62 protein-coding genes and 2 pseudogenes (1 of these 64 only partly in view) are annotated in these 52,968 nt (G+C 63.5%); 28 read left to right on the top strand and 36 right to left on the bottom strand.

Annotated features, from left to right (window positions below; all coding sequences use genetic code 11):
• Window positions 1–82: 82 nt before the first annotated feature.
• Window positions 83–837, top strand: a pseudogene (locus tag AC04SG_RS29845) (IS5 family transposase).
• A 166-nt stretch (window positions 838–1,003) separates the two neighbouring features.
• Window positions 1,004–2,923, top strand: coding sequence for a TPR end-of-group domain-containing protein (locus tag AC04SG_RS29850; RefSeq protein WP_488553962.1), 1,920 nt, complete (start codon window positions 1,004–1,006; stop codon window positions 2,921–2,923).
• 328 nt (window positions 2,924–3,251) lie between these two features.
• On the opposite strand, the gene AC04SG_RS29855 is transcribed toward AC04SG_RS29850, so the two are convergent.
• From AC04SG_RS29855 to AC04SG_RS29875, 5 genes are all read right to left on the bottom strand, one after another.
• Window positions 3,252–3,497, bottom strand: a complete 246-nt coding sequence (locus AC04SG_RS29855; RefSeq protein ID WP_488553963.1) for a MoaD/ThiS family protein — start codon at window positions 3,495–3,497, stop codon at window positions 3,252–3,254.
• A gap of 63 nt (window positions 3,498–3,560) precedes the next feature.
• Window positions 3,561–5,831 (bottom strand): xanthine dehydrogenase family protein molybdopterin-binding subunit, encoded by a 2,271-nt coding sequence (locus AC04SG_RS29860; RefSeq protein WP_488553964.1) that lies wholly within the window; start codon window positions 5,829–5,831, stop codon window positions 3,561–3,563.
• A gap of 3 nt (window positions 5,832–5,834) precedes the next feature.
• A complete protein-coding gene (locus AC04SG_RS29865) occupies window positions 5,835–6,311 on the bottom strand; it encodes a (2Fe-2S)-binding protein (protein WP_203279534.1) in 477 nt (158 codons plus the stop codon).
• Window positions 6,311–7,171, bottom strand: coding sequence for an FAD binding domain-containing protein (locus AC04SG_RS29870; protein ID WP_488553965.1), 861 nt, complete (start codon window positions 7,169–7,171; stop codon window positions 6,311–6,313). Before AC04SG_RS29870 ends, AC04SG_RS29865 begins: the two co-directional genes overlap by 1 nt.
• 140 nt (window positions 7,172–7,311) lie before the next feature.
• On the bottom strand, window positions 7,312–8,268 hold the full coding sequence (locus AC04SG_RS29875) for an SDR family oxidoreductase (RefSeq protein WP_488553966.1): 957 nt from the start codon (window positions 8,266–8,268) through the stop codon (window positions 7,312–7,314).
• 95 nt (window positions 8,269–8,363) lie between these two features.
• Here AC04SG_RS29875 and AC04SG_RS29880 point away from each other — a divergent pair, with 95 nt between their 5' ends.
• The gene (locus AC04SG_RS29880; protein WP_488553967.1) at window positions 8,364–9,272 is read left to right on the top strand and encodes a LysR family transcriptional regulator; all 909 of its coding nucleotides are present in this window, start codon (window positions 8,364–8,366) and stop codon (window positions 9,270–9,272) included.
• Here AC04SG_RS29880 and AC04SG_RS29885 read toward each other — a convergent pair.
• The 3 genes from AC04SG_RS29885 to AC04SG_RS29895 form a co-directional block, all read right to left on the bottom strand.
• The gene (locus tag AC04SG_RS29885) at window positions 9,236–10,411 is read right to left on the bottom strand and encodes an MFS transporter (protein ID WP_488553968.1); all 1,176 of its coding nucleotides are present in this window, start codon (window positions 10,409–10,411) and stop codon (window positions 9,236–9,238) included. The two genes, AC04SG_RS29880 and AC04SG_RS29885, sit on opposite strands and share 37 nt — an antisense overlap.
• 178 nt (window positions 10,412–10,589) lie before the next feature.
• Window positions 10,590–10,898, bottom strand: coding sequence for a DUF1244 domain-containing protein (locus AC04SG_RS29890; protein ID WP_488553969.1), 309 nt, complete (start codon window positions 10,896–10,898; stop codon window positions 10,590–10,592).
• A 10-nt stretch (window positions 10,899–10,908) separates the two neighbouring features.
• Window positions 10,909–11,706, bottom strand: a complete 798-nt coding sequence (locus tag AC04SG_RS29895; protein WP_488553970.1) for an N-formylglutamate amidohydrolase — start codon at window positions 11,704–11,706, stop codon at window positions 10,909–10,911.
• Between the two features lie 245 nt (window positions 11,707–11,951).
• Between AC04SG_RS29895 and AC04SG_RS29900 the strand changes: the two genes are divergently transcribed.
• Complete coding sequence (locus AC04SG_RS29900) at window positions 11,952–12,440, top strand: DUF1036 domain-containing protein (RefSeq protein ID WP_488554015.1); 489 nt, start codon at window positions 11,952–11,954, stop codon at window positions 12,438–12,440.
• Window positions 12,437–13,882 carry a pyruvate kinase gene (gene pyk / locus AC04SG_RS29905; RefSeq protein ID WP_192259263.1) on the top strand — a complete coding sequence of 482 codons (1,446 nt, stop codon included), beginning with the start codon at window positions 12,437–12,439 and terminating at the stop codon, window positions 13,880–13,882. The genes AC04SG_RS29900 and pyk overlap by 4 nt, the downstream gene beginning before the upstream one ends.
• An 8-nt stretch (window positions 13,883–13,890) precedes the next feature.
• Here pyk and AC04SG_RS29910 read toward each other — a convergent pair whose 3' ends face one another.
• From AC04SG_RS29910 to ykgO, 4 genes are all read right to left on the bottom strand, one after another.
• Window positions 13,891–14,355, bottom strand: a complete 465-nt coding sequence (locus tag AC04SG_RS29910) for a hypothetical protein (RefSeq protein WP_488553971.1) — start codon at window positions 14,353–14,355, stop codon at window positions 13,891–13,893.
• A 7-nt stretch (window positions 14,356–14,362) separates the two neighbouring features.
• Complete coding sequence (locus AC04SG_RS29915; protein ID WP_488553972.1) at window positions 14,363–15,430, bottom strand: alpha/beta fold hydrolase; 1,068 nt, start codon at window positions 15,428–15,430, stop codon at window positions 14,363–14,365.
• A 123-nt stretch (window positions 15,431–15,553) separates the two neighbouring features.
• Window positions 15,554–16,141: a tetratricopeptide repeat protein gene (locus AC04SG_RS29920; protein WP_477346181.1), complete on the bottom strand. Its 588-nt coding sequence runs from the start codon at window positions 16,139–16,141 to the stop codon at window positions 15,554–15,556.
• Between the two features lie 112 nt (window positions 16,142–16,253).
• Entirely contained in the window at window positions 16,254–16,379 is a 126-nt protein-coding gene (ykgO, locus tag AC04SG_RS29925; protein ID WP_006203764.1) for a type B 50S ribosomal protein L36, read from the bottom strand.
• Between the two features lie 239 nt (window positions 16,380–16,618).
• Here ykgO and AC04SG_RS29930 point away from each other — a divergent pair, with 239 nt between their 5' ends.
• Window positions 16,619–17,047 carry a lysozyme inhibitor LprI family protein gene (locus AC04SG_RS29930; protein ID WP_488553973.1) on the top strand — a complete coding sequence of 143 codons (429 nt, stop codon included), beginning with the start codon at window positions 16,619–16,621 and terminating at the stop codon, window positions 17,045–17,047.
• Window positions 17,048–17,090: 43 nt separating this feature from the next.
• Here AC04SG_RS29930 and AC04SG_RS29935 read toward each other — a convergent pair whose 3' ends face one another.
• The 11 genes from AC04SG_RS29935 to AC04SG_RS29985 all read right to left on the bottom strand — a co-directional run bounded on the left by AC04SG_RS29935 (window position 17,091) and on the right by AC04SG_RS29985 (window position 25,324).
• Window positions 17,091–18,167 carry a 5-(carboxyamino)imidazole ribonucleotide synthase gene (locus AC04SG_RS29935; protein WP_488553974.1) on the bottom strand — a complete coding sequence of 359 codons (1,077 nt, stop codon included), beginning with the start codon at window positions 18,165–18,167 and terminating at the stop codon, window positions 17,091–17,093.
• Window positions 18,164–18,661, bottom strand: coding sequence for a 5-(carboxyamino)imidazole ribonucleotide mutase (purE, locus tag AC04SG_RS29940; protein ID WP_112559807.1), 498 nt, complete (start codon window positions 18,659–18,661; stop codon window positions 18,164–18,166). Before purE ends, AC04SG_RS29935 begins: the two co-directional genes overlap by 4 nt.
• 96 nt (window positions 18,662–18,757) lie before the next feature.
• Window positions 18,758–19,642 (bottom strand): anti-sigma factor family protein, encoded by an 885-nt coding sequence (locus AC04SG_RS29945; protein WP_488553975.1) that lies wholly within the window; start codon window positions 19,640–19,642, stop codon window positions 18,758–18,760.
• Window positions 19,639–20,178, bottom strand: a complete 540-nt coding sequence (locus AC04SG_RS29950; protein ID WP_488553976.1) for a sigma-70 family RNA polymerase sigma factor — start codon at window positions 20,176–20,178, stop codon at window positions 19,639–19,641. The genes AC04SG_RS29945 and AC04SG_RS29950 overlap by 4 nt, the downstream gene beginning before the upstream one ends.
• A 46-nt stretch (window positions 20,179–20,224) precedes the next feature.
• A complete protein-coding gene (locus tag AC04SG_RS29955) occupies window positions 20,225–20,425 on the bottom strand; it encodes a hypothetical protein (protein ID WP_192259272.1) in 201 nt (66 codons plus the stop codon).
• 141 nt (window positions 20,426–20,566) lie between these two features.
• Window positions 20,567–21,772, bottom strand: a complete 1,206-nt coding sequence (locus tag AC04SG_RS29960) for an aminotransferase class V-fold PLP-dependent enzyme (protein WP_488553977.1) — start codon at window positions 21,770–21,772, stop codon at window positions 20,567–20,569.
• Between the two features lie 21 nt (window positions 21,773–21,793).
• A complete protein-coding gene (locus AC04SG_RS29965; protein WP_488553978.1) occupies window positions 21,794–22,255 on the bottom strand; it encodes a RidA family protein in 462 nt (153 codons plus the stop codon).
• 37 nt (window positions 22,256–22,292) lie between these two features.
• A complete protein-coding gene (locus AC04SG_RS29970; protein WP_488553979.1) occupies window positions 22,293–23,087 on the bottom strand; it encodes an amino acid ABC transporter ATP-binding protein in 795 nt (264 codons plus the stop codon).
• Window positions 23,088–23,091: 4 nt separating this feature from the next.
• Window positions 23,092–23,742: an amino acid ABC transporter permease gene (locus tag AC04SG_RS29975; protein WP_477340850.1), complete on the bottom strand. Its 651-nt coding sequence runs from the start codon at window positions 23,740–23,742 to the stop codon at window positions 23,092–23,094.
• Between the two features lies 1 nt (window position 23,743).
• A complete protein-coding gene (locus tag AC04SG_RS29980) occupies window positions 23,744–24,409 on the bottom strand; it encodes an amino acid ABC transporter permease (protein WP_192259277.1) in 666 nt (221 codons plus the stop codon).
• Window positions 24,410–24,493: 84 nt separating this feature from the next.
• Window positions 24,494–25,324 (bottom strand): transporter substrate-binding protein, encoded by an 831-nt coding sequence (locus AC04SG_RS29985; protein WP_488554016.1) that lies wholly within the window; start codon window positions 25,322–25,324, stop codon window positions 24,494–24,496.
• Between the two features lie 155 nt (window positions 25,325–25,479).
• On the opposite strand from AC04SG_RS29985, the gene AC04SG_RS29990 reads away from it, so the two are divergent.
• Window positions 25,480–26,283: an IclR family transcriptional regulator gene (locus AC04SG_RS29990; protein ID WP_488553980.1), complete on the top strand. Its 804-nt coding sequence runs from the start codon at window positions 25,480–25,482 to the stop codon at window positions 26,281–26,283.
• Between the two features lie 24 nt (window positions 26,284–26,307).
• Here the strand turns inward: AC04SG_RS29990 and AC04SG_RS29995 are convergent, their stop codons facing one another.
• Entirely contained in the window at window positions 26,308–26,511 is a 204-nt protein-coding gene (locus tag AC04SG_RS29995) for a YdcH family protein (RefSeq protein WP_112559568.1), read from the bottom strand.
• Between the two features lie 239 nt (window positions 26,512–26,750).
• On the opposite strand from AC04SG_RS29995, the gene AC04SG_RS30000 reads away from it, so the two are divergent.
• The 6 genes from AC04SG_RS30000 (at window position 26,751) to AC04SG_RS30025 (ending at window position 31,528) form a co-directional block, all read left to right on the top strand.
• A complete protein-coding gene (locus AC04SG_RS30000) occupies window positions 26,751–26,930 on the top strand; it encodes a YdcH family protein (RefSeq protein ID WP_095487303.1) in 180 nt (59 codons plus the stop codon).
• 297 nt (window positions 26,931–27,227) lie between these two features.
• The gene (gene ispG / locus AC04SG_RS30005) at window positions 27,228–28,481 is read left to right on the top strand and encodes a flavodoxin-dependent (E)-4-hydroxy-3-methylbut-2-enyl-diphosphate synthase (RefSeq protein ID WP_488553981.1); all 1,254 of its coding nucleotides are present in this window, start codon (window positions 27,228–27,230) and stop codon (window positions 28,479–28,481) included.
• Window positions 28,482–28,484: 3 nt separating this feature from the next.
• Window positions 28,485–29,345 carry a transglycosylase SLT domain-containing protein gene (locus tag AC04SG_RS30010; protein ID WP_488553982.1) on the top strand — a complete coding sequence of 287 codons (861 nt, stop codon included), beginning with the start codon at window positions 28,485–28,487 and terminating at the stop codon, window positions 29,343–29,345.
• Window positions 29,346–29,361: 16 nt separating this feature from the next.
• On the top strand, window positions 29,362–29,913 hold the full coding sequence (locus AC04SG_RS30015) for a chloramphenicol phosphotransferase CPT family protein (RefSeq protein WP_488553983.1): 552 nt from the start codon (window positions 29,362–29,364) through the stop codon (window positions 29,911–29,913).
• Between the two features lie 52 nt (window positions 29,914–29,965).
• Window positions 29,966–30,718 (top strand): Stf0 family sulfotransferase, encoded by a 753-nt coding sequence (locus AC04SG_RS30020; protein ID WP_488553984.1) that lies wholly within the window; start codon window positions 29,966–29,968, stop codon window positions 30,716–30,718.
• Between the two features lie 69 nt (window positions 30,719–30,787).
• Complete coding sequence (locus AC04SG_RS30025) at window positions 30,788–31,528, top strand: class I SAM-dependent methyltransferase (RefSeq protein ID WP_488553985.1); 741 nt, start codon at window positions 30,788–30,790, stop codon at window positions 31,526–31,528.
• Window positions 31,529–31,532: 4 nt separating this feature from the next.
• Here AC04SG_RS30025 and AC04SG_RS30030 read toward each other — a convergent pair whose 3' ends face one another.
• Both AC04SG_RS30030 and AC04SG_RS30035 read right to left on the bottom strand, forming a co-directional pair.
• The gene (locus tag AC04SG_RS30030) at window positions 31,533–33,875 is read right to left on the bottom strand and encodes a response regulator (RefSeq protein ID WP_488553986.1); all 2,343 of its coding nucleotides are present in this window, start codon (window positions 33,873–33,875) and stop codon (window positions 31,533–31,535) included.
• 128 nt (window positions 33,876–34,003) lie between these two features.
• Window positions 34,004–34,219, bottom strand: a complete 216-nt coding sequence (locus AC04SG_RS30035) for a tautomerase family protein (RefSeq protein ID WP_112559562.1) — start codon at window positions 34,217–34,219, stop codon at window positions 34,004–34,006.
• Between the two features lie 110 nt (window positions 34,220–34,329).
• Between AC04SG_RS30035 and AC04SG_RS30040 the strand changes: the two genes are divergently transcribed.
• The 4 genes from AC04SG_RS30040 (at window position 34,330) to AC04SG_RS30055 (ending at window position 37,712) form a co-directional block, all read left to right on the top strand.
• Window positions 34,330–35,223, top strand: a complete 894-nt coding sequence (locus AC04SG_RS30040) for a LysR family transcriptional regulator (RefSeq protein WP_488553987.1) — start codon at window positions 34,330–34,332, stop codon at window positions 35,221–35,223.
• Between the two features lie 122 nt (window positions 35,224–35,345).
• Window positions 35,346–35,825 carry a carboxymuconolactone decarboxylase family protein gene (locus AC04SG_RS30045; protein ID WP_488553988.1) on the top strand — a complete coding sequence of 160 codons (480 nt, stop codon included), beginning with the start codon at window positions 35,346–35,348 and terminating at the stop codon, window positions 35,823–35,825.
• The gene (locus tag AC04SG_RS30050; protein WP_488553989.1) at window positions 35,825–36,682 is read left to right on the top strand and encodes a sigma-70 family RNA polymerase sigma factor; all 858 of its coding nucleotides are present in this window, start codon (window positions 35,825–35,827) and stop codon (window positions 36,680–36,682) included. Before AC04SG_RS30045 ends, AC04SG_RS30050 begins: the two co-directional genes overlap by 1 nt.
• A 136-nt stretch (window positions 36,683–36,818) precedes the next feature.
• On the top strand, window positions 36,819–37,712 hold the full coding sequence (locus AC04SG_RS30055) for an aminoglycoside phosphotransferase family protein (protein ID WP_488553990.1): 894 nt from the start codon (window positions 36,819–36,821) through the stop codon (window positions 37,710–37,712).
• A gap of 108 nt (window positions 37,713–37,820) precedes the next feature.
• Here AC04SG_RS30055 and AC04SG_RS30060 read toward each other — a convergent pair whose 3' ends face one another.
• Window positions 37,821–38,405 carry a TetR/AcrR family transcriptional regulator gene (locus tag AC04SG_RS30060; RefSeq protein WP_488553991.1) on the bottom strand — a complete coding sequence of 195 codons (585 nt, stop codon included), beginning with the start codon at window positions 38,403–38,405 and terminating at the stop codon, window positions 37,821–37,823.
• Window positions 38,406–38,508: 103 nt separating this feature from the next.
• Here AC04SG_RS30060 and AC04SG_RS30065 point away from each other — a divergent pair, with 103 nt between their 5' ends.
• On the top strand, window positions 38,509–39,324 hold the full coding sequence (locus AC04SG_RS30065; RefSeq protein ID WP_488553992.1) for an oxidoreductase: 816 nt from the start codon (window positions 38,509–38,511) through the stop codon (window positions 39,322–39,324).
• A gap of 67 nt (window positions 39,325–39,391) precedes the next feature.
• The gene (locus AC04SG_RS30070; protein WP_488553993.1) at window positions 39,392–40,393 is read left to right on the top strand and encodes an NADP-dependent oxidoreductase; all 1,002 of its coding nucleotides are present in this window, start codon (window positions 39,392–39,394) and stop codon (window positions 40,391–40,393) included.
• Between the two features lie 39 nt (window positions 40,394–40,432).
• On the opposite strand, the pseudogene AC04SG_RS30075 reads toward AC04SG_RS30070, so the two are convergent.
• Window positions 40,433–41,250: pseudogene (locus tag AC04SG_RS30075) on the bottom strand (polyprenyl synthetase family protein).
• A gap of 131 nt (window positions 41,251–41,381) precedes the next feature.
• Here AC04SG_RS30075 and AC04SG_RS30080 point away from each other — a divergent pair.
• The 4 genes from AC04SG_RS30080 (at window position 41,382) to AC04SG_RS30095 (ending at window position 44,154) form a co-directional block, all read left to right on the top strand.
• Window positions 41,382–42,089 (top strand): biosynthetic peptidoglycan transglycosylase, encoded by a 708-nt coding sequence (locus AC04SG_RS30080; protein ID WP_488554017.1) that lies wholly within the window; start codon window positions 41,382–41,384, stop codon window positions 42,087–42,089.
• Between the two features lie 153 nt (window positions 42,090–42,242).
• Window positions 42,243–42,425, top strand: coding sequence for a 50S ribosomal protein L32 (gene rpmF / locus AC04SG_RS30085; protein ID WP_008834724.1), 183 nt, complete (start codon window positions 42,243–42,245; stop codon window positions 42,423–42,425).
• Between the two features lie 217 nt (window positions 42,426–42,642).
• Window positions 42,643–43,590, top strand: coding sequence for an agmatinase (locus AC04SG_RS30090; protein ID WP_488553994.1), 948 nt, complete (start codon window positions 42,643–42,645; stop codon window positions 43,588–43,590).
• Between the two features lie 162 nt (window positions 43,591–43,752).
• A complete protein-coding gene (locus AC04SG_RS30095; protein WP_488553995.1) occupies window positions 43,753–44,154 on the top strand; it encodes a hypothetical protein in 402 nt (133 codons plus the stop codon).
• A gap of 8 nt (window positions 44,155–44,162) precedes the next feature.
• On the opposite strand, the gene AC04SG_RS30100 is transcribed toward AC04SG_RS30095, so the two are convergent.
• The 3 genes from AC04SG_RS30100 to AC04SG_RS30110 all read right to left on the bottom strand — a co-directional run bounded on the left by AC04SG_RS30100 (window position 44,163) and on the right by AC04SG_RS30110 (window position 45,607).
• Window positions 44,163–44,594, bottom strand: coding sequence for a GlcG/HbpS family heme-binding protein (locus AC04SG_RS30100; protein ID WP_192259297.1), 432 nt, complete (start codon window positions 44,592–44,594; stop codon window positions 44,163–44,165).
• A gap of 166 nt (window positions 44,595–44,760) precedes the next feature.
• On the bottom strand, window positions 44,761–45,000 hold the full coding sequence (locus AC04SG_RS30105; RefSeq protein WP_352556605.1) for a hypothetical protein: 240 nt from the start codon (window positions 44,998–45,000) through the stop codon (window positions 44,761–44,763).
• Window positions 45,001–45,079: 79 nt separating this feature from the next.
• Window positions 45,080–45,607, bottom strand: a complete 528-nt coding sequence (locus AC04SG_RS30110; RefSeq protein ID WP_488553996.1) for a winged helix-turn-helix transcriptional regulator — start codon at window positions 45,605–45,607, stop codon at window positions 45,080–45,082.
• Between the two features lie 101 nt (window positions 45,608–45,708).
• Here AC04SG_RS30110 and AC04SG_RS30115 point away from each other — a divergent pair, with 101 nt between their 5' ends.
• Both AC04SG_RS30115 and AC04SG_RS30120 read left to right on the top strand, forming a co-directional pair.
• Entirely contained in the window at window positions 45,709–46,542 is an 834-nt protein-coding gene (locus AC04SG_RS30115; RefSeq protein WP_488553997.1) for an alpha/beta fold hydrolase, read from the top strand.
• 91 nt (window positions 46,543–46,633) lie between these two features.
• Window positions 46,634–47,290: a glutathione S-transferase family protein gene (locus AC04SG_RS30120; protein ID WP_488553998.1), complete on the top strand. Its 657-nt coding sequence runs from the start codon at window positions 46,634–46,636 to the stop codon at window positions 47,288–47,290.
• A gap of 15 nt (window positions 47,291–47,305) precedes the next feature.
• Here AC04SG_RS30120 and AC04SG_RS30125 read toward each other — a convergent pair whose 3' ends face one another.
• The 4 genes from AC04SG_RS30125 to AC04SG_RS30140 form a co-directional block, all read right to left on the bottom strand.
• Window positions 47,306–47,695: a hypothetical protein gene (locus AC04SG_RS30125; protein WP_488553999.1), complete on the bottom strand. Its 390-nt coding sequence runs from the start codon at window positions 47,693–47,695 to the stop codon at window positions 47,306–47,308.
• 64 nt (window positions 47,696–47,759) lie between these two features.
• Window positions 47,760–48,023, bottom strand: coding sequence for an ArsR/SmtB family transcription factor (locus AC04SG_RS30130; protein WP_023706277.1), 264 nt, complete (start codon window positions 48,021–48,023; stop codon window positions 47,760–47,762).
• Window positions 48,024–48,055: 32 nt separating this feature from the next.
• Complete coding sequence (locus AC04SG_RS30135) at window positions 48,056–49,399, bottom strand: MFS transporter (protein ID WP_488554000.1); 1,344 nt, start codon at window positions 49,397–49,399, stop codon at window positions 48,056–48,058.
• Between the two features lie 8 nt (window positions 49,400–49,407).
• Complete coding sequence (locus AC04SG_RS30140; RefSeq protein ID WP_112559543.1) at window positions 49,408–49,602, bottom strand: DUF1192 domain-containing protein; 195 nt, start codon at window positions 49,600–49,602, stop codon at window positions 49,408–49,410.
• Window positions 49,603–49,734: 132 nt separating this feature from the next.
• Here AC04SG_RS30140 and AC04SG_RS30145 point away from each other — a divergent pair, with 132 nt between their 5' ends.
• From AC04SG_RS30145 to AC04SG_RS30155, 3 genes are all read left to right on the top strand, one after another.
• Window positions 49,735–50,745, top strand: coding sequence for an NAD(P)H-quinone oxidoreductase (locus tag AC04SG_RS30145; protein ID WP_488554001.1), 1,011 nt, complete (start codon window positions 49,735–49,737; stop codon window positions 50,743–50,745).
• Between the two features lie 294 nt (window positions 50,746–51,039).
• Window positions 51,040–51,180: a DUF1127 domain-containing protein gene (locus tag AC04SG_RS30150; RefSeq protein ID WP_023670143.1), complete on the top strand. Its 141-nt coding sequence runs from the start codon at window positions 51,040–51,042 to the stop codon at window positions 51,178–51,180.
• A 324-nt stretch (window positions 51,181–51,504) separates the two neighbouring features.
• Window positions 51,505–52,191 (top strand): DUF1013 domain-containing protein, encoded by a 687-nt coding sequence (locus AC04SG_RS30155; protein ID WP_488554002.1) that lies wholly within the window; start codon window positions 51,505–51,507, stop codon window positions 52,189–52,191.
• Window positions 52,192–52,253: 62 nt separating this feature from the next.
• On the opposite strand, the gene AC04SG_RS30160 is transcribed toward AC04SG_RS30155, so the two are convergent.
• Window positions 52,254–52,968, bottom strand: partial view of a helix-turn-helix transcriptional regulator gene (locus AC04SG_RS30160; protein WP_192259305.1) — the 3' portion only. The gene runs 5 nt beyond the window's last position; 715 of the gene's 720 nt are visible here — the last part of the coding sequence; its start codon lies off the right edge, out of view; the stop codon is at window positions 52,254–52,256.

Raw genomic sequence — 52,968 nt, forward strand, 5'->3', positions numbered from 1 at the left:
CTAGGACCAATCGACATTCAGGATTCAAAATCGCGTTGATGCATGATTCATAGGCTTCCAGATTCGATCTGGAGAGCGATGGATGGCACGGCGATATGAACTGAGCAGCGCGCAGTGGCAGCGTATCGAAGGGCTGTTGCCAGGAAAGGCGGGCGATCCTGGCCGCAGCGGGTTAGACAATCGCCTGTTCGTAAACGGCGTGCTGTGGGTTTTGCGCTCCGGAGCGCATTGGCACGACATGCCTGAGCGCTATGGCAAGTGGAAGACGCTGCACCAGCGGTTCCGGCGCTGGTCGAAGGCTGGTGTTTGGGAGCGTGTCTTTGCCGATCTGATCGTTGATCCCGACAACGATTATGTGATGCTCGACAGCACGTTGGTTCGCGCCCACCAGCAGGCAGCGACCGGAAAAGGGGGGACCAAAACCAGGCTTTGGGGCGTTCCCGAGGTGGATTGACTACCAAGATCCACATGGCTGTCGACGGTCGCGGCCGCCCGCTGCGCCTGATCCTGACGCCCGGTCAGCGTGGCGATGTCACCCAAGCGCCTGCTTTGCTTGAAGGGCTCAAGGCCAAACGCGTTCTTGCCGATAAGGCCTATGACAGTAATGCCCTGCGCGCGATCGTCATCGAAATGGGCGCGCAGGCCGTCATCCCCTGCAATCCGACCCGCAAGACCCTGATCCCTTACGACTTCGAGGCCTATAAGGCGCGCAACATGATCGAGCGCTGCTTCAACAAGCTCAAGCACTTCAGACGCATAGCCACCCGATACGATCGGCGCGCCCTATACTTCCTCAGCTTCGTCCAGATCGCTTGCGCAATGCTATGGATGCGGTGAATGTCGATTCAGCCTAGAGCCGGACATCAGTTTTGGACGCAGGCGCGGTCGGCCTGCCAAAAGAGCCAAGCGGTTCCGGCGGAGGCGCAGCTTCGCTTAATCGAACCGTTTCCGAACCACAAATCCCTCCTGGTGATACCCAGGGCGGCGCCAGCGGGATTTACATATGGCACGTACCGCTGAACCTGATACTCTAGGCTTCTCTGAAAATCCGGATTTCCTCATGGAGCGCCGGCTGACTGCGATCCTCGCCGCCGATGTGGTTGGCTACAGCCGCCTCATGGGGCTGGATGAGGCTGGTACACTGTCGGCTCTGAAGGCGCATCGGCGCGAGATGACCGACGCCAAGATCGCCGAGCACCAGGGCCGCATCGTCAAGCTCACCGGCGACGGCATGCTTGTCGAGTTTCCGAGCGTGGTGAACGCCGTTGCCTGTGCCACGGAGATCCAGCGCAAGATGCGCGAGCGCAACGTCGAAGTGGCGGAGGACCGTCGCATCGAGTTCCGCATCGGCATCCATCTCGGCGACATCATCTTCGAGGACAACGACATCTATGGCGACGGCGTCAACATCGCGGCGCGCATCGAAAGCATCGCCAAGCCGGGCGGCGTCGCAGTGTCCGGGTCGGTCCGCGACAATGTCGGCAACCGGCTCGATCTGACGTTCGAGGATACCGGCGAGCAGGCGCTCAAGAACATCGACCGGCCGGTCAGGGTCTACAACGTCAACCTCTTCCAGGCCGCTCCGCCGCCACGCGTGACGAGCGGCGCTGCGCAACCCAAGTCGGGGCCGGCGAAGGAAAAGCCGTCGATCGCCGTCCTTCCCTTCAACAACATGAGCGGCGACCCCGAGCAGGAATACTTTTCCGACGGCATCACCGAGGACATCATCACCGACCTGTCGAAGATCTCGGGGCTGCACGTCATCGCCCGCAACACGGTGTTCACGTACAAGGGCAAGCCTATCAGGGTACAGCAGGCAGCACAGGAACTCGGCGTCAGATTTGTTCTGGAGGGTAGCGTGCGCAAGGTTGGGTCGCGCGTGCGCGTCACCGGACAGCTCATCGACGGTGCGGATGGCGGGCACGTCTGGGCCGACCGCTACGATCGCGATCTGACCGATATTTTCGCGATCCAGGACGAGATCACTCACACCATCGTCGACCAGCTGAAGGTCAAGCTGCTGCCGGAAGAAAAAGAGGCGATCGAGCTGGCGCCGACTGAGAATGTCGAGGCCTATACTTACTATCTCAGGGGGCGGGAGTTTTTCCACCGCGGTTCGAAATCATATTACAGGCTGGGCAGGCGAATGTTCGCCATGGCGATCGAACTCGACCCGCTCTATGCGCGGGCCTATGCCGGTACCGCCGATTGCGACTCGTTCCTCTTTCTCGACTATAGCGAGGAGGTTTCGCTCGAGGGCATCCTCGCCAACGCTGCGAGGGCGCTCGAGATCGACAGCGGTCTGGCCGAAGCGCACGCCTCCCGCGGACTCGCCTTGGCGGTCGGCCAACGCTACAAGGAGGCCGAAACGGCGTTTGAACGGGCGATCGCAGGCAATCCCAATCTGTTCGAAGCGCATTACTTCTACGCCCGCTGCTGCTTCGCACAGGGTAAGCTGGAGACGGCCGCCACTCACTGGGAGCGCGCGGCCGAGATCGACCCCAATGACTATCAGTCATCGATGTTGCTCGTGCAGATCTATCGCTCGCTCGGGCGAAATGTCGACAGATTGGAGACGGCTCGCAGAGGCCTCGAGCGCGCGGAGCGGCAACTGGCGAGGAACCCTGAAAATGCCCGGCCCGCCTATCTCGGCGCCAACGCACTCTTAGAATTGGGAGAGTTCGATCGGGCAAAGGAGTGGGCGGCGCGCGCGCAGGCCATCGATCCCGACGACGTCCTGACCCAATACAACCTTGCTTGCTTTCATAGCATGCTTGGCGATCGCGATCGGGCGTTCGACTTGCTCGAAAGGGTGATGCCACGGGCCCACCATGAAATGAAGGCTTGGGTTCTGCACGACTCCGATTTCGACCTGCTTCACAACGATCCACGCTGGCAGAAGGTGCTCGATCTCACCACCTAATACGGTTGATCGGCGATGATCGAGCGCACCGAAGCGGCAAGCTTTCCAAGTGTTGCCAGACTAACAGGTCAAAAACGTGTGAGGGTACCGACCGTGACGGCCCCTTCGTCAGCGGCCGAAGCCGGGGCGCCGCCGCGGTGGTTGCCGACCTAGGGTTATCTTTGGGTCCCGACGCAGACCATCGCCTCAGTGCGCTTGAGGTCAGATCAAGCCACCAGTCGAACAGGAGGCGTCCGCACTAGCTTTGTGGCCCTAAAGCTGCCCGTCTGCTGACGGCCCAACCACGACGTTCGAGGCCTTGATGCTAGCCGATGGCGGGGCGGTCCCGTCACCCCCCAGCCAGCCGCGGCAGCAGAAAAATCTCCGCCCCCGCCGGCAGTTCCTTCGACCAGGTATCGCGATAGATCGTCCCGTCGATGGCCACCGCGATGCCCTTCTCGATCCAGGGCTCGATGCCGGGATACTGTTCAGCCAGTTTCCTGAACAGCTCCCTTATGTCCTTGGCCTCGACCTCGACCTTGCTCTTGCCTCCGGCGAGCTGGCCGAGGGCGCCCCAGAGGGTGACTTCGACCATTGCCGGACCCCTATTCTTGCTGGAGCATGATGTTATCCGAAAACCGCTTCACACTTTTCGGCATCATGCCCTGCCTTCGCGTTCCGCCTCGATCGCGGCGAGAACGCGGGGGGGCGACATCGGGATGTGGGTCATGCGCACGCCGGCGGCGTTCGACATCGCATTGGCGATCGCCGCCAGCGGCGGCACGATCGAGGTCTCGCCGACGCCGCGCACGCCATAGGGGTGGTTGGGGTTGGGGATCTCGAGGATCTGCGTGTCGATCATCGGCAGGTCCGAGCACACCGGGATGCGATAGTCGAGGAAGCCGGCGTTCTGGAGACGGCCGTCCTTGCCGTAAATATACTCCTCGTTGAGCGCCCAGCCGATGCCTTGTGCGGCGCCGCCCTGGTACTGGCCCTCGACATAGGTCGGGTGCACCGCCTTGCCGGCATCCTGGATCACCGTGTAGCGGATCACGCGCGCGGCGCCCGTCTCGGGGTCGACCTCGATATCGCATATATGGGTGGCGAAGGAGACGCCGGCGCCGTCGGCGACGAGCTCGCTGTGACCGGCGATCGGCCCGCCCGTCTTGCCGGACGCGGCGGCGATCTCCTTCAGCGACAATGCCGCGAGGTTGCCGTATTTCTCGCCCTTGGCGATGGCGTGGCCGTTTTCCCAGACCACGTCGTCGACCGGGATGTCCCACATCTGCGCGGCGCGGTCGCGCAGGATTTTTATCGCATTGCGGGCGGCCGAGATCGTCGCCATCGACGACGAGAAGGTGCCGCGGCTGCCGTCCGTCATGTCGTTGTAGCCGAGGGAAGACGTGTCGGCGACGACCGCCTTGACCTGTTCATAGGCAATGCCGAGCTCTTCCGCCGCCACCAGCGACAGCGACGCGCGCGAGCCGCCGACGTCGACGGTGCCGACGGCCAGCGAGACCGAGCCATCCATGCCGATGTTGAGGTCGGTGCAGGTCTGGCCGCCGAAGTTGAACCAGAAGCCGCAGGCCATGCCGCGGCCCTGGTTTTTGCCCAGCGGCGCCTTCATGTGCGGATGGGTCTTCGCCGCCTCCAGCGTCGGGCCGATGCCGATCGGGCCGTAGACCGGGCCGTAGGAGGATCTCGTGCCTTCCTGCGCGGCGTTCTTGATGCGGAACTCGACCGGATCCATGCCGAGCTCCTTGGCCAGCTCGTCGACGGCACTTTCCACGGCGAACGCCGCCATGGGTGCGGAGGGCGCGCGATAGGCCGCCGTCTTCGGCCGGTTGACCAGCACTTCGAAGCCCACGGTCTTGACGTTATCGAGCTTGTAGCAGGCGAACGCCGTCATGGCGCCGATCTCGGCCCAGGTGCCGGCATAGGGGCCGCTGGAATAGCGCAGCGTCGCCTCGGCCGCGGTGATGGTGCCGTCCTTGCGGGCGCCGATCTTCACGTCGATCGAGGTGGCGCTGGTCGGGCCAGAGGCGCGGAACACTTCGTCGCGTGTCATGACGAGCTTGACCGGCCGGCCGGCCTTGCGCGAAAGCGCGAGCGCCACCGGTTCTGCCCAGACATGGGTCTTGCCACCAAAGCCGCCGCCGATCTCCGACGAGGTGACGCGCAGCTTCGAGGCTTCCAGCCCGAGCAGTTGGGCGCAGTGCTGGCGGTAGACGAAATGTCCTTGCGTGCAGACCCAGAGGTCCGCGGTGCCGTCGGACGAGACGTTGGCCACGCAGGCATGCGGCTCGATATAGCCTTGATGTGTCTGCTCGGTCTTGAACGAGCGCTCAACGATGAAATCGGCATGTCCGAAACCCTGATGGACATCGCCATGGCCGAACTGGCTGCGCTTGGTGACGTTGGACGGTTTTTTCGGCTTTTCCTCGAGGCCCTCGGTGAAGATCGTGTCGTTGATCAAGGGGGCTGTGTGCTTCATCGCCTCGTCGACATCGGTGACATGCGGCAAAAGCTCGTAGTCGACCTCGATGAGCTTCAGCGCCTGCCGCGCCGTGCGGGCATCGACAGCCGCGACCGCGGCCACGGCATGGCCGTCATAGAGCGCCTTCGTGCGCGCCATGCAATTGTCGAGGACGTCATACATGGCGGCGTCGCCATCGGTGAGATCCGGCAGGTCGGCGGCGGTGATCACCGCTTTCACGCCGGCCAGCTTTTCCGCCTTCGAGGTGTCGATCTTCAGGATCTTTGCGTGGGCATGCGGGCTTCTGAGAACACGCCCGACCAGCTGCCCCGCCATGTTGAAGTCGGCGCCGTAGCGCGCACGTCCCGTCACCTTGTCGATGCCGTCAGGGCGGATGGGGCGGGTGCCGACGGATGCAAATTTGCGGCCCGAAAAGCGCGGATCGAAATTCATGGCTTACGCTCCCTTCATCACATTGGCCGCGTCCTGGACGGCGCGCACGATCTTGTCGTAGCCGGTGCAGCGGCAGAGATTGCCGGCGAGGCCGAAGCGGATTTCTTCCTCGGACGGATCGGGGTTTTTCGCCAGCAGGTCCTTCGCCGCGATCAGGAAGCCGGGCGTGCAGATGCCGCATTGCAGGGCCGCATGTTCGAGGAATTTCTGCTGCAATGTGTGCAGCTTCTCGCCATGCGCCATGCCCTCGACGGTCTCGACAATTCGGCCCTCGGCCTCGGCGCCGAGCACCAGACACGAGCAGACCAGCCGGTTGTCGAGGATGATCGAGCAGGCGCCGCAGTCGCCGGTGCCGCAGCCTTCCTTGGCGCCGGTCAGCCCGAGCCGGTCGCGCAGGACGTCGAGCAACGTCTCGTCGGGTTGGCAAAGGTACTCGACGTGATCGCCGTTGATTGTCGTTGAAACTGCTACACCGGCCATCATTTGCCTCCTGCACGTGCATAGGCGGTCGTCGCGGCACGTCTGGCCAGCACGCCCGCAACTTTTCGTCTGAACTCGATGGTGCCGCGCTTGTCGTCGATGGGCCGGCAGGCCCCCGCGCAGATCTTGGCGAGCCGCTCAAGCGCTGCTTCGTCGAGCTTCCGGCCGATGAGAGCCTCGGCTGCCTCTTCGACCAGAAGCACCGTCGGGGCCGCGGCGCCCAGCGCCACGCGGGCGGCTGTTATGACGCCATGCTCGTCGAGCGTCAGGTTCACGCCGGCGCTGACCACCGCAATGTCCATCTCGGTGCGCGGAATGAACCGGAGGTAGGCGTCGCCGGAACGCCGCGCTTGGCTGTCGAGCAGGATCGCCTCGATGATCTCGCCCTTGGCGAGCGACGTCTTGCCGGGCCCGATCGGCACGGCCTCCACGGCAATGGTGCGCTTGCCGGAAGGACCGGCAATCACTGCCTTTGCGCCGGCCGCCACCAAAGCCGGGACGCTGTCGGCGGCCGGCGAGGCGTTGCAGAGATTACCGGTTATCGTACAACGGCCCTGCACCTGCTTCGAGCCGATCAGCTTCGCCGCTTCGACGACGCCGGGCCAAGCCTTCTTCAGCGCTGCGTTCTCTCCCAGCACCGCGCAAGGAACAGCGGCGCCGATGCTAAAGCCGTTGGCCGTCTCCCTGATCTCGCTCAGGCCCTCGATTGCCTTGATGTCGACGATCAGGTCGGGCTCGACGAAGCCGCCCTTCATCCTCACCAGGAGGTCGCTGCCTCCGGCAAGAATGGCTGACGTGCCGGAAGCGCCGGCCAGCAGGCCAACGGCATCTTCGATTGAAAGCGGACGTATGTAACGCATCGTCTCCCCTTGGTGTCAGTGTCTCGCCGACCGTTATAACCAGTCTCCTCACAATGACCATCCGGTTGCTCATTTCCGCGATTGGGCCAGGTGCGAGTTGGGTTCCATGCCAAGCGTGGCTGACGCCCTACATTGTATGCCTACGCTGCATCTTTTGCACGAGGGGCGGTGATGCCGATGTCATCGAGCGCCTCTGCCACAGCCTGATCCAGCGGGGTGTGCGGGACTTCGCCGATGATGCCTTCCAGCCGGTCGGACACGAGCCGGTGCGGTTCGAAGCGCAGATAGGACATCGCGACGATCTCGCGCCACATCGCCACGAACGGGCTGCCGGCGCGCAGCACCCACCAGGGCATGAAGGTCAGTTTCAGCGGACGGCCCAGCGCCTTCTCGGCCGCCGCCTTGATGTCCATGTCGGTGACGGCATGACCGGGGAAGTTGAGCGCTTCGTAGAAACCGAGCTTGCCCTGATTGCGCGCCAGCCCGACGAAGGCCACCGCGAAGTCCGGTAGATAGGCCCATTCATGCACGAGGTTGGCCGGGCCGGGCGCGGTATAGACGCCCTTGTTCATCTTGGCGGCGACGACGAGGTCGAACCACGATCCGCTGCCGGTGCCGCCGAAGAAATCGCCGGCCCGCAAAATGATGGTGCGGACCCGGCCGGCGTCGGCCTCGCGGCCAAACAGCGCTTCCATGGCGCAGCGGATGCGGCCCTTCTCGGTGGTCGGGCGGAACGGCGTATCTTCTGTCACCACCTGAGGCATCGGTGAGCCGTAGTTGTAGACGGTGCCGGGGAAGAGATGCAGCGCGCCGTTGGCATGGCAGGCGGCCATGACGTTCTCCGCCATCGGCAGGCATTTGCCCCAGTCGGTGTAGATCGGATTGAGGCCGTTGAAGACGATGTCGACGCCCTCGGTCGCACGGATCAGCGACTGGCGGTCCATGGCGTCGCCCGCGACGGCCGTCGCGCCGTTCAGTTCGGCTGGCACCTTGCCGGCGCGGGTGACGGCGCGGACGTCGAAGCCAGCGTCGATGAAGGCCTTGCCAACCACGCGGCCGAGCCGGCCATTGGCGCCCAGAATTGCGATCTTGGTCATTTTTCGTCTCCGTGTTTGTGTTGGCGCGCCGAATATGATGCCTCCACATTCGAATGAAAATTGACTACGGATGCAGTTTTGATATTCACAAATGAATGACTGAAATCGACTGGAACCTGATCAAGAGCTTCGTCACCGTGGCGGAAACCGGCAGCCTGTCGGCCGCGGCGCGAAAGCTGTCGGCCAGCCAGCCGACGCTTGGGCGCCACATTGGCGAGCTCGAACAGGCGCTCGGCGTCACCCTGTTCCGGCGCGGGCGGCGCGGCTATGCGCTGACGGAGGCCGGCGCCACGCTGTTTGAGCGCGGCAAGGTGGTGAGCGAGCAGGCGAGCGCTTTTTCGCTATTGGCGCTGGGCTCGGTCGAGGCGATCGAAGGCACGGTGCGCATCGCCGCCAGCGAAGTGGTGGCCGCCTATGTGCTGCCGAAGATGACGGCGCGGCTTGGCATCGAGGAGCCCGGCATCGAGGTCGAGATCGTTGCCTCGAACCAGGTCGAGAACCTGCTGCGCCGGGATGCCGACATCGCCATCCGCATGGTCAAGCCGGCGCAGAACGAGCTGACGGCGCGCAAGGTCTGCGATATTGCGTTGTGCTGCTGCGCGGCCAAATCCTATCTCGACCGGCACGGCCGCCCGCTTGTGCCCGCCGCCCTTGTCGACCATCCGCTGATCGGCTTCGACCGCAGCGACGAAATGATCCGCGGCTTTACCCAGTTCGGCATCCCGGTCACCCGTGGCAATTTTCGTTTCAGGACCGACAATCAGATCGTCCTGTGGGAGGCACTGCGGGCGGGAAACGGCATTGGCCTCGGCCAGGAGCCGCTGGCCGACAGCGACCCATTGCTGGAAAAACTGCTGCCGGGCATGCCGTTGCCCAGCCTGCCGGTGTGGCTGGCCATGCATCGCGATGTGCGCACCAGCGTGCGCATCCGTCGCGTCGCCGATTTCCTCTACGAGGAGCTGAAGCGCTATTCGGCGGGAGCGGCCGCGAATTCGGCGCGGTGAGCGAGCCCGGCCATCAAGAGCACGACGATCAATAGCCCCGACATGGCGACAAAGATCGGCCCAAAGCTCAAATGCTCGGCGACGAAGCCGATCGCCGACGGCGCCACCAATATGCCGGAATAGCCCATTGTGGTGACCACGCTCATGCCGGTGCCCGACGAGATGCCTTCCTGGTTGCCGCCGGCCGAAAAGATGATCGGCACCATGTTGGCGATGCCGAAGCCGCAGAGGGCAAAGGCCGCGATGGCGACCCAGGGCGAAGGCGACAGGCCGGCGACCAGCATGCCGGCGGCGGCCACAACCGCCGAGCCGCGCAGCGTCGCCACCGCGCCGAAGCGGTTGCGCACGCCGTCGCCGAAAAAGCGCATGATCGCCATGACGCCTGAGAAGGCGGCGTAGGCAAGACCGGCAATGGCAAGGTCGGCGCCGAGTTCCTGCCGCAGATAAAGCGCCGCCCAGTCGAGCACCGCACCCTCGGAAATCATCGTCAGCAGCGCCATCAGCCCGACCAGATAGACCAGTGGATTGGACGGCAGCGCAAATTTATGATGCTCGGCGGCCTGCGGCTTGTCCTCGGCGATGAGGTAGCCGACCGCCAGGGCTATGACGGCAAAAGCGATGACCGTGACGACAGCCGCATGGGCGAGATGGCCATAGGTCTGGATGGCGTAGCCGCCCAGGCCGCCACCGGCGAAACCGCCAAGGCTCCAGAAGCCATGCGACGACGACATGATGGCGCGGGACAGCCTTCTTTCCACCACCACCCCATTGGCGTTCATGGCGACATCCATGCCGCCGATCGAGCCACCGAAGATGACCATGGCGATCGCCGCCAGCGGCACGTTGGGCGCCAGCGCCACGACCAGCAGGCCGAGGCTGCCGCACAGGCCGAACCAGCGCAGCACCGTGCGCGAGCCATGTTTCGAGATCAGATGGCCGCACCAGCTCATGGCCGCGACCGCGCCGACGCCGAACAACAGGATCAGCAGGCCGAGCGTGAATTTTGTGATGTCGAGCCGGGTCAGGAACACCGGAATCTGCGGCGCCCAACTGCCAGTCAGGAAGCCGTTGGCGAGGAAGATGCTTGCTACGGCCCATCGCCCGCGAATGGCGCCCTGCATGGTGTTTTGCGCGTCCATGGGTTCGAATCCGGTCAAAAATGGCTTTGCGCGGCAAATTAGATCGATTCAATTTGCAGTCAAGCGCCTAGCTGCGAAAGCGTGTGGGCCAAGTTGCAGGCGACGAAGCCGTCGGCAGCGTTCCTTCGCGCCCCCCTCTGTCCTGCCGACGTCGATTCCTGTAAACCGCGCCACTAGCTCAATGATCCCTCGGCCGCCTCGCCTCGAACTCGGCCTTCTTGGCGTCCGAAGCCTCGGTCTGGTTGAGCGCCTGCCAGTCGGCATAGGGCATGCCGTAGACGATTTCGCGCGACTGATCCTTGGACAATGCAAGGCCTTCAGCCTCGGCAGCTTCGCGGTACCAATTCGACAGGCAGTTGCGGCAGAAGCCGGCGAGGTTCATCAGGTCGATGTTCTGGACGTCGCTGCGCTCGCGCAGATGCTCGATCAGCCGGCGGAAGGCGGCGGCTTCGAAATCGCGTTTCTGTTCGTCGCTGAGCTCGGTCATGTCTTGATCCTCACAGCGGCCCGGTGCGCGAGCCGAACATCTTCACGTCATGTATATCGGGACGACGATCGATGGCGTCAACGATCGGCGCCAGCCGTTCAGCCCATGCGATCGCACCCTTCTGATTAGCGATCAGGTCCTGACGGATCTCGATCAGCGCATGGGGAAAGCCGTTGACGATGGCGTGCTTGAACATGGTGTCGCCGCGCAGCGCGCCATCATAGGGTTCGTTGTCGCCGACGACGAGGTTTCTGTCCTGCGCCAGCATGTCGATCAGCGGCCGCGCTACGCGGTCGTCGAGGTCCCAAAGGATGCCGACATGCCAGGGCCGCGCAATACCTTGCATGGCCGGGGTGAAGGAATGCACCGAGAAGATGAAAGGCGCTTTGCCTGAAGCCTGCGCCACCGAGGCGATCATGGCGCCGACCGCGTCGTGATAGGGCCGGTAGAAGCCGTCGAGCCGCCTTTCGCGTTCTTCCGGTGCCATCGGGTAGTTTCCCGGCACCACGGTGCCGTCATAGAGCTGACGGATCAGCGTCGGGTCGTCCTCGCCGCGATTGGGGTCGATCAGCAGGCGCGAAAAATTGGCGATCACCGCCGGCACGTCGAGTGCTGCCGCCAGTTCGCGCGTCACCGTCTCGACGCCGATGTCGTAGGCGATATGACGCTCGAGTTGTGCCGCCGGCAGGCCGAGGCTGCCATACTCCTCCGGCAGGTCGCGGCGGGCATGGTCGGCGACAAGCACCATGCCTCGCTTGCGGTCGCCTTCGACAAGATCGAAAGGCGCGAAAACTGTGGATCGGGTCATTGGCTGAAAAGGTCTGTTCGCTGGCTTCCGGGGAGGGTGGTATCGTCATTCCACGAAGAGGACGCTGGCGCAATGCCGTTGTTTGGCCACGGTTTCTGCGAAAATCCGGTCACGCGCGGCAAATTGCGTGTCGGGGGCCTTTCTAAATCGATTGGAGTTGGACAGAACGGCGCGTTGACATGCGCCCGGACTTTTCCGAAAAGGGGCGTTGAGAGATGCAGATGACGTTGTTGAGGGGTTTCGGGATGGGTTCCGCCGGCAGGCCGCGTGCGCGCAGCGCCTTTGCTGTGCCGCTCCTGGCCTTGACGGTGGGACTTGCCGCGCTGGTCGCGGCCTCGCCCGCCCGCGCCGATTTCCGCGTCTGCAACGCCACGCAGAACCTGGTCGGCGTCGGCATCGGCTACCGCGCCAAGGCCGGCTGGATCACCGAGGGCTGGTGGCACATCGAAGGATCGAGCTGCAAGACGCTGATCGAAGGGCCGCTGTCATCAAGGTTTTACTATCTTTATGCAGAAGACGCCGAGCGTGGCGGGCGTTGGGATGGCCCGATCAACATGTGCGTGGCCGAAAAAGAGTTCAAGATCGCCGGCGTTACCGATTGCGTCGCCCGGGGCTTCCAGCGCGCCGGATTCCAGGAATATGACACGGGCGAGCAGGCAAGCTGGATGGTCCAGCTGACCGATGAGTCCACAACGGGAGGCGCACCAGCCGCCCCGGGAACAAACAGTCAATGAGACGTAGCCGCAAGGTCAAGATCCTCGCCACTATCGGTCCGGCCTCCTCGTCCGAGGAGATGCTGCAGAAGCTGTTCGAAGCCGGCGCCGATGTCTTCCGCATCAATATGAGCCACACCGACCATGAGCTGATGCGCACGCTGGTCGGCCGCATACGCGCCGTCGAGGAAAAGGTCGGCCGTCCGATCGGCATCCTGGCCGATTTGCAGGGGCCGAAGCTGCGCGTCGGCAAGTTCGCCAACGGCAAGGAGGTGCTGACGGCTGGCCAGACCTTCACGCTCGACAACAATCCCGAGCCCGGCAATTCGACCAGGGTCTACCTGCCGCATCCCGAAATCCTGAGCTCGGTCGAGGCCGGCCACCGTCTGTTGATCGACGACGGCAAGCTGGAGCTGAAGGCTCTGAAGAGCGACGGCAAGTCGATCACCTGCACGGTGGTCGCCGGCACGACGATTTCCGACAAGAAGGGCGTCAGCCTGCCCGACACCGACCTGCCGGTCGGTGCGCTGACCGAGAAGGACCGCAAGGACCTCGATGCGGTGCTGGCGGCAAGCGTCGACTGGGTGGCGCTGTCCTTCGTCCAGCGGCCGGAAGATCTTGCCGAAGCCCGCAAGATCGCGCGCGGCCGGGCGCTGATCATGGCCAAGATCGAAAAGCCGCAGGCCGTCGCCCGGCTGGCCGAAATCATCGAATTGTCCGACGCGCTGATGGTCGCGCGCGGCGATCTCGGCGTGGAAATGCCGCTGGAAGCCGTGCCCGGCATCCAGAAGCAGATCACGCGCGCCGCGCGCCGCGCCGGCAAACCGGTTGTGGTCGCCACGCAGATGCTGGAATCGATGATCACCGCCCCGGTGCCGACCCGTGCCGAAGTATCCGACGTATCGATTGCCGTGTTCGAGGGCGCCGACGCCATCATGCTTTCGGCCGAGTCGGCGGCCGGCGCCTATCCGGTCGAGGCGGTGGCGATGATGAACCGCATCGCCACCAAGGTCGAAACCGACCCGACCTATGCCGGCATCATCAACGCGCAGCGCTCGGAGCCGGAAGCGACCGGCGCCGACGCCATTTCGCTCGCCGCGCGCGAGATCGCCGAGACGCTGAAACTGTCGGCGATCATCACCTATACGGCGTCGGGCACCACCGGCCTTCGCGCCGCACGCGAGCGGCCGCAAGTGCCGATCATCGCGCTGTCGCCGATCCTCAACACGGCGCGGCGGCTGTCGCTGCTGTGGGGCACGCATTGCGTCGTCTCGCCCGATGCCATTGATCTCGACGACATGGTCGACCGCGCCTGCCGCATCGCTTTCGAAGAGGGGTTCGGCCAGCCGGGCGACCGCGTCATCATCACGGCCGGCGTGCCGCTGAGGACGCCGGGCTCGACCAACATGTTGCGCATCGCCTATGTCGGATCGGACGCGCAAGTCAGCCGCAACATAGGCTGAGAGAGGCTTCAACGCGTCACAGTTCGCAGCGCTCTTGCCGCGGCTTCGGCGTGATCGATGCGCCGAAGGAAGCGGCGAGCCCGGGGGACGGGGTCGTGCAGGTACTGGTCCGGACCCAGTATCTTTCGCCGGTTGAGTTCGACCGTGTCGAGCAGATCGAAATCGACCCTGGTAACTGCGCAGTGCCATCCGGGGCTGTGCGATGCCCAGCCTCTTCTGTGGTGTTCCAGCAGCCGCTCACGGGCTGAATAGCCATGGTAGTCGAACGCGATCACGCCGTTGGTCACGTAGATGTGGTTTCCGGAAAAGCCCTCGCCTGGAAGGATACGTTCGCCGTAAAATCCTTCCAGAGGAGGATGCTCGAGAAAGGCGCCTGCGAGAATGGCGCAGCCGCCATGGCCGAAGAAGATGCGGTCCGGCAATGCCCATCGCTTCTCCGGGTTTTTCTTGATGCCGTGCTTCAGGACATACATGAGGCGATCAGGTCGGGGCGAGTTCTGCGTCGGGCACCGTGATATCGGGGCATTGCCCCTCATTGTAGGCATCGCCGGCGATCCGCGCCTCCACGGTTTTCGCCAGCGCCTGCAGGTCGACGTCCTTGCCGGCGACCTTTTCGACGGCGCCGACGACGAGGTCTGGCGCGATCCAGTCCGGCTTGTGGCCGAGATTGTGGACCCAGATCAGCTCGGCGCCGGGGATGTCCCTGACCAGGCCGACCGAATGGATCGAGGCATAGACCACCTTGTCGCGGTCACCCGAGATGACGACCGTCGGCGCCTTGATGTCGCGGTAATGTGGCGCGGCCCTAAGCGCATAGTCGTAGAGGCCGGCGACATCGATGGCATTGGCGCGAAAAGCGCCGGGACGCAGCACCAGCGGGATCGAGGCGTTGCCGACATAGAAGTCCGGCACCTTGTTGGGCGAAAACACGCAAGCCGTGGCGCCGTTCATCTGCAGCGTGCCGGTCGGATAGGTCAAAGTCTCCGAGAACAGCCAGCCAATGATGGGGGTGGCGGTCAGCTTGTAGTACCAGGCGGTCGCGCCGCCCGGCCAAGGGTGGCTGACCGGCGACAGGAAGACGAGGCCGAGCGTCTTGTCAGGATGTCCGCGGCCAAAGGCGGCGGTGACCACGCCGCCGAAGGAATGGCCGACGATGATGGCCTTGTGGATGCCGATGCGGTCCATCAGCTTGGCGATGGTGTTGGCTTGCGCCGACGGGCTCTCATTGTTGCCGGGGCCGCGTTCCGACCAGCCGAAGCCCGGCCGGTCGAGGAACACCATTTCGGCGCGGCCCTCGAGCAAAGGCCTGATCGGCAGCATTTGATCCCTAAGGTTGGCGCTGGCGCCATGGATGAAGACGATCGCCGGCAGCTCGGCATTTCGTGGCGCCGGCACGTGGACATAGTGGATGCGGGCGTCGTCAATGTCGGCAAATTCGTCGGCAGGCGGATTGCGCCACTCGATCAGCCATGCGCCGGCGCGGGTGACACCGGCAAGGGCAAAGACGAGCGCGAGGAGAAAGGCACAGGCGGCGTAGATGAGGTTCATGAGGAGAGGTACGGGGTGGAGGGGGATAAGTTTTGGGCAGTAGGCAGTAGGCAGTAGGCAGTAGGCAGTAGGTGGGTTCAACCGCTTACCCTACTGCCTACGCCCTATTCCCTACTGCCTAGATTAAATGCCTTCGCCGGCAAGCTCTTCCGAAAGGGTTGCGACCTGGTCCTGGGCGCTGCGCATCATCGGGTAGATGGCCAGCACCTTCTGCCAGGCTTCGAGCGCCGATTGCTTGTGGCCGGTGGCGGCCATGATCTGCGCCAGGCCAGAAAGCGCGCCGAAATGGCGTGGTTCCAGCTGCAGCGTCTGGTCGATATCGGACATCGATTTCCCGAAATTTCTCATCATGTAGTGCACGGTGGCGCGCCGGTTCCAGCCCTCGGCATATTTGGGCTGCAGGGTGACGACCTGGTCGAGGAAGTCGAGGGCGACGTCGAACTTCTGGTCATCCATCGCCTTTTGCGACCATTGCATCATCAGGTCGATCGAGGCGCTGCCTGACTGGAACCATTCGCCCCATATGCGCCCGGCGATGCGCTCGGCAGCCTTTTCGTTGCGCTCGCGCTTCAGGTCGGCAAACAGCTGGTCGAGCCGGGCTTCCTTGGTCACGGCAACCGGCGGCGTCGTGGCGGCCGGTGGATCATCCGCTCGCGCCGCTGTGGCGCTGAACAGGAAAAAGGCCGAGAAAAATGCAAAAAGAATCCGCATCGTCCGAATCTAACCCCGGACGGCGGATCGTCAAACTGAAATTAGCGTGAAAGTGCCGGATCTCCGGCAAATAACATCACAGGGACGGAGGCAACAGCCTCCGGCCGAAAACTCAGCCCTGGCGCGCCTTGTAGCGCGGAGCGGTCTTGTTGATGATGTAGATGCGGCCCTTGCGGCGAACCAGCTGGTTGTCGCGGTGACGCGCCTTCAACGCCTTGAGCGAATTCTTGATCTTCATTGTCTTGCCCGTGGTCTGGGCCCAGTTCGGGCCGAATTATTAAGGCGCGCCAGAAGACGCGCCTTTGAACTTGCGTGGCTCATAAACGAGGAGCCTTGCCCGTGTCAACCGCAAGCATGCCGCATAGAGGCTGAGAACGGCTTTGGCATCAAATATCCGCCATCTCGGCTCGACGCCATTGCGCCGCCGAAGGCGGGCTGGAATGGTGCGGCGCCCTGCCAGCTGATTTGGAGAGGTCCATGCGCCTGTTGTTTGTGTCCGCCTGCCTTGCCGTTCTGGCAGCGGCCTCCACCGCACAGGCGCAGGAATGCGACCGCAACGACGACAGCCAGCAGATGATGAATATCTGTGCCGGCGAGGACTATCAGGCGGCTGACGCCAAGCTCAACCAGGCCTACAAGGATCTGATCGGCCGCAACGACGACAAGAGCAGGAAGCTGCTGCAGGTCGCGCAGCGCGCCTGGATCGCCTTCCGCGATGCCGAATGCGCCTATGCCACGACAGACAGCGAAGGCGGCTCCATCCATCCGATGGAGGTTTCGCAATGCCTGACCGAACTGACGGAGCAGCGCACCAAGCAGCTGACGTCCGGCGCCAATTGCCAGGAAGGCGACGCGGGTTGCGCCAGCCCCGACGAAGACGGAGATCTGAACAACGAGCTGCAATAGGGTCCACGCCCCTCAGGCAAAGCGCGCGCTTTCCTGGAATTGCTCAGCTACGCCGGCTGATGCGCGTGAAATGGCCCATCTTGCGGCCTGGGCGGGCTTCCACCTTGCCGTAGAGATGCAGCATCAGATCGGGCTCGGCGAGCAGAGCGGGTACGCGCAGGACGTCGTCGCCGATCAAATTCTCCATGACGCAGTTGGAATGCCGGCCGGGGTTGCCCAGCGGCAGGCCGGCAATGGCTCGGATATGCTGCTCAAACTGTGAAACGATGCAGGCGGCTTCCGTCCAGTGGCCGGAATTGTGCACCCGCGGCGCCATTTCGTTGGCCAGCAGGGAGCCATCAGCAAGAACGAAGAACTCGACGCCGATGACGCCGACATAGTCGAGGGCCGACAGGATCTTTGCCGCCGCCGCTTGCGCCGCCGCCGCCGTTTCCAGCCTGATTTGGGCCGGCAGGGCCGAGGTATGCAGGATGCCGTCGCCGTGGACGTTTTCGGCCGGATCGTAGGCGGCGACCGCGCCGTCCAGCCCGCGCGCGGCGATCACTGAAATCTCTCGCTCGAAAGCGATGAAGGATTCCAGGATCAGCGGCACATTGCCCATGGCCTCGCAGGTGCCGGCAAAGCCGCCCGTCTCCATGTTGCGGAAGACGCGCTGGCCCTTGCCGTCATAGCCCATGCGGCGGGTCTTCAAGATGCCGCTGCCCGAGAACTCTCTCAGCGCCGCCGTAAGCTCGTCGTCATTGTCGACGGCGCGGAAATCCGCGGTTTTTATGCCGATGCCGTTGAGGAACTGCTTCTCAGCCACCCGGTCCTGCGCCACTTCCAGCGCACGCGGCGGCGGATAGACCGGCACCTTGGCGGCAAGCGCGCTGGCGGCCGCCACCGGTACGTTCTCGAATTCATATGTGACGACGTCGCTGGCTGCTGCCAGTTCGGCAAGAGCGTCCGCATCGTCATAGGCGGCGGTGATCTGGCGGTTAGCGACCTGAGCCGCCGGGCAATCGGCCTGCGGTTCGAGGATAATTGTGCGGTAGCCGAGGCGCGCCGCGGCAACAGCCAGCATACGGCCGAGTTGGCCGCCGCCGATGATCCCGATGGTCGATCCCGCGGGCAGGCTCACGGCGCGTCCGTCGGTTCGGCGGCGACCTTGGCGGTCTGGGCGGCGCGCCAGGCGTCGAGACGGGCGGCAAGCTTGTCGTCGTTGAGCGCCAGCACGGCGGCTGCCAGAAGGGCGGCGTTGGCCGCACCGGCCTTGCCGATGGCCAGCGTGCCGACCGGAATGCCGGCCGGCATCTGGACGATGGAGAGCAGCGAATCCTGGCCGGACAGCGCCTTGGATTCGACCGGCACGCCGAACACCGGCAGCGGCGTCATCGCCGCCGTCATGCCGGGCAGGTGCGCGGCACCGCCGGCGCCGGCAATGATCACCTTGTAGCCTGCCGCCTTGGCGCCCTTGGCGAAATCGTAGAGCCGGTCGGGGGTACGGTGGGCGGAGACGATCAGCCGCTTGTGAGGGATGCCCAGCGCTTCCAGTGTTTCGGCGGCGTGGCGCATCGTCGCCCAGTCGGACTGGCTGCCCATGATGATGGCGACGTCGGCGCGGTGGTCGGTCAAGCGCATGCTCCCGGCGGCAAAGGCGCGCCTTAGCGGAATTCGCGCAAAGCCGCAAGGATAGGCGGCAGCCGCCGAGCTCGGCAGCCACAAGTCACTCTATACCGCTGCCTTGCGGAAGCGGGCGACGAAATCGTCGAGCTCGGGGCGCTCCATGTCGGAGATCGCCCAGTAGGAGAAGGCGCCGTCGCTCCAGTGCACCATGGAGAAGCCGCCCGAGGAAACGTCCTTCGGTTCGGTGACGCGACCGCCTTGCTGCGGCTCGGCCACCAGCGTGATCAGGTGCTCGCGGTGGCGGTAGACCAGCGCCGGCACGGGACGGCCCGAGACCACCTCGACCCGGCCGCCGATCAGCGCGAAGCCATCCGTGGCAAGATCGGGCGCCGGCGGCGACACGCCGATGCGGGCATCGAGCCATGGTTTCACCGTGTGGCGGTCGGACGAGACGATGTCGATCGGGCTGGCGGCGAGCAGGCTGCGGCGATGGTCGCCGGCGATCTCTGCTGCGACGCTGTCCGATGCGGCATTGAACATCACCCATTGCGTGGCGCCGCTGGCCAGCACTGCGGTCATGACGATCGACGCCGCCATGGCGCGCCAGTCGAAGGCGCCGAAGCGGCGCACCCTTGGCGATGGCCTTGCCTGGGACGGCCGCGTATCGGTCGCTCGCCGTTGCTGGGCTGCACCGGCGATCAATCCCGGCAGCGCCGACGGTGCCTCGTCCTGCGGCCGTTGTGCCGATGCCGTACCGATCGCCGCGATGCGGGCGCGAAAGGCATCGCTGACATCGGGGCGCGGCAAGCGGCCGACCGCGCCTTGCAAGGCAAGGATGCGGGCATGCTCGGCGGCAAGCGCCGGATCGGCGGCGATGCGGCGTTCCACGGCAAGTGCGGCGGCCGCATCGAGTTCGCCATCAACCAGAGCGTGGATCATCAGCCTGATGCCTTCGGGATCGTTGGGCAGTCCGTCATCATGGGCGGTCATGGCGCTCTCCCCAGTTCCGACGCAAGCAGGCCGCGAGCCCGCGCCAGCCTTGACATCACCGTGCCGATCGGCACGCTGAGCATCGTCCCTATATCGCGGTAGCTGAGGCCGTTAAAGTCGCGCAGCACCAGCGTCTCGCGGAACGGCTGCGGCAGCGCGGCGATCGCGGCTTCCAGCGCCGCCGTATTGGCCTTGGCGATCAGGCTCGCCTCTGGACCTTCCTCGTCCGGCATACTCGTGCCGTGTGCAGCCGCCATCTCGTCGAGATCGCCGAGGTCGCCGACAGCCATCATGCCGCGCGGCCGATTGCGTGACATCCAGGTGTAGGCGGTGTTGCGCACGATGGTCAGCAGCCAGGCGCGCGGGTTGCCGCCGGCATAGCCTGACATGCCGGCATGCGCCTTGATGCAGGCGTCCTGCACGACATCTTCGGCGTCGGCGGCATTGCCGGTCAGCCAGCGGGCAAGCGCAAGCGCGTCGCCGAGATGCGGCAAAACCACCTCGTTGAAGCGTTCAGCCAAGGCCCTCTCGCTCAAGGCAGCACCATGATCGGACACTCTAGGACGAACAGGCCTTGCGCTCTCAGCCAGCGCCGGTCTCGCCCTGCTTGTGCGGGCGAACCCCGCAGAAACAGGCAAAGCCGCCTGCAGTAGCGAAAGTGAATTCATCTGCGTCACCGGTGTCAAGCGCCATGGAAAGGGGACTGGTGACGCTCATGCGGTCCAGCGCATGACGACGGCTGGTGCCGTGGCCATGATCGCGATCCCAGTAATGATGCGGCATATCCGTCTCCTCAACGCCAGCGATGGCGTATGCCGAGAAGACCTGCTTTGACGGCGGTTTATTCCCGCAGTGTGCAAATCCGGCTGTTCACAGTCGCGTGATCGGCCGGAGTGCATGAGCTTTATTTGGCCTCGTTGGCGATCAATCCGGCCAGCGCAGAGCGCCGGACGAATCCTTTCGCGGCTGTTTCAGCGCATCCGCCGGCCGGTCGGCCGCGGTCAGAACGGCGCGCAGGCGCTCGGCGACGATCTCGGCCTCGCCGGGGTGCAGATTGCACGGGTCGAGGAAGAAATGGCCGCGCTCGACCTCGTGATTGCGCACGATGATCGGCGGCGAGCCGGCCGCAAGTGCCGAGGCAAGGCCGGCGGCGGTGAAGCGGCTTTCGGGCGAGACGAAGATCTGCAGCCGGTCAAGTGGATTGGCGGTCGGGTCGGGAATGATGTGGGCGGCGATGCCCGGTATCCCTTGCAGCGCACCCTTCCAGAGATTGAGCGCCGCTTCCTCGCGCCGGCGGATGCCGGCATGGTCGCGCTTTTCCCAGGCTTCCAGTGCCGCCATGGTGCCGGCGATGCTTTCCTTGCCGACCTTCATGGCGCGGGCGACGCCGCGGTTCTGCAAATAGGCGGCGCGGACAAGATCCTTGCGGCCGGTGACGATGCCGCTGGTCGGCCCCGAGAGGAATTTGTGGCCGCTGTAGACGACGATGTCGGCGCCGCGCGCCAGGAAGCTGCGCAGATCATATTCGGAAGCCGCGTCGACGATCACCGGCACGCCCCTGGCGTGGCAGATCTCGCAGAATTCCTCGAGGGAAAGCATGCCGTATTGCACGGTGTGGTGTGCCACGACGTAGAGCGCTGCCGCCGTGCGCTCGTTGATCGCCTCGCGCACATGGTAGTCCTGGGTGACGCTGACGGTGCCGGCCGGAATGACCTTAGCGCCGGCGACGCGGATCGATTGGTCGATCGGCGCGCCGTAATTGACAACATGGCCAAGCTGGATGACGACTTCCGACTTCAGCCCTTCGGTGTCGTCGGGCAGCCGTTCGATCGCCAGCAAATTGGTGCCGGTCATCGCCCCGGCGATCGCCATGGTGATGCCTGAGGCGCAGCAGGCGGTGATGAAGCCGGCCTCGCCGCCGGTAAGGCGGGCGGTGATCGTGCTTGCGGCGCGCTGCAGATCGTCCATCTCAACCCATTGGGAGGCGATCTCGGCCATGGCGTTGATCGCTTCGGGAACGATGATCGAGGCGCCGAGTGTCGTCATAGTGCCGGAGACGTTGATGATCGGCCGCAGCCCCAGCCGTTCGCGGATCGTGGTGTTGGAGCCGGTGTCGGAATAGGTTTTCATGTTCAGCAAATCCCTTGGCTGTCAGGCAGCGATCTCGACGACCGCTTCGATTTCGACGGTGATGTTTCCAGGCAGCGAGCCGACGCCGATCGCCGAGCGGGCATGGCCGCCGATCTTGTCGAAGACGTTGGCGAACAGGTCCGAGCAGCCATTGACCACTTTCGGGTGGTCGCCGAAGGTCGGCGTCGCATTGACGAAGCCGAGCAGTTTGACGACGCGCACGATGCGGCCGAGATCGCCGGCCGCGGCATGCATGACGGCCAGCAGATTGAGGCCGGTGAGGCGGGCATGCTCATAGGCCTGCTCGACGGTGACGTCCTCGCCGACCTTGCCGGTGCACAGCGTGCCGTCGGCGCGCAGCGGCCCCTGACCTGAGAGAAAGATCAGCCGGCCGCTTTCGGCATGGGTGACGAAATTGGCGATCGGCGTCGGCGGCTCGGGCAGCGTCAGGCCGAGTTCGGCGAGCCGGATGTAAGGCGTCATGGAAGAATTCTCCTTGGGGCGGCTTCAGCCGCCCACGTCAGAACTGCGAGGCGCGGAACCGCGCCAGGAAAGTGCGCAGGCGCTCATTGGTGGTCTCTTGGGCGAGAATTTCCTTCGGCGGGCCGACAGCGCTGACACCGCCATCGGCCATGAAGACGATGCGGCTTGAAGCGTCGCGGGCAAAGGCCATCTCGTGGGTGACCATCACCATGGTCATGCCGTCTTCGGCGAGGCTGCGCACAACGGCCAGCACCTCGCCGACCAGTTCGGGGTCGAGTGCCGAGGTGATCTCGTCAAGCAGCAGGATTTTTGGTTCCATCGCCACCGCACGGGCAATGCCGACGCGCTGCTGCTGGCCTCCGGAGAGTTCCGCCGGCAGGCTGTCGGCCTTGTGGGCGAGGCCGACGCGGCCCAGCCAATGCTCGGCGATCTGGCGCGCCTCGGCCTTGCTCTTGCCGCGCACCTTGATGAGGCCGAGCATGATGTTGCCGGCGGCGGTGAGGTGCGGAAACAGGTTGAAGCTCTGGAACACCATGCCGGTCTCGGCGCGCATGGCGGCCAGGTCGCGCTCGCTGCGCCGCTGGCGCGCGCCGGCTTCGCGAAAACCGACCTCCTTGCCGTCGATACGGATCGAGCCTGAGTCATAGCTTTCGAGGAAGTTGACGCAGCGCAAAAGGGTCGTCTTGCCGCTGCCCGAAGGCCCGATGACGGTGACCACCTCGCCCTTCTCAACCGTGAGGCTGACCGAGCGCAGCACCTCGACCGAGCCGAAGGCTTTCGAGACCCCGGCAATGTCGAGAAGGGCTGGATTGTCGTTCGAGCTTGTGGCCATCGTGCTAGTCCCGGATGAAGGCGAAGCGCCGTTCCAGCCGCCGGCTGGCGTAGGAAAGCGCATAGTTGACGGCGAAATAGATCAAGGCGCCGAGGATATAGAGCGGCATTGCCTCATAGGTGCGGCCGATCACCTGGTTGATGGCCTGCATCAGGTCGGTGATGCCGAGCAGCGAGACCAGCGCGCTGCCCTTCACCGCATCGGTGACGCCGTTGATCCAGGGCGGCAGGAAGCGGCGGAATGCCTGCGGAAAGATGACGGAGGTAAGCCGTTGGTGAAAGGTCAGGCCGATCGCCATCGCCGCCTCGGACTGGCCTTTGGGAATGGAGCCGACGGCGCCGCGTACATACTCCACGACCTGCGCCGTCTTGAACAAGGTGAGCGCCAGCACGGCGGCCCAGAAGGATTGCAGGTGCAGCCCGGCGGCGGGCAGGCCGTAATAGACGAAGAACATCAGCACCAGGATCGGGATGCCGCGGATGGTGTCGGAGAAAATGCGCACCGCCCAGCGCAGCGGCGCCGGGCCATAGACCAGGCCGACGCCGAGTGCGACGCCGGCAATCAGCGACAGCACAACGACCAGCAGCGACACCCACAAGGTCACGGCGAAACCCTGGGCGAGGAACGGCAAGGCGTAGAGGATCTGGCTCAGCATGTCAGCGCGCCGCCCTGAACCGGCGCTCGACCAGCCGCAGCCCGAACAGCAGGGCGTAGCCGGTCACCAGATACATTGCCGTCGTCACCAGATAGACCTCGACGATGCGGAAGGTGTTGAAGTTGATCCACTGGGCGCCATAGGTCAGCTCCGGCACCGAGATGACCGAGGCGATGGACGTGTCCTTGAACAGCGAGATGAAGGTGTTGGACAGTGCCGGCAAGGTGATGCGCAACATAGTCGGCAGGCGCACGTGAACCAGCCGCTGCCATGGGGTGAGGCCGATCGCCTTGCCGGCGTCGAGCTGGCCGCGCGGCACGGCTTCGAGGCCGGAGCGGAAAACCTCGACCAGATAGGCGCCGCTATAGACCGACAGCGTCAGCACGAAGGAGGTCGGCGCGCTGTAGGCGAGATCGACCACCGTCGGCACGCCGTAAAAGACGAGATAGACCAGAAGGATCAGCGGCACGTTGCGGATGAATTCGACGTAAGCCGCGATGATCGCCCGCACCACGCGCCCGGCCGAGACATACCAGACCGCCAGCACCAGGCCGATGACGATGCCGATGGCGATCGATATGACGGCAAGCTCAAGGCTGAGCAGCAGGCCGCCCCATAGCTTGTCGAAATGCCGCCAGATCAGGTTGAAGTTGAGCGTATAGCCCATGCGTCTCCCGCGATGCCGAGGAACGTCAAAGAAGATGGTGGAAGGGTGCCGGGCACCCTCCCACCGACTAACGTCAGATTGTTATCATACAACCGGGAAACCGGGGTGGCGCGCCGGCGGCTCCTGGCCGAAATAATCCTTGAAGGCGGCGTCGTAGAGCGCCGTCTCGTGGCCGAACATGGCGATGGTGAAGGTCTGATTGACGTAGGTCAGCCAGTCGAGATCGCCCTGCCTGACCGCCGCGCCGTAAAGCATCGAGTACCAGCTCTTGCCGGCGTCGAAATATTTGTCGGGGTTGCGCGAGGCCAGCCAGCGCACCGTGGAAAGATCGACGGCGGCGGCATCGGCGCGCTTGGATTCCAGCGCCTGCAGCACATTGGCCTGGGTGTCGATCTGCAACACCTGCGCCTCGGGAAGCGCGAAATGGACCGAGCTTTCGGCGTCGACATTCTGCAGGATAGAGATGCGTGTCGCCGAACCGCCGGCGAGCAGCTTGTCGAAGGTCTTGTTTTCCGCTGTCGGCAGCGTCAGCAGGGCGACGCCCTCGACATAGTAGGGCCGCGAGAAGTGGATCAGCTGCGAGCGCTGCGCGGTCATGGTCATGAACTGGATGGTGATGTCGACCTTATTGGTGGTGACATTGGGGATGCGCTGCGCCGGGTCCTGCATGACGAACTCGACCTTGCTCGGATCGTCGAACAGCCCCTTGGCCAGGATGCGGCCCATGGTGATGTCCATGCCCACCAGTTCGCCGGCATCGTTCTCGAAATGCCACGGCGCATTGGTGCTGCCGGTGCCGACGATCAGCTTGCCGCGGTCGAGCGCGGTGCGCAGCACGCTGTCGGATGCGGCTTGTGCTGCCGCCTTCTCGGCGCTGACCGCGGTCATAACGCCGGCCGTTGCCAGCCCGGCCATGCCCAGTTTCAGAAAATCTCGCTTGGATGTGTCGTTCACTGCGACCTCCTGTTCGTTTGAGTTCCCCTTACAGGCACATGTGTTGCATGCGATTTGTCTCTTACAAAAGACACATGTATCCTATACAAGACAGATACTAACATTAGGAATCGACAATGCAAGACGCCAATGACGTCACCGATCAGCCGGTTCTTGGCCCAGCCGCTGAACGGACATCAGGCTCGCGCGAAAAGGGTCTCAACCGGGTGCTGGAGATCCTGGAGTTCCTGCATGTCACGCAGCGCGCCATCGGCATCGGCGACCTCGCCAAAGGGGTGAATGCGCCGCGCTCCACCACCTACACGCTGGTGCGCTCGCTGGTCGATGCGGGTCTCCTGGAGATGGAGGGCGACGGCAACAGGGTCTATTTCGGCAAGAAGCTCTATCTCTACGGAATGGACTATGTCCGGGGCAACGACCTGCTCCGCAGGGGCCGGCAGGAGGTCGACAATCTGTCGCGCGAGACCGGCGAGACCTCCGAATTGTGCATGCTGCAAAGCGGCCGCTACACCATCGTCCATTCCAGCCCCGGCACCAGGCCGTTCCGCATCAGCTCGGCCACCGGCCTGCAGATCCCGCTGCCATGGACGGCATCAGGGCGGCTGCTTCTGGCCGGGTTTGAGAGGGCTACTATCCAGGACATGGTGTCGGACGACGACCTTTTGCTGCCGGATGGCCGCAGGCTGCAGCTCGACGATTTCATCGCCGATATCGCGACGGCCAGGACGACCGGCTATTGCATCACCTCGGGGCTGGTCGACGCTTATACCAAATGCCTGGCCGCTCCGGTCTTTTCTGTCACAGGCAAGGTTGAGGCAACGATGTGCCTGGTGGTTCCGATCGACACCGCGAAGGAAAAGACCGACGAGCTTATTGCGCTGTTGCGTGAACGCGCCGCAAGGCTTTCGATCCCGGGGTAAGGGGTCAGGCTCCGAGGCTATCGCTCAGGCGATGATGTCCGGGATGATCTTGTCTTCCAGCGCCATCAGCCGGTCCTTGAGGAACAGTTTCTTCTTCTTCATGCGTTGGATCTGCAAGGGATCACAACCCATGGCGATCATCGCATTGATGGCCGCGTCGAAATCGGCATGCTCTTGTTTCAGCCGAGAAAATTCGAGGCGGATATCAGCCTGTTCCTGTTCGGACATTATCTACCGTCTGCACGTCTGCGGCGCCCAATGATGGGCCTGATTGGGCGGGACCGGCGGGGTTTTGTAGCCGGCGCGCAGCCCATACCACATTTCACATTGTCGTGGAATGCTACCACGCAGCATTCGACATCTCAGTTGGATGGTGGCAGAGTGTCATGGTGCCGTCACAGAACGACCTGCGGTGGACGTGCCTTTGACGGCTGCAATCGAGGAAACCATGAAAGGGAGAACCAATCATGTCTCTTGCATCCCATCTTGATGAGTTGCAGCGGAAACACGGTGATATCGAGCGCGAGATCGATGATGCCATGAATCATCCATCGGTCGACGACCTCGAAATCGTGAATCTCAAGCGACGCAAGCTGGCACTCAAGGACGAGATTGAGAAACTGAAGGCGAAACCGACGACACACTGACGCCCTTCCTGGACTAGACGCGCCGCTCCGGCGCGCATCCATCGCTCCGGTGGCGACACGCCGCCGGAGGCGGTTACTTGTTACTGTTTCCGACACTGTTGGCCGGTCGACACCGTCTGTGACGGGTAGCCGCGCCGCTGCAATTTGGCGGCTCTGCCTGCCTGTCGCCATTGACAAGCCATCTTTGCTCCTCCACCTCATGCCCGAACCTCAGCGCAATGCGCTGATAACTGTTTGAGCGTAGGTTTGCGCGTCAACGCGAACGCAGGTCGCTCAGGAGCTCAAGAGGCTGCCGGCATGACCGGATATTTTTCCTCGCCCTTTCCGCGCCGCACCTCGGTCAGCGTCGATGTCGGCGGTGTGACCGTCGGCGGCGGCGCGCCGGTCGTCGTGCAGTCGATGACTAACACCGACACGGCCGATATCGACCAGACCGTCGCGCAGGTTGCTGCCCTGCATCGCGCCGGGTCGGAGATCGTGCGCATCACCGTCGACCGCGACGAGAGCGCCGCCGCCGTGCCGCGCATCCGTGAGCGGCTCGAACGGCTCGGCATCAATGTGCCGCTGGTCGGCGATTTCCATTATATCGGCCACAAGCTGCTCGCCGATCATCCGGCCTGCGCCGAGGCGCTGGCCAAATACCGCATCAATCCCGGCAATGTCGGCTTCAAGGACAAGAAGGACCGCCAGTTCGCGGCGATCGTCGAAATGGCGATCAAGCACGACAAGCCGGTGCGCATCGGCGTCAATTGGGGCTCGCTCGATCAGGAGCTGCTCACCCGGCTGATGGACGAGAACCAGCGCCAAGGCTTTCCGCTGACGGCGCAGGAGGTCACCCGCGAGGCGATCGTGCAGTCGGCGATCCTGTCGGCCGAAATGGCCGAAGAAATCGGCTTGGCCCGCGAAAAGATCATCCTGTCGGCCAAGGTCAGCGGCGTGCAGGATTTGATTGCCGTCTATACCGAGCTTGCGACCCGCTCCAACCATGCGCTGCATCTCGGCCTCACCGAAGCCGGCATGGGCTCCAAGGGCATTGTCGCCTCGTCGGCTGCCATGGGCATCCTTTTGCAGCAAGGCATTGGCGACACCATCCGCATTTCGCTGACGCCGGAGCCGAATGGCGACCGCACGCGCGAGGTGCAGGTGTCGCAGGAGCTCTTGCAGACCATGGGCTTTCGCCAGTTCGTGCCGATCGTCGCCGCTTGCCCCGGCTGCGGCCGCACCACATCCACCGTGTTCCAGGAGTTGGCGCAGAACATCCAGGCAGACCTGCGCAAGAACATGCCGGTGTGGCGCGAAAAATATCCCGGCGTCGAGAACCTCAAGGTCGCGGTGATGGGGTGCATCGTCAACGGCCCCGGCGAGTCCAAGCATGCCGATATCGGCATTTCGCTGCCCGGCACCGGCGAGACGCCGACGGCGCCCGTCTTCGTCGACGGCAAGAAGGCGGCGACGCTGCGCGGCCCATCGATCGCCGCCGATTTCGAGAAAATGGTCGCCGACTACATCGAGCAGCGGTTTGGACAGCACGGCAAGGCCGCAGCGGAATAGGCCGTGCGGGGGCTGTTTAAAGCCGCTGTGGTCCTGCTCTGCTGGCTGGGTTGCGCCGGACAGGCACTCGCCGATCCACCGCAATCGCGCTCTGCGGCGAAACGATTGATCGGCCGCGTCTGCGACCTGATCGAGGCGCATGCCGAGCAGAACGGCCTGCCCAAGGATTTCTTCGCCCGGCTGATCTGGAAGGAAAGCCGGTTTGATCCCAATGCGGTGAGCCCGGTCGGCGCTGAAGGCATCGCCCAGTTCATGCCGGGCACCGCAAAAATGCGCGGGCTGGCCGATCCTTTCGACATCGACCAGGCGATCCCGGCCTCGGCGAAGTATCTCGCCGAGATGAAGGTCAGCTATGGCAATCTCGGCTTGGCGGCGGCCGCCTACAATGCCGGCGAGAACCGGGTGTCGCGTTGGCTCGGCTCCGGCGGCTTCCTGCCGATGGAAACCGAAGCTTACGTCTTCGACGTCATGGGCGAGCCGGTCGACAAATTCTCCGACAGCGCCTACGCCGGAACGGTCGCGCCGCTCGATGCCAAGACCAGCTTTGCCGTCGCCTGCCGCAAGCTGCCAGTGATCATGTCCAGAACCGTGGCGATGGCTTCGATCAATGTGAAGCCATGGGGCGTGCAGGTGGCAGGCAATTTCCGCCGCGGTGCTGCGATCAATCAATGGCTGCGGGTCAGGAGCCGGTTTCCGGCGCTGCTTTCCGGGCATGATCCGGTGGTCAGCCGGGTGCGCACGCCGATCGGCCGGCGGGGCATTTATGCGGTCAGGATCGGTGTCGACGACCGCGCTGCGGCCAATGTCATCTGCCAAAAGCTGCAGAGCGTCGGCGGCGCCTGTATCGTCGTGCGCAACCGGTAGGCACGAGGGTGACGATATGACTGCCAAAATCGTCCTGCTCAATGGTGTCGGCAGCGCCGGCAAGAGTTCGATTGCCAGAGCCCTGCAGACGATCACCGCCACGCCCTTCCTGCATGTCCAGATGGATGCCTTCATCGACATGCTGCCGGAGGCGCTTCAGGATCAAGCCGACGGGTTTTCCTTTGAGACCGTGCTGGAAAACGGCAAGCCGTCGGTGGTGATCAGGAGCGGGCCGGTCGGCGCGCGAACAATGCGCGGCATGCGCCACGCCATCGCCGCCATGGCCGGGCAAGGCAACGATCTCATCGTCGACGACGTGATCTTCAATGACGAGATAGCGGAGTATGTCGAGCTGCTGTCGGGTTTCGACCTGTATCTGGTCGGCGTCTTCGCGCCGCTGGAAGTCCTTGAGGCAAGGGAAGCCGCGCGCGCCAACAGGCTGCCCGGACTGGCGCGCTGGCAGTATCCTCGCGTCCACACGGGCATAGGCTACGACCTCGAAGTCGACACCAGCCAACTCACGCCGCTCGAATGCGCCCGTCGCATCCAGCAGGAATTTACGCTATAGGCCGGCCCTTGGCCTGGGTTGCCTTGACTCCGAAGAGCGGCAAGGACCTTGCATGTTAGACGGCTACATAATCTGCGGCACGCCCAGAACCGGAAGCACTTTGCTGTGCGGCCTGCTGGCATCGACCAAGATGGCCGGCGATCCGCACTCGTTCTACCGGCGGCAGAATATAGCGGAATGGGCCGAAGAGTGGGGCCTGCCCAGTCGCGATACAATGAGCGCGCATGAGTTCGATGTCGCCTATCTCGATGCGGCAATCCGGGCCGGGAAGGGCGGGACAAATGTCTTCGGCCTGCGCCTGATGCGGGAAAATCTGGATGAGCTCCAGACGATCCTCGGCCGGATTTTCCCGGACCTCCCATCCGACAAAGCGCGTTTTGAAAAGGCCTTCGGCCGTGTCCTCTACATCCATCTTTCGCGCGAGAACAAGCTGGCGCAGGCGGTGTCGCTGATCAAGGCGGAGCAGACCGGGCTTTGGCATATCGCGCCTGACGGAACCGAGATCGAACGGGTCGCGCCGCCGCAGGAACCCCGATACGATTTCGAGCGGATCCAGCATGAGCTCGCCAAACTCGAAGCCTATGACGCGGCCTGGAACACATGGTTTGCGGAGCAGGGGATAATGCCGCTGCTGATTGGCTATGAGCGGCTTTCAAGCGATCAGGCGGCTACGTTGATGACCATCTGTGCAGCGCTCGGCGTTCAGGCGCCGAACGCGGAGGATGTGAAGCCTGGCGTTGCAAAACTCTCGGACGCTACCAGCCTAGACTGGATAAGGCGCTATGGTCTGGACGCGGCCGTCTGAAGCGAATGCCATCGTCGACGGGGGTGCGCCTGTCGCACGAGGTGAACATTTTCAAGTACAGGCGGCGGTATGACCGATCCCATCTACACCGATCCCGACTTCGTCCAGTTCTATGACATCGAGAACCAGGATCACCGTTCCGATTTTGACTGCTGCATCCGCCTTGCCGAAGATGCGTGCTCGATCCTCGATCTCGGCTGCGGCACCGGTCAACTGGCCGCCGAAATGGCCAGGGGACGCAGCGTTACTGGCGTCGATCCGGCGTCGGCCATGCTCGACGTTGCGCGCCGCAGGATCGGCGGCGACAAGGTCGACTGGATCGAGGCAGACGCGCGAACGGTGCGGCTCGGGCGACGCTTCGACCTGGTGCTGCTGACCGGTCACGTGTTCCAGGTTTTTCTGACAGAAGACGACCAGCGGGCGGTGCTGCGCACCATCGCCGAACATCTCGCTCCGGGCGGGCGCTTCGTTTTCGACACCCGCGACGCCGCCGCGAAGGCGTGGCTTGAATGGACGCCGCAGCGTTCCGAGCGGATGGTAGCGCATCCCGCTCTCGGTACCGTCAAGGCCTGGTATGATGCCGCATACGATGCCGCCACCGGCGTCGTGGCCTATTCGACCTTCTATGAAATTCCAGGCGGCAGACCCGTTCTGAGTGCCGCATCGAGAATCGCATTTCCGAAGAAGGAAGATCTCGCCGGGATGCTGGACGAAGCCGGCCTGCTGGTGGAGCAATGGCTCGGCGGCTGGCAGGGCGAACCCTATGTCGACGCCTCGTCGGAAATCATTCCCATCGGCCGGTTACGCTGACGGATCAAGCCGTCTTCGCCGCCACAGTCTCGCTGAGCCAGGTGCCGATCTTGCTACCGAGGCGGTCGGGCGAAACGGGCTTGGGCAGATAGTCGTCCATGCCGGCCTCGATGCATTTGTCGCGGTCACCCTTCAGCGCGTGCGCGGTCACGCCGATGATCGGCGTGTGGTTGCCTGTCGCCGCCTCCGCCGCCCGGATGGCGCGGGTAGCCTCGTAGCCGTTCATCTCCGGCATGGAGACGTCCATCAGGATCAGCTTCGGCCGCAGCGCCCGGTACATCTCGACGGCGGTGCGGCCATTGCCGGCGATGCGGTAGCTGAGGCCAAGCCCATTGAGGATCTGGCCGAACACCAACTGATTCACGTCATTGTCCTCGGCAATAAGGATATCGATCGGGCCGTTCGGCGTGGTCATCGATTCGGGCACTGTGGCGGCAGGCATTACCGGACCGCGAATGACGGTGAAGGCCGGCGGCGCCATAGGCGCCGCCTGCGCAACCACGGGCTCGCGAGTGAATTGGGCCTTGCCAATCTGGGCGCGGGCCTTCTGGATGACCGAGATGACGGTGCCGAGCAGGATGGCCGAGCGCGCCGGCTTGGTCAGATGCGCGGCGATACCGAAATCGATGACCATCTTGCCGAAATCGACCTGGTCGACCGAAGTCAACAGCACCATCGGGATGGCGGAGAGACGGCTGTCGGCGGCAATCGCCTTGGCGACGTCGGCGCCGTTCATGCCGGGCATTTGGTAGTCAAGGATAATGCAGTCGACCGCCGCACCCAGCTGGCTGGCCCGATCGAGGAAGGCGAGGCCGACAGCACCGCTTTCGGCAGCCGCGCAGTCGAAGCTCCAGCTTCTGAGCTGTTCCAGCAGGATCTCGCGGTTGACCGGGTTGTCGTCGATGACCAGCACGCGGGCGCCGGTGACGTCGACCGGCACGATCTCGTCGCGCGAGTCCTGCTGATGCGCAGGCAGCGGCACGGCGAACCAGAACACCGAGCCGCGGCCGATCTCGCTTTCGACGCCGATCTTGCCGCCCATCAGGTCGACGAGGCGGGCGGCAATGGCAAGGCCGAGGCCCGTGCCTTCATGGCGGCGCGTCGACGAGCCGTCGACCTGGGCGAATTTCTCGAACACGTTCTCCAGCTTCTCGGCCGGAATGCCGATGCCGGTGTCCTCGACGCGAACCTTGAGCTGGACCAGACCGTCGACCACCTCGCCGCTGACATCGATCAGCACATGGCCCTTTTCGGTGAACTTCACCGCGTTGCCGAGCAGATTGGTGACGATCTGGCGGAAGCGTCCGGCATCGCCGACAACATGGGCCGGCAGGCGCGGATCGACACGCACGATCAGTTCGAGGTTCTTTTCAGCGACGCGCGCCGACACCAGCGTCGCCACGTCTTCGACCGCTTCGGCAAGCCGGAAGGGCGCCGGATCGAGCGTCAGCTGGCCGGCATTGATCTTGGAGAAATCGAGGATGTCGTTGATGATGGTGAGCAGCGCATTGCCGGATTTGACGATGACGTCGGTGAAGGTTTTCTGGCGCGCGGTCAGGTCGGTCTTGGCGAGCAGCTCGGCCATGCCCAGCACGCCGTTCATCGGCGTGCGGATCTCGTGGCTCATATTGGCCAGGAATTCCGATTTGGCTCGGTCGGCCGCTTCGGCCTTGAACAAGGATGCGGCGGATTCGGTGAAGGCGCGGCGGATCGCCTTTTCCATCGGCCGGAAGATCCACAAGGCGGCAATGGCAAGAACCGCGAACAAAAGGCCGCTTGCCCACAAAAGCAGCCGGTCGCTGGAGGCGTCGGCCAGATGGCGTTCACTGTCCATGGCGGTGCGCACCCGCACCAGCATCGGCTGGACGAACAGATCGTTCTGGTTGAGGATTTCGCGCGAACTCCATTCGTCGGTCTTTTGCGCCGCCGACATCAGGTTGAAGTTGCGCACCATATCGCGCGACGACCAGAACAGGTCGCCGTTGACGGAAGCGGAGGAGAGTTCGTTGAGGGTCCTGGCCGACAGGCTCGGCTTGATCGCGGCAAGCTGGGCCGAGAGCGTTTCGATCTCTCCGGTCAGGCGCTGCGAATGGCCTCGCGCGGCGGCGGCAAGGCCGTCACGGGTTTCCGTGCGCCAGGCGGTGCTGGCGGTTTCGGCAAAACTGGAGGCGTTGCGCAGATCGCGGGTGAAGACGACGAGATTGCTGCTCAGCGCGTCGACGTCGTGACGAAATGAATTGACGCGATTGAGCGCAAACATGACGGCGGCGGAGGCCAGCGCGAAGATCAGCAATCCCGAGATATAGCGGATCCGGATCGAACGGATGAAGGAAGAGTATTCCGGCATGCGCAACCCCAACACATACGCATCATTTTAATGGTCGGGATTACGCTTGATTTACATTAAAATTTCGTTCGCGCCGGAGCCGTTGCATTCATATATGCCAAGCACGGACTGGATGCGATATCCCGAACTCAGGCGTCCTTGGCCCGGTAGGCATCCGGAATGACGAAGACTTCGTCAGCGCGACCGTAGCCTCCGTCGGCGACTTCCTCGATCAGCACCATTGTGTAGGGGCGAACGCCTTCGCCGAAATACTCGACGAACATTTGCGTGGTCCTGTGAACGAGTTCTTCCTTCTGTGTCTTCGTTAGAGCGGCCTGCGGTGTCTTGAAGTTGGCAAACGGCATTTTCAGTTTCCTTCAGGTTGAATGCTGCAGGAATGGATATATCCTGCCACGTTATCCGAATAATCGGCGAACTCTTGACAGCAGTATTCGGACGGAGCGAACAATAGGCTATGGATCGACTCGACAGGATGCGGCTGTTCGTTCGCGTGGTGGAACGGCGCAATTTCACGGCGGCGGCGGCCGATCTCGGCTTGCCGCGTTCAACCGCGACCGAAGCAATCAAACACCTGGAGGATCATCTCGGGACGAGGCTGTTGGACAGGACCACGCGCCACGTTGCCACGACGCTTGATGGACAGGCCTATTACGAGCGCTGCCTCTCGATCCTGGGTGAAGTGGAGGATGCCGAGGCGGGATTCCGCAGCGCCGAACCGCGCGGCCTGTTGCGCATCGACGCGCATCCGCTGCTCACGCAGAGGTTCCTGTTACCGGAGTTGCCTGCGTTCCTCGAACGCTATCCCCAGATCGATCTCCATATCGGCCAGGGCGACCGGCTGGTCGATCTGGTACGCGAAGGGGTCGATTGCGTCATCCGTGCGGGCGAACCACAAGACAGCGGCATGATCATGCGACGGCTGGCGATGATCGGCGAAATCACCTGCGCCAGCCCGATCTATCTGAAGCGCCAGGGAGTGCCGGCATCGCCTGACGCCCTGGAAGGCCACCAGGCCATCGGTTTCGTCTCCTCGCGCACAGGCGAAGTCCTGCCGCTGGAGTTCACGATCGGCACAAGGGTGCATCGGGTCACGCTGCCGGGCCGGGTGAAGGTCAACAATTCGGACACCGCGGCCGCGCTGGCGCGCCTGGGCTTCGGGCTTCTGCAAGCACCACGCTATCGGCTCGAAAAAGATCTGGCGGACGGGACACTGGTCGAGGTGCTGCAGGATTTTCCGCCGACGCCGACGCCATTATCGGCGCTCTATCCGCAGAACCGGCAGCTTGCTCCCCGGCTACGCGCTTTCCTGGAATGGGCGTCCCGCATCTTCGCCGAGGCGACACTGTGAAGCTCGGATCGGCGTCATCCCCTGCGCCAATCTCAGCTGTTGCGCAAAAAAATCTGGCCTGATGTCACACCAGCCGATCCTGTCTCGTCATGAGAGTGTACCCAACAACAAGGACTGCAATCATGACCGCCAAACTGGACCTCTTCGCCGCTGCCCCTGCGCTGATCAAGCAGTGGCAGCGCGCATCGAACGAGCTCTCTGTCGCCGCCGGGCTCGAGCACAGCCTCAACGAGCTGGTCAAGCTTCGGGCGTCGCAGATCAATGGCTGCGCCAACTGCATCAATCTGCATGCGACCGAAGCACGCGAGAATGGCGAGACCGAGCAGCGCATCTACCTGCTGCCGGCCTGGCGCGAGGCGCCCTGCTATAGCGACCGCGAACGTGCCGCGCTCGGCTGGACCGATGCGCTCACGCGCCTCTCGGAAGGACAGGACCGCGAACGCGCCTATGATGATCTGAAGGCGCATTTCACTGACGAGGAGCAGGTGAAGCTCACCGTGTTGATCAATATCATCAATGGCTGGAACCGCATCGCTGTCGGCTTTGGGCTCTACACCGATGCTGCGGCGATACGCGCCAGCGCCAAGGCGGCAGCGGCCTGATGACGCCGGCTGAAACCGAGGATGCGGCAGCGGGCTTCGGCCCGCTGCGGCCGAAGCTGATGCGGGTCGCGTACCGCATGCTCGGTTCGGTGACCGACGCCGAGGATGTCGTGCAGGAGGCCTTCATTCGCTGGATGGGAACCGACCGGTCGCAGGTGCGCGAGCCCGAAGCGTTCCTGCGCCGTACGGTGACGCGGCTTTGCCTCGACCAGCTCAAATCCGCGCGACACAAGCGCGAAACCTATATCGGTCCTTGGCTGCCCGAGCCGATCGTGGAAGAGGACGACCTGGAAGACGTCACCTTGCCGCTGATGCTGGTGCTGGAGCGGCTTTCGCCGCTGGAGCGGGCGGCCTTTCTGCTGCACGATGTGTTCGGGCTGGAATTCGAGGAGGTCGCGACCGCCCTCGACCGCGACCCAGCCGCTTGTCGCCAGCTTGCCGCGCGTGCCCGCGCCCATGTCCGCCAGGCCCGGCCCCGCTTCAAGGTGGAGAAGCAGCGTGGCCTCGAGATCGCCGAGGCTTTCTTCACGGCCTCGCGCAGCGGCGACATGCAGGCGCTCGGCGCGCTGTTGACGGAAGATGTCAGCGCCCATGCCGATGGCGGCGGCAAGCGTCCGGCAGCCATGCAGCCGCTGCTCGGCTTCGATGCCGTCATGAAGCAGTACGAGCAGGTGGCGGTCTGGCTGCGCGAGAACGGCTCGACGCTGGTTCGCGTCGGCTTCATCAACGGATTGCCAGGGTTCATCACGCTGGAAGCCGATGGTGAATTGCAGACGACCGCGCTCGACATCGAGGGTGGAAAGATCGCGGCCATCTATGTCATGCGCAATCCAGACAAGCTCCGGCATCTGCATTAGGTAGTAGACTCACAAGCGCACAGCCACGGGCAGTCGGCAAACGACCTCATTCCGGCTATTGGTCACCTGCCAGCAGGGCAAATAGAGGACATACAGTCACTGCATATGTGGTCAAACCACTTGGGAGCGGCAGCTCATGCATAGCGACCAGATGCACATCGAAATCGACCTCGCACGAGACCTGATCCGCGATCAGTTCCCTCAGTATGAAGATCAGAAGATCGTGCCGCTCGTAACAGCAGGTACCGTCAACGCAATTTTCCGCATCGGCTCGAAATACGCCGCACGCTTCCCCTTGCGATTGATGGACCAAACCCAATGCACCATCCTGCTGAGGGCGGAAGCGGCTGCGATGAACGAACTGAAGGAATATTGCCCGTTTCCAACTCCTCAACCGATTGGGCTAGGCAGACCGAGCCCAGCCTACCCCATGCCCTGGCTCGTACAGAGTTGGATTGAGGGCGAAACGGCGACGCCCAACGGGCTGAGCGGCTCAACAGCCTTCTCACTCGATCTTGCCCGTCTCGTGACCTCGCTTCGCAGGGGAGATGTGAAGGGGCGACGTTTCGATGGGCGAGGGCGAGGCGGGAGCCTCTCAGATCATGACGATTGGATGGAGGTCTGCTTCTCCAATAGTGAAGACCTTCTCGACGTCGCGCGTCTCCGGCACCTATGGGCTGTCCTACGCGAACTGCCTCCTGCAGCTTCCGAGGTAATGAGCCATAAGGACCTCATCCCGGCAAACCTCTTGGTACAAGGGGAAAGTCTGGTCGGAGTTCTTGACGGTGGCAGCTTCGGCCCAGCCGATCCGGCGCTCGATCTCGTCGTTGCATGGCACCTACTCGACCGTGCCCGTCGGGCAACCTTTCGCGAAGCTATTCAGGCCGGTGAGTTGGAATGGAGGCGCGGCGCTGCATGGGCTTTCCAGCAGGCGATGGGTCTCGTTTGGTACTATCGGGTGACCAATCCGACCATGAGTGCTCTGGGGCGGAGCACGATCTCGCGCCTGCTTGAGGATTTTGCGGTCTAGTCCGCGAATTCGGTTTCAGTATGGCCGCATCTGGCCGGTTCGCTCGCGAGCTGACCGACCGCTCCCACCGATCTCAGTTTGTTCGCGTTTATGGGCTCACGGCCTAGTCTAGGATGCCTTCTCATCCTCAGGTGTCCGGATCAGCCTGCGCGCCGCATCTGCTCCTGCCGCGAGGATGCGATCCGACAAGTCCGTCCCTGCCACCGCGCGGGCCAGTTGAAGCGTGCCGATGAGGGTCGCAAAGACACCCATGGCGGCGCCTTCCGGATCCCTGGTCTGCGGAAGCGCTGCAGACAACTGGCGCACCAAAACCAGCAAGCGTTCGGTGTAGACTTCGCGCGTTTCGGGCGGCTGACGCGCGAGTTCCGGCAGCAGCGCGGCGTTGGCGCAGCCCGTTCCCGGATTATCCCGGTGCTCAGCCGACAGATACACCGCTATGCCCATCTCCGGGCCACCGGCGGCCAATACCTCCTGCAGTTGCTGCGACTGGGTCTCCATGGCCGCAACCAGGCTTTCGCGCACAAGCTCCGCCTTGGATTGGAAATGCGGATAGAAGGCTCCGTTCGTCAGCCCGGCGTCGCCCATGATGGCTGCCAATCCCGACGCGGCGATGCCGTCACCGCGAAAACGCTGGGCGGCGACCTCCACGATCCGATCGCGTGACGCGTCCTTTCGGCCCTTCTCGTAGCGCATGGCGGCTATTCCTCCTTGCTATTGCATTATGCTCGTAATGTGATATTACGATCGTAATCCAATCAATGGCAAAAAGCTAGCCCTCATGTCTCCGGAGTATCAAATGAGTGCATTTTCGGGAAGAACCGCTGTTGTGACCGGAGCCTCCTCGGGCATCGGCCGCGCCAGCGCCGAGGCCTTGGCGCGGGCAGGATATACCGTCTTCGGGACAAGTCGTGGCAAGCCCGGCAACGGTCCGACGCAGGTGTCCATGCTGACGTGCGACGTGACCGATGGCGACTCCGTCAGCGCTCTCGTTTCAACCGTATTGGCGCAGACCGGGCGGATCGACCTCTTGGTCAACAATGCCGGTGTCGGCCTGCTTGGCGGCGCCGAAGAATCCTCGGTTGCACAGGTACAAACCCTGTTCGACGTCAATCTGTTCGGCGTCATGCGCATGACCAATGCGGTGTTGCCGTCGATGCGGCGGCGCGGCGAAGGGCGCATCATCAACATCGGCTCGATTCTGGGATTGGTACCTGCGCCATACGCAGCTCATTATTCGGCAGTCAAGCATGCGCTCGAGGGCTATTCGGAATCGCTCGACCACGAGGTGCGTGCCTTCAATATTCGCGTATCGGTCATCGAGCCGGCATACGTGCGTACCGTCTTCGACCAGAACGGCATCGAGCCAGATTCCGTATTGAAAGAGTACGATCAGGCCCGAGCCGGGGTCGACGCGCTGCTTCGCGACGTGATGCCCAAAGCCGATCGGCCGGAAGTGGTGGCGGATGTGGTCGTCAAGGCGGCGACCGATGCCCGTCCGCGACGGCGCTACACCGCTGGCAAGGCCGCGCGGCAGGTCAGCCTCCTGCGCCGTTTTGCCCCCGCCGAGATGTTCGACAAGACCTTGCGCAAGCAATTCCGTCTGCCGGTCTGAACAACGGCGAGACGGAGAATTTCGCGCACAACGGTACACCAACAGACATTTTCGGAAAGTCACAGCCATGAAGGCATTCGTTGTCGATAAATATAACAAGAAAGGCATTCTGCGGCTGGCCGAGATGCCGGAGCCGGAGTTGCTGGACAATGATGTCCTGGTCGAGGTCCATGCCGCAGGGGTGAACCTGCTGGATTCCAAAATCAGAACCGGCGAATTCAAGCTCATCCTGCCCTATCGCCGGCCCTTCATCCTGGGCCACGACGTGGCTGGGAGGGTTGTCAGGGTGGGCTCGAAAGTCCGCAAATTCAAACCCGGCGACGCTGTCTATGCGCGGCCGCGCGACGGTCGGATCGGGACATTTGCCGAACGCATCGCAATCGATGAAGCCGATGCGGCCCTGAAGCCCGCGAACCTCAGCATGGAAGAAGCGGCTTCGATCCCTCTGGTGGGTCTGACCGCCTGGCAGGCTCTCATCGAGAGGGCAGGGCTGAAGAAGGGCCAGAAGATCTTCATCCAGGCCGGCTCCGGCGGCGTGGGGACATTCGCCATCCAACTGGCCAAGCACCTCGGCGCGACCGTTGCGACAACGGCGAGCGCGGCGAGTGCCGACCTGGTCAAGGGTCTCGGCGCCGATGTCGTCGTCGACTACAAGAAAGACGACTTCGAGAGCGTCTTGTCGGGCTACGACGTCGTCGTGAACAGCCAGGACGCCAAGACCCTTGAAAAATCCCTGAATGTGCTGAAGCCGGGCGGCAAGCTCATCTCCATTTCCGGTCCGCCGGATCCCGAATTTGCCAGGAAGCTGGGACTGAACGTGGTGCTAAGGCTCCTGCTGCGCCTGCTGAGCCGCGGTATCCGGACCAAAGCCAAGCGCCGAGGCGTGGGATTTTCGTTCCTGTTCATGTGGGCGCAAGGTGATCAGCTGAGCAAAATCACGTCCCTCATCGAAGATGGGGCGATCCGCCCGGTTGTCGACAGGGTCTTTCCCTTTGAAGCAACCAACGAGGCGCTGGCTTACGTCGAAACAGGACGTGCCAAGGGCAAGGTCGTCGTCAAGGTCAGATAGCGAGCCCACGGAAGCGCCCATCTGCCAATAGCCAAAACCTCAGCTGTTGCGGATTGCCACGAAACTTGCCGCAGCCTTCAGCAGGGCGGCCTGTTCGCCGTAAGGCTCAAGCAATTCATGCGCCTGCTTGACCAGGCCATGGAGCTGGCTGCGCGCCCAATTCGTGCCGTGCAGCGCGACTAGCGTCGCCTTGCCGGCAGCGGCGTCCTTGCCGGTCGCCTTGCCCATCTGGCTGGCATCGGCGGTCAGGTCGAGCAGATCGTCGGCAAGCTGGAAGGCAAGCCCGACCGCCGAGCCGAATTCGGCCAGCCGGTCGCGGTCCTGCGAGGCGGCGCCGGCAATGATTGCACCAGATTCGCAGGCGAAGCGGATCAGCGCGCCGGTTTTCATCGCCTGCAGCCGGATGATGCCGGCCTCATCCGGCCGGCTGCGCTCGGCTTCGAGGTCGAGCGTCTGGCCGCCGACCATGCAGCAGGGGCCGGCGGAACGGGAAAGGCGGTGGCGTCGTCGAACGCCTTGTGCACGGTCGGCTGGCCGCGGCGCAGATCGTCATCGTCCATAGCAGGCAGATCGTCATGGATCAGCGAATAGCAATGCACGCATTCGAGTGCCGCCGCCACGCGCGATGCGGCCTCGCCATCGGCGCCGAACAGCGCGGCACTTTCCATGACCAGGAAGGGGCGCAGCCGCTTGCCGCCGTTCAGCACGCCATGCCGCATGGCCGCCATCAGGCGCTCCGGCCGGGCGATCTCGCCGGCAAGCGTGCGGCCGTCGAGCAACAGCCTGAGCTCGGTCTCGATCGCCGCCGCCCGCACCAAAAGTGCGGCTTCAAAGGCCATTTGCTCGTCTTTCGTCATGGCCGGGAGCGGTAGCCGACACTCAGACGTTGCGCAAGAAGCCTCGCGCCATTATGCCGGAGGCGGGAGAGTGGCGCGGGTGGGGCGGCTTGACGGAACCGATCGTCGATCATGAAATCGAAGGGCTGGACATGGCGCGACCGAGGCGCGTGAACCGCGCCGGTCTGAAGCGCCTGGCTCGGCGCTGCCTGGTCGTCGCCGCCGTGCTGGCGGCGATACCCATTGTGCTCACGTTCCTTTACCTGCCGTCCTTCGTGCATCCGATATCGACCTTGATGGTGAAGGACCTGGCGACGTTTTCCGGCTACGACCGGCGCTGGGTGTCGATCGACGATGTTTCGCCGGTGCTGGCCAATTCCGTGATCATGTCGGAGGATGGGCAGTTCTGCTTCCATCGCGGCATCGACCTCGGCGAGTTGCGCGGCGTCGTCGACGATGCGCTGGCCGGCGAGCCAACGCGCGGCGCCTCGACCATCACCATGCAGACGGTGAAGAACCTTTTCCTGTGGTCGCGGCCGCTGGGCTCGGTGCGCAAGGTGGTCGAACTGCCGCTGGCCGTTTATTTCGACGCGGTGATGTCGAAACGGCGGATCATGGAGATCTACCTCAACATCGCCGAGTGGGGACCGGGCATTTACGGCATCGAGGCCGCCGCCCAGCATCATTTCGGCGTTTCGGCAAAACGGCTGTCGCGGCGGCAGGCCGCCCTGCTCGCGGTCTCGCTGCCCAATCCGATCGCCCGCAATCCGGCCAAGCCCGGTCCCGGGCTGCGGCGGCTGGCCTCGCTGATCGAGCGCCGTGCCGGCCGTTCCGGCGCCTATGTCGGTTGTCTTGATTAGGATGAACCGCTGCCGGCTCAAAAAAATTTGCCGCAGTGCTGGCCAAAACGGCGCAGGGCGTGTATAGGCACCCGACTTTCTCAGATTATGGCCCTGACGCGGCCCTTTCACGAGGGCTATCGGGGCATTTTGACCATGTAGTGGAGCATATCCATGGCCGTTCCGAAACGAAAAACCTCTCCGTCCAAGCGCGGCATGCGCCGCTCGGCCGACGCTCTCAAGGCCCCGACCTATGTCGAGGACAAGAATTCCGGCGAAATGCGCCGCCCGCACCACATCGACCTGAAGACCGGCATGTATCGCGGCCGCCAGGTTCTGACGCCCAAGGAAAGCTGAGACCAGCTTTTCGAAGGTTGAATACCAAAAAGACCGGCCATTGGCCGGTCTTTTTGCGTTTGATGGCCGCCTGGCTGCTTCGCGCCGTTCTCTATGCCAAAGGCCGAACCGTCGCTGGCGATACACGCAGCCGTCGCGGTGCTGTATTGCGTTGCGTCGCCGCGATTGCGGCTGAAGCACGTGCCTGCACCGTTGGAGGGGCGACAGAGGAAACCGCATGACCAAGCCCACCACAACGCCGCGCGATGTGTTTCAGACCTTCATGAATTTTCCGCTGGTCGAGGATCTCGATGCGCTGAAGGCCGATGTCGCCATCATCGGCATGCCTTACGGCAGTCCCTACACGATCGACGAGTTGATCAACGACCAGACCAACGCGCCGACCGCGGTTCGGCGCGCCTCGCAGCGCATCAGTCTCGGGCTCGACCGTTATGATTTCGACATTGGCGGGACCCTGTTCGACGGACAGGACGTCAAGGTGGTCGATGTCGGCGATGTCCCCGGCGATGCCGCCGGCGGCCACTACGGGCTGGCCGAAGCGGCGGTCCGCAAGATCCGCGCCGCCGGTGCGTTGCCGATCACCATCGGCGGCGATCACGGTATTCCGATCCCGATCTTCCGGGCGCTCGACGGCGAAGGGCCGATCACCCTGGTGCAGATCGATGCCCATCTCGACTGGCGCGACAACGTCAACGGCGTCAGGGAAGGCTATTCCAGCCCCATCCGCCGCGCTTCGGAGATGGCGCATATCGCCGGGATTTTCCACCTCGGCATCCGCGGACAAGGCAGCGCCCGGCTTGAGGAGGTCGAGGCGGCCCGCGCCTACGGCTCCAACATCGTCACCGCCGATGAATGGCAGGACATCGGCACGGCGGCGCTGCTCAAGCGCATCCCGGATGGCGGCCGCTACTACCTGACCATCGACGCCGACGGTCTCGATCCCGCTGTCATGCCGGCGGTCGAAGGGCCGGCACCTGGCGGCATCAGCTACCGGCAGACGATCGAGTTGATCAAAGGGCTGTTCGCCAAGGGGCGCGTCGTCGGCATGGACATCGTCGAGATCGCGCCGGCGCGCGACGTCAACGAGATTACATCGATGACCGCCGGCCTTTTCATTCTCAACGCCATCGGCGCTGCGGTGCGCACCGGCCAGTTCAGGCGCTGAGCCGGGTGACATGGTTGTTGCACCCGGTCTTCGACCGTGTTCACGGCTGTCAGCGAAAAATCTTGACGGCGTGCCTGCGGAGCACTCTACAGAAGGTGCCCCCATTGTTTTGTGCAATTCCTGTGGGAAACCGCTTCCTGGAATTGCTAGAGGAGACGCCTGATGTTCGGTGCCATCCCGCTGCTGATCGTGCCCTTCGTGGCCTACAATCTCGGACTCCTCGGAATATTCGGCAGTGGCGACGATCCGTGGGCCACCGAAATCTTCTCATTCCGCATGATGTCTGGCGGGGTGTTTTCGATGACGCTCGGCGACCTGATGGTGGTGATCGGGCTGATCTTCCTGTTCCTCGAAATGGTGAAATCGGTGCGCACCACGAACGCCTCGATCATGGACCATCTGTTGTCGACGCTGGTCTTCGTGGCGTTCCTGGTCGAGTTCCTGCTGGTGAAGGGCGCGGCGCATTCCGTCTTCTTCACGCTGATGGCGATCGCCCTGTTCGACGTGCTGGCCGGTTTCTCGGTCTCGATGCGGTCTGCGAGCCGGGATATCAACCTGAACTAGCCGAAGCCTCAGCCCGGATCGGCGGTGAAGCCGGCGGCTTCGATGCCGGCGATGGCGGCGGCCTCGTCATTGTCCGACGTATCGCCCGATATGCCGACGGCGCCGATGACGGCGCCTGATTTGTCGCGGATCAGCACGCCGCCGACGACCGGCAGGACGCGCCCGCCCGAGACGTCGGAAATGCCGGCGACGAGATGCGGCCGCTCCTTGGCGAAGGCCTCGACGCGGCGCGAGCCCATGCCGATGGCGAGCGCGCCATAGGCCTTGCCGGCCGACATTTGCGGGCGCAGGAACGAGGCGCCGTCCTGACGCTGGAAGGCGACGAGGTGAGCGCCGGCATCGAGCACGGAGACGCCGAGCGGCTTCAGCTTCAGCTCGGCGCCCTTGGCGAAAGCGGCGTCGATGATGTGCTTGGCCTTTTCGAGGGTCAGTGCGGTCATGGCTGTCTCCTGTTCAAAACGCGTCGATCATCGGCCTGACACGCGAGATGCGAAATCCCGGTTGCGGTTGAAATTGCTTCGCGTGGGAAAGCGAAATGGCAGGCGGTTACAGGGGCGCGGCCGATATGCTCAGCCGCTTCCAGTCTGCCATTGACCATGGGAATCGTCAGGCGATTTTTTTCTTGGCCCGCGCCGGCTTCTTGACCGGGGCGGCAGGTGCGTTGGCGAGATCTTCGGCTTCCTTGGCAAGGCGCAGTGCCCGCAGCTTGTTGGTCTTGGCCTGGCGGGCGTCGGCCTCTGCGACATACTCCGCCATCGCCTTTTGCCGCACCGTGGCTGCATCTTCCTGCTTCTTGAAACGCATATCTGCCCGGGCGCGGGCGGTATCCTTAGAGTTCTCAACCAAGAGCGTTATCCAATCCCATAAATTATGTTTTTCAGCCCCTTGATAGCAGAGCCGCCCCATAAATGGGAAAATAAGTTGGTCAGGAGGCGGCGGCCTGGCCGGCGCTCGACGCCTTGCGAGCGACCACCGCCTCGTATCCGGCCTGCAATGTGGCGCGGACGGAAGGCCGCCCCGCCGCTGCAACTGGCGTCCCCAGATGGTCGTGGCGCAACTCGTCCATGAACTGCTCCCACATTGGCGGACCGCCCTTCTCCAGCAATTCGGCGCGGATCGACAACTCCTCGCTGACCGGCAGCCAGACGCGGCCCCAGGCACCGAGATGCGCCATGATCGGCACCAGCGTGATGGCCATCTCGGTCAGGCTGTAGATCGCCTTCTGCTTGTGCGAGGGATCGTCAGCCTTGGTCAGCATGCCGAGTTCCATCAGCCGCCTCAACCGGTCGGCCAGGATGTTGGAAGCGATGCCCTCGATCGAGCCGTTGAGCAACTCGCGAAAGTGGCGTTTGCCGCCAAAAATCATGTCGCGCAGGATGATCAGGCTCCAGCGGTCGCCGAATACTTCCAGCGACAGATTGATCGGGCATCCCGAGCGGTGTTCGGTTTTCATCCGACTCTCCTAAAAAACCGGTTGCATTATCGTATCAGTTTTATTATCGTGCAACCGATTGCAAAATGCAATCAGTTTGAAGCTTAAGCGAGGAGATTCCCATGACAAAGGCCGCAGCACCCGAAATCGTCTCCCAGACGTTTGGCGACCCCCGGGATCCAGCCATGCTGCTGATCATGGGCGCCATGGCCTCGATGCTGTGGTGGCCGGAGGCGCTTTGCAAAAAACTTGCCGGCGAAGGCCGTTTCGTGATCCGCTATGACAACCGCGACACCGGCCTGTCGACCAAATATGCGCCGGGCGAGCCGCCGTATACATTCGACGACATGGCGGACGATGCCGTGCGCGTCCTCGACAGCCACGGCATCGGGAAGGCGCATGTGGTGGGGATGTCGATGGGCGGCATGATCGCGCAACGGCTGGCGCTGAGACACCCCTCGCGTGTCATCACATTGACGGTGATCAGCAGTTCGCCGGTGGGGATCGATACATCGCATCTGCCGGGGACGACCGAGGCCTATATGGAGCACTCGGCCGACGGCGCCAAGGTCGACTGGTCGAACCGCGAGCAGGTGGTCGGCTTCGTCGTCAAGGACACCCACGCCATCGCAAGCACCGCGCATCCGTTCGACGAGAAGGCGATGCGGGCATTCATCGAACAGGACTATGACCGATCCGGCGGTTTTTTGAGCGCGACCAACCATTTCATGCTGAAAGGCAGCGAGGATCTGAAAGGGCGCCTGCAGGAGATCAAGGCCCCGCTGCTCGTCATCCACGGGACGTCAGATCCGATCTTTCCAGTTGAGCATGGCGCGGCCCTTGCCGATGCCATCGCCGGCGCACGGCTTGTCCGCATCGAAGGCGGTGGCCACGAACTGCATCCCCAGGATTGGGACACGATTGCAGCAGCTATCATTGCCCATACCAAGCCCTGACAGAGGCTGACAGGCTCCTCTGCGGAAAAGCCAGGTGACATTTCGGTGTTGTCAGGCAGTGTCAACGAATTCGAAAACAAGCGAGCAAAGCATGTCCCTGACGTTCCATTTTCATCCGCTGGCTTCGTTCTGCTGGAAGCCGCTGATCGCGTTCTATGAGAACGAGATCCCTTTCACTCCGGTCATCGTCGATCTCGGCGACGAGCAGTCGCGCGCGGCGTTCCTGAAAGTGTCTCCGACCGGCAAGATGCCGGCGCTGCGTGACGAAGCGCGCAAGCGCACGGTGCTCGAATCGACCATCGTCATCGAATATCTCGCCGCGCACTATCCAGGCCCGGTCGAACTCATTCCCACAGACATCGATCTGGCGCTGGCCGTCCGCCAGGCCGACCGTTTCTATGATTTCTACGTCCAGGCGCCGATGCAAAAGATCGTCGGCGACAGGCTGCGGCCGCAGGACAACACCGATCCGTTCGGGGTCGAGGAGGCGCGCGCGCAACTGCGCAACGCCTACGCGGTCGCCGAGGAGGAGATGCGCTCGAAAATCTGGGCGGCCGGCCATAGCTTCACCATGGCCGACTGTGCGGCCTCGCCGGCGCTCTTCTACGCCAACAAGGTCGAGCCGTTCGGCGACAAATATCCGGCCGTGAAACGCTACCACGACCGCCTGCTCAAGCGGCCCTCTTTCGCCAGGGTGGTCGAGGAGGCGCAGCCCTATTTCAAGTTCTTTCCCTACAATAACGGCTGATCTGAACGATCTCGCCTATGGCGCGATCAGCTTCTCGCGCCCTTCCGGCTCCACCATCTTGAGCCGGGTTTCGGGTCCGTCGGCTTCGAGGATGACATAGCTGACATCGTCGCCGCCAACGAAGCTCAGCCCGGCGCTGGCGGTCGAGGCAGCGATCTTGACCGAGGGCTGGCCGTTTTCGGGGATCAGCCGGAACAGCACGGTCTCGACCTCGCCTGCCGTCGCCGGCAGGATCGAAATGCTGGAGCGCAGCCGGCCTTCGCTGTCGACGATTTCAAGACCGCTGCCGCGCAGGATGCCTGCGCTGTCTTGCGCTTTGGCCGGGAGAATCTGCATCAAAGCGGTGGCGGCGACCAAAACCAGATTAACCGCAGTCACGGCACCAAGAAGCGTTTCGCGTCGCATCGGTGGTCCTCCTGTCGTAAGGCAAGGGGGCAAGGACCGGCTGTATTTTCCGCGTTCGCCCGGCCTATGCTTCCCAGAACTGGTCTAGCCAAATATTGAGCTTGAGGAAGCCGGCACTGCTGACCGTATAGACCCGCCTCGTGCCTTCGGCCTTGGCCTGAACCAGGCCGGCGTCCAGCAATACTTTCAAATGCTGGGACACGGCCGGGCGAGAGACTGGCAGGCCCGAAGCCAGTTCGTTGACGGTTTTCGGGCCGCGCCGGAGCTCTTCCAGGAGATAGCGCCGGTTGGGATCGGCAATCGCCATGAAGGCGTCAGAAAAGATCATGACTATACTTGTGGGGCAAAGTTTTTCAAATCTCAACCGTCAGCTTCCGCTTTTCTGAGCCGCAATGCTTCAGGGGTGACCGAGCGATCGGCCGGCTGGGTCTTGAAGGCGTCGCGGTCTTCGATCGGCACCGGCGCGCGGCGGCTGATGCGCAGCAGCGTGTAGGCGGCGAGGCTGAGATGCGCCATAGCGGTGGCCAGGAACAGGCCTTCGGGGCGGAACCAGCCCATCAAAGCGGCGGCCAGCAAGGGGCCGATCATGGTGCCGAACCCATACAAAAGCAGCAGGCCGCCCGAGACCTTGACGAAATCCTCGGCGCGCGCGTGGTCGTTGGCATGCGCCACCGCGATCGAATAGAGCGTGTAGGCAAAGGCGCCATAGGCGGCGGTGAGCACAATGACGAGAACCGAGAAGTGCGGTTCGAACAGGAAGATCAGGATGGCGAACAGTGCGGCGCCGAAAGCGGCGCCCGCCAGTACGAAACGACGGTCGGTCTTGTCGGAGAGGCGCCCGGCCGGAAGCTGCATGGCGGCACCGGCAACAACCACAAGGCTCATCATCAACGCGATCTCGGCCGTGGAAATGCCGATGCGGGCGCCGTAGACGGCGCCCAGCGTGCCCCAGGCGCCGTTGGCGATGCCGACCAGCAGGCAGGCGACCGCCGACACCGGTGAGTTGGCATAAAGCCCTTTGACGTCGAGCTTGACGTCCTGCAACGGCTTGGGAGACGAGGCCGATGACACCGCAGTCGGGATCAGCGACAGGCAGAACAATATGCCGGTGATCATGAACAGCGATGCCGATTTGACGTCGCCGCCGGCAACGATCATCTGGCCGCCCATGATCGAGGCATAGGTGACCATCATGTAGAGGCCGAAGACGGTGCCGCGGTTCTCATTGGTGGCCTTTTCGTTGAGCCAGCTTTCGATGACCATGAAGGCGCCGGCCATGGTGAAGCCGGTGAAGGCGCGCAGCAGGATCCAGACATATTCGTCGATGATCAGGCCGGTGAGCAGGGCGACGATGGCGCCCGACGCGGCAAAGGCGCCGAACGCCCTGACATGCCCGGCGCGGCGCACCAGGCGCGGTGCGAAGAAGCAGCCGGTGACGAAGCCGCCGGCCCAGGCGGTGCCCATCAGACCGAGCGATGCGGTGGAAAACCCTTCGATCTGGCCGCGCAACGGCAGCAGCAGGCCGTGCAATCCCGAAGCCGCGAGCAGGAAAGCAGTGCCGCGAAGCAGCGAGAGGATCGGTCTGTAACTTGCAAACATTGGTTGATCCGGCTGGAGGGGAATGTCATTTCTGAAGACGGGAGCAGCTCTGAAGACAGGCGCATTCGGGCTTTTCGGCGGCGGATGCTCCGATGCCGAAACCAACGCGAAAACTAGCCGCGGCGAAACAGGGCTTCGGCCGCCGATTTGGTGCTGCCCTTGGTCTGCAGTTCGGCTTCCAGCCGGGCGATCTCGTCGCGCAGGATGCCGATCCGCTCGGTCAGGTCACCGACCGAAAGCAGCGACAGATCCTGTCCGATCTCATGCGGCCTGGATTTCTTTTTGGGTTCGTCGTCGAAGATCGCCATCGTCGCTCCTCGCTGATTTGGCCATTTGCCTGATCCGGCAATCAGCATACATAGGGCAGGGGTGCTGATGCAAACAGTCGGCAAGAAACTGGCAGCCGGCGACAGACCGGCAGGATCGGGATGGAAAACTTCATGGCGAGCGGACATAAAATTCCGACCAGGATGACGGCCATTGCAATTTCGCAACCGGGCGGACCGCGGGTGCTGAAACCGGAAACGCGCGACGTGCCGGTGCCCGGCCCCGGCGAAATCCTGATCCGGGTGCGTGCGGCCGGCGTCAACCGGCCCGACGTGCAGCAGCGCAAGGGCGCCTATCCGCCACCGCCCGGCGCCTCAGACCTGCCCGGCCTCGAGGCATCGGGCGAAGTGGCAGCACTTGGCGACGAGATTTCGCGCTGGCGCATCGGCGACCGGGTCTGCGCGCTGACTCCGGGGGGCGGCTATGCCGAATATGTCAAGGTTCATGCCGGCAGCGTGCTGCCGCTGCCTGCCGGCTTCACCCATACAGAAGCGGCCGCCGTGCCGGAAAACTATTTCACCGTCTGGCACAATGTGTTCGAGCGCGGCGGCCTGAAGAAAGGCGAGACACTGCTCGTGCATGGCGGCTCGTCGGGCATCGGCACCACGGCGATCCAGTTGGCGTCGGCCTTCGGCGCCTATGTCGTCACCACCGCCGGCAGCAAGGAGAAGTGCGACGCCTGCCTGAAGCTCGGCGCCGACCGGGCGATCAACTACCGCGAGGAGGATTTCGTCACCGCGGTCAAGGAAGCCACCGGCGGCAAGGGCGCCGACGTCATTCTCGACATGGTCGGCGGCGACTATGTCGCGCGCAACTATGAGGCGGCGGCGGTCGAGGGCCGGATTGTCCAGATCGCCGTCCAGGCCGGCGCGGTGGCGAGCGCCGATTTTTCAAAAATCATGGTCAAGCGGCTGACCCATACCGGCTCGACGCTGCGGCCCCGCACGGTCGAGTTCAAGGCAGCGATCGCTGCGGCGCTCGAAGCGCAGGTGTGGCCGCTGCTCGGCACACGCAAAGTGTCGCCGGTCATGGACATGATCTTCCCGCTGGCCGACGCCTGGCGCGCGCATGAGCGCATGGAAGAGGGCGAGCATATAGGCAAGATCGTTCTCGACGTCGGCTAGGATGTGCCGAGATTCAGGTGAGGCCGGCCTGCAAACGGCGGCTGCCTGCGCTTCCCTTGCTCACGTACCTAAGTACGCTCCGCTCCGGTTCTCGGCAGCCACCGTTTTCGGCTCGGCCTGACCTGAATCTCGGCACATCCTCCGCGCTCGGCCTGCTGGCTAGATGAACAGAGGCTTAATGGTGCAATGCAGCATTTGCATTGCGGCTATGCAAAGACGTCTGTTCAATTCATGGGCAGCACTGCCTATCTAAGCGGCATCGAAACGATTTGATCCAACAACTGGAGGAATACCATGAACCCGATCCGCGCTTTCCGTAACTGGCGTATGTACAACGAAACCGTGCGCGAGCTGAACAAGCTCAACGCCCGTCAGCTCAGCGACCTCGGCATCAGCCGCGGCGACATCGAGCGGATTGCCCGCAAGGCCATCTAATTCGGAGCATGGCCGGCCGTAAGGCCTGGCCATGTGCTGGAAGCAAAGAGCCGCAGCAGACGTTTACCGTCGCCGGTTCCGAGCCCGCTGGACCCTGTCCGGCGGGTTTTGTCGTTTTGGACCCCTTTTTACACCTCGGCGTCAAATGATCGCCGAAGCCGAGGTCCTTTATGGCCTCACGCAGTCTGGCGTCCGGCGGCTGCCCCGCGCCAAAAACATTGCGAAACGGCGGCGGAGCGGTTATACAGGCCGCGAATTTCCCATTTTGGTGGCTCTAAACCACCGCCCGCGCGGGAACGCGGGCGAACGAGAAGGATTTTTGAAATGGCCAATACGCTGCTGATGCCCAAGGCGACCGCCGTCTGGCTGGTCGACAACACCGCGCTCTCCTTCGAGCAGATCGCGCAGTTCTGCGGACTGCATCCGCTCGAGGTCAAGGCGATCGCCGACGGCGAATCGGCGCAAGGCATCAAGGGCATGGACCCGATCATGACGGGACAGCTGACCCGCGACGAGATCGCGCGCGCCGAGAAGGATCCGAACCAGCGCCTGAAACTGTCCGACCCCAAGGTGCGGGTGCCGGAATCCAAGCGCAAAGGTCCGCGCTACACCCCGCTGTCGAAGCGCCAGGACCGGCCCAATGCCATCCTGTGGCTGGTGCGCAACCACCCGGAATTGAAGGACGCGCAGATTTCGCGCCTGGTCGGTACGACCAAGTCGACGATCGAACAGATCCGCGAGCGCAAGCACTGGAACTCGGCCAATCTGCAGCCGATGGATCCGGTGACGCTGGGTCTCGCCTCGCAGATCGACCTCGACATGGAAGTCAACCGCGCCTCGCGCGGCCGCGAACAGGCGCAGCCGGCCGGTGACACGCTGCTGCCGGCGGCCCTGACCGAGCGGCTGGTGCCGGCGCCGGAGAAGCCGAAGGATGAGGATGCCGAGCTCGACGCCAATGCCGTGTTCGCCAAGCTCTCGGCGCTGAAGTCCAAGAACGAAGACGAAGAGTAAGGTCTGCGACAGACCAACAAAAAAGCCCGCTTCGCGCGGGCTTTTTATTGACTGTCGAAGTCTCAGCTTCGAGCAGCCCGGTCCGGCGTCATGCCGTAATCCTCGGAGCGTTCGACCGCGCGGTAGAAATCGGCAAGCTGCTTGCCGCGCTCCGGCTTGAAGATACGGCCGGCGATGACCACGGAGCCGATGCGGTCGATGCGGAAGGCGCGGAAATCGTCGCGCATCTCGCACCAGGCGACCAGCGTCCATACCTTGCCCCAGAACCATAGGCCGAGCGGACGGATATCGCGCGCGGTGCCGCGACCGGCCTCGTCGCGATAGTCGATGGTCAGCACCTGGCGCTTCTCGACGGCGCGCTCGATCAGGTCGATCGCCTCGCGGGCGGCGTCGCTCACCACCCACATCGGCGTGTGGATCTCGGTGCGGGCGATGCGGTCTTTCTCGGCGTCGGGCAGCACGGCGCCGATCTTGACCAGCGCCTCGTCGGCGGCACGCGCCATGGCCGCACCACCAAAGGCGCGCACCATGCGGGCGCCTGCGACCAGCGCGACGATCTCGTCACGCGTGAACATCAGCGGCGGAAGGTCGAAACCCTCCCTCATCATGTAGCCAACGCCCGCCTCGCCGTCGATCGGCACCCCGGTCGACTGCAGGTCGGCAATGTCGCGGTAGATGGTTCGCTCGGAAACCTCGAGCCAGGTGCCGAGTTTCTGGGCGGTGACCAGCCGGCCACCGCGCAGATGCTGCACGATCTGGAAGAGCCTGTCGGCACGG

It is taken from the genome of Mesorhizobium sp. CNPSo 4684, assembly GCF_057784315.1.

Excerpts from the sequence above, each read along its gene's own strand:
- AC04SG_RS29850 (WP_488553962.1), top strand. The coding sequence starts at position 1,004 with ATGGCACGTACCGCTGAACCTGATACTCTAGGCTTCTCTGAAAATCCG.
- AC04SG_RS29855 (WP_488553963.1), bottom strand. The coding sequence starts at position 3,497 with ATGGTCGAAGTCACCCTCTGGGGCGCCCTCGGCCAGCTCGCCGGAGGC.
- AC04SG_RS29860 (WP_488553964.1), bottom strand. The coding sequence starts at position 5,831 with ATGAATTTCGATCCGCGCTTTTCGGGCCGCAAATTTGCATCCGTCGGC.
- AC04SG_RS29865 (WP_203279534.1), bottom strand. The coding sequence starts at position 6,311 with ATGGCCGGTGTAGCAGTTTCAACGACAATCAACGGCGATCACGTCGAG.
- AC04SG_RS29870 (WP_488553965.1), bottom strand. The coding sequence starts at position 7,171 with ATGCGTTACATACGTCCGCTTTCAATCGAAGATGCCGTTGGCCTGCTG.
- AC04SG_RS29875 (WP_488553966.1), bottom strand. The coding sequence starts at position 8,268 with ATGACCAAGATCGCAATTCTGGGCGCCAATGGCCGGCTCGGCCGCGTG.
- AC04SG_RS29880 (WP_488553967.1), top strand. The coding sequence starts at position 8,364 with ATGACTGAAATCGACTGGAACCTGATCAAGAGCTTCGTCACCGTGGCG.
- AC04SG_RS29885 (WP_488553968.1), bottom strand. The coding sequence starts at position 10,411 with ATGGACGCGCAAAACACCATGCAGGGCGCCATTCGCGGGCGATGGGCC.
- AC04SG_RS29890 (WP_488553969.1), bottom strand. The coding sequence starts at position 10,898 with ATGACCGAGCTCAGCGACGAACAGAAACGCGATTTCGAAGCCGCCGCC.
- AC04SG_RS29895 (WP_488553970.1), bottom strand. The coding sequence starts at position 11,706 with ATGACCCGATCCACAGTTTTCGCGCCTTTCGATCTTGTCGAAGGCGAC.
- AC04SG_RS29900 (WP_488554015.1), top strand. The coding sequence starts at position 11,952 with ATGGGTTCCGCCGGCAGGCCGCGTGCGCGCAGCGCCTTTGCTGTGCCG.
- pyk (WP_192259263.1), top strand. The coding sequence starts at position 12,437 with ATGAGACGTAGCCGCAAGGTCAAGATCCTCGCCACTATCGGTCCGGCC.
- AC04SG_RS29910 (WP_488553971.1), bottom strand. The coding sequence starts at position 14,355 with ATGTATGTCCTGAAGCACGGCATCAAGAAAAACCCGGAGAAGCGATGG.
- AC04SG_RS29915 (WP_488553972.1), bottom strand. The coding sequence starts at position 15,430 with ATGAACCTCATCTACGCCGCCTGTGCCTTTCTCCTCGCGCTCGTCTTT.
- AC04SG_RS29920 (WP_477346181.1), bottom strand. The coding sequence starts at position 16,141 with ATGCGGATTCTTTTTGCATTTTTCTCGGCCTTTTTCCTGTTCAGCGCC.
- ykgO (WP_006203764.1), bottom strand. The coding sequence starts at position 16,379 with ATGAAGATCAAGAATTCGCTCAAGGCGTTGAAGGCGCGTCACCGCGAC.
- AC04SG_RS29930 (WP_488553973.1), top strand. The coding sequence starts at position 16,619 with ATGCGCCTGTTGTTTGTGTCCGCCTGCCTTGCCGTTCTGGCAGCGGCC.
- AC04SG_RS29945 (WP_488553975.1), bottom strand. The coding sequence starts at position 19,642 with ATGACCGCCCATGATGACGGACTGCCCAACGATCCCGAAGGCATCAGG.
- AC04SG_RS29955 (WP_192259272.1), bottom strand. The coding sequence starts at position 20,425 with ATGCCGCATCATTACTGGGATCGCGATCATGGCCACGGCACCAGCCGT.
- AC04SG_RS29960 (WP_488553977.1), bottom strand. The coding sequence starts at position 21,772 with ATGAAAACCTATTCCGACACCGGCTCCAACACCACGATCCGCGAACGG.
- AC04SG_RS29965 (WP_488553978.1), bottom strand. The coding sequence starts at position 22,255 with ATGACGCCTTACATCCGGCTCGCCGAACTCGGCCTGACGCTGCCCGAG.
- AC04SG_RS29970 (WP_488553979.1), bottom strand. The coding sequence starts at position 23,087 with ATGGCCACAAGCTCGAACGACAATCCAGCCCTTCTCGACATTGCCGGG.
- AC04SG_RS29975 (WP_477340850.1), bottom strand. The coding sequence starts at position 23,742 with ATGCTGAGCCAGATCCTCTACGCCTTGCCGTTCCTCGCCCAGGGTTTC.
- AC04SG_RS29980 (WP_192259277.1), bottom strand. The coding sequence starts at position 24,409 with ATGGGCTATACGCTCAACTTCAACCTGATCTGGCGGCATTTCGACAAG.
- AC04SG_RS29985 (WP_488554016.1), bottom strand. The coding sequence starts at position 25,324 with ATGGCCGGGCTGGCAACGGCCGGCGTTATGACCGCGGTCAGCGCCGAG.
- AC04SG_RS29990 (WP_488553980.1), top strand. The coding sequence starts at position 25,480 with ATGCAAGACGCCAATGACGTCACCGATCAGCCGGTTCTTGGCCCAGCC.
- AC04SG_RS29995 (WP_112559568.1), bottom strand. The coding sequence starts at position 26,511 with ATGTCCGAACAGGAACAGGCTGATATCCGCCTCGAATTTTCTCGGCTG.
- AC04SG_RS30000 (WP_095487303.1), top strand. The coding sequence starts at position 26,751 with ATGTCTCTTGCATCCCATCTTGATGAGTTGCAGCGGAAACACGGTGAT.
- ispG (WP_488553981.1), top strand. The coding sequence starts at position 27,228 with ATGACCGGATATTTTTCCTCGCCCTTTCCGCGCCGCACCTCGGTCAGC.
- AC04SG_RS30015 (WP_488553983.1), top strand. The coding sequence starts at position 29,362 with ATGACTGCCAAAATCGTCCTGCTCAATGGTGTCGGCAGCGCCGGCAAG.
- AC04SG_RS30020 (WP_488553984.1), top strand. The coding sequence starts at position 29,966 with ATGTTAGACGGCTACATAATCTGCGGCACGCCCAGAACCGGAAGCACT.
- AC04SG_RS30025 (WP_488553985.1), top strand. The coding sequence starts at position 30,788 with ATGACCGATCCCATCTACACCGATCCCGACTTCGTCCAGTTCTATGAC.
- AC04SG_RS30030 (WP_488553986.1), bottom strand. The coding sequence starts at position 33,875 with ATGCCGGAATACTCTTCCTTCATCCGTTCGATCCGGATCCGCTATATC.
- AC04SG_RS30035 (WP_112559562.1), bottom strand. The coding sequence starts at position 34,219 with ATGCCGTTTGCCAACTTCAAGACACCGCAGGCCGCTCTAACGAAGACA.
- AC04SG_RS30040 (WP_488553987.1), top strand. The coding sequence starts at position 34,330 with ATGGATCGACTCGACAGGATGCGGCTGTTCGTTCGCGTGGTGGAACGG.
- AC04SG_RS30045 (WP_488553988.1), top strand. The coding sequence starts at position 35,346 with ATGACCGCCAAACTGGACCTCTTCGCCGCTGCCCCTGCGCTGATCAAG.
- AC04SG_RS30050 (WP_488553989.1), top strand. The coding sequence starts at position 35,825 with ATGACGCCGGCTGAAACCGAGGATGCGGCAGCGGGCTTCGGCCCGCTG.
- AC04SG_RS30055 (WP_488553990.1), top strand. The coding sequence starts at position 36,819 with ATGCATAGCGACCAGATGCACATCGAAATCGACCTCGCACGAGACCTG.
- AC04SG_RS30060 (WP_488553991.1), bottom strand. The coding sequence starts at position 38,405 with ATGCGCTACGAGAAGGGCCGAAAGGACGCGTCACGCGATCGGATCGTG.
- AC04SG_RS30065 (WP_488553992.1), top strand. The coding sequence starts at position 38,509 with ATGAGTGCATTTTCGGGAAGAACCGCTGTTGTGACCGGAGCCTCCTCG.
- AC04SG_RS30070 (WP_488553993.1), top strand. The coding sequence starts at position 39,392 with ATGAAGGCATTCGTTGTCGATAAATATAACAAGAAAGGCATTCTGCGG.
- AC04SG_RS30080 (WP_488554017.1), top strand. The coding sequence starts at position 41,382 with ATGGCGCGACCGAGGCGCGTGAACCGCGCCGGTCTGAAGCGCCTGGCT.
- rpmF (WP_008834724.1), top strand. The coding sequence starts at position 42,243 with ATGGCCGTTCCGAAACGAAAAACCTCTCCGTCCAAGCGCGGCATGCGC.
- AC04SG_RS30090 (WP_488553994.1), top strand. The coding sequence starts at position 42,643 with ATGACCAAGCCCACCACAACGCCGCGCGATGTGTTTCAGACCTTCATG.
- AC04SG_RS30095 (WP_488553995.1), top strand. The coding sequence starts at position 43,753 with ATGTTCGGTGCCATCCCGCTGCTGATCGTGCCCTTCGTGGCCTACAAT.
- AC04SG_RS30100 (WP_192259297.1), bottom strand. The coding sequence starts at position 44,594 with ATGACCGCACTGACCCTCGAAAAGGCCAAGCACATCATCGACGCCGCT.
- AC04SG_RS30110 (WP_488553996.1), bottom strand. The coding sequence starts at position 45,607 with ATGAAAACCGAACACCGCTCGGGATGCCCGATCAATCTGTCGCTGGAA.
- AC04SG_RS30115 (WP_488553997.1), top strand. The coding sequence starts at position 45,709 with ATGACAAAGGCCGCAGCACCCGAAATCGTCTCCCAGACGTTTGGCGAC.
- AC04SG_RS30120 (WP_488553998.1), top strand. The coding sequence starts at position 46,634 with ATGTCCCTGACGTTCCATTTTCATCCGCTGGCTTCGTTCTGCTGGAAG.
- AC04SG_RS30125 (WP_488553999.1), bottom strand. The coding sequence starts at position 47,695 with ATGCGACGCGAAACGCTTCTTGGTGCCGTGACTGCGGTTAATCTGGTT.
- AC04SG_RS30130 (WP_023706277.1), bottom strand. The coding sequence starts at position 48,023 with ATGATCTTTTCTGACGCCTTCATGGCGATTGCCGATCCCAACCGGCGC.
- AC04SG_RS30140 (WP_112559543.1), bottom strand. The coding sequence starts at position 49,602 with ATGGCGATCTTCGACGACGAACCCAAAAAGAAATCCAGGCCGCATGAG.
- AC04SG_RS30145 (WP_488554001.1), top strand. The coding sequence starts at position 49,735 with ATGGCGAGCGGACATAAAATTCCGACCAGGATGACGGCCATTGCAATT.
- AC04SG_RS30150 (WP_023670143.1), top strand. The coding sequence starts at position 51,040 with ATGAACCCGATCCGCGCTTTCCGTAACTGGCGTATGTACAACGAAACC.
- AC04SG_RS30155 (WP_488554002.1), top strand. The coding sequence starts at position 51,505 with ATGGCCAATACGCTGCTGATGCCCAAGGCGACCGCCGTCTGGCTGGTC.